The organism is Pseudomonas sp. Irchel 3A5 (genome assembly GCF_900187575.1).
Lineage (GTDB): Bacteria > Pseudomonadota > Gammaproteobacteria > Pseudomonadales > Pseudomonadaceae > Aquipseudomonas > Aquipseudomonas folii.
Genome location: NZ_FYDU01000016.1, coordinates 115,344 through 170,901, shown reverse-complemented (window position 1 = coordinate 170,901; position 55,558 = coordinate 115,344). Strand labels below are relative to the sequence as shown.

Sequence of the window (55,558 nt, the reverse complement as noted above, 5' to 3'; positions counted from 1 at the left end):
TCACGATGCAGAGGTGATCTCTCTTCTGGTATCGCGCGGCCTTCCGGACCAGGGTTCGGCTACGATCGCGAAGCTATGCGTGCACTACCGAGAGCATGATGTAGTTGGCGTTGGTACGGCGGACTTTGAATACGTATGCCAGAGAAGTTTACTGGTTGAGCTGATATTCAGTGATATCTATGACCTTTCACTGACAGATTTCAATCATCAAAACGTGCTCGAATCAATTGACCTGAAGCGATTACAAGATTTATCGATTCTCGTGGATATCGCCTCGATCTGGGGAATTGGCGGAACCATTCGTTGCAACCATGTAGCCGTTGGAGCGGTAACGAATCTACTGTCCTGATCCTCGTCTGCTCTACTTTGTATTCAGCTTCACATTGTCTGGAAGGTCGCCAGGGAAGACTGTTTAGGCTTGAGGTTGCAGCATGCTGCAGCCGTTTTCCTTTGGTGCTGATCGTCTACATTGATCCAGCTTCTCGGTTTTAGCAGGCTAGGTGAGGGTCAGCTCCGGTTGAATGAGTTGTTAGTGCCCATCGACCATCAGGCACAGTTGGGAGGCTTTGCTCGCCGGGGAGCAGGCTCCGATGAACATGAGGTCATCCGAGATCTTCCCATTTGTGTGCCGCAGACCGATAACAAACTCGCGGTCGGTCTGCTGAGAGAGCCTGATGAGAAAAGACACTAGCTCGTTAGCGACGGCCTCACTGAGAGTGGAGGTGGAGAAATTGAGGCCGAGGTTCCAGTCAGGCAAATCATCGGGGCCTAGATCGGGAGTACGTGGGTATTTGTCATTAATGACCGTTGCACCTAGCCCTAGCTTGGCCGAGAACTTCGAGAAGGCCTGTATCAACTGTAATTGGCACCGATCAAGGTCGGATCCGTCGACGTAAACGTAGAAATTAAGCATTGGTGCTACGCCTGAATTTAAGCCACCCTACGATGCAGCGTCGGCTTGAATGGATTGTCAGGCCGCAGCCGCTCCCGCAGGGATCCAAAGATCATCACCCTCAAGATCATAGGTGCGCTGCTCGCAGCCTCCTTCTTTGCAGCGGACATAGGAAAGCATACGGGTCGCGCCATCGTTTTGCGCAACCAGCCAGTAGTAAGCATAACCATCATTTGAAAACTCGCTATCTGGCCAAATTTCGATACTGGGATGAGATGCGCTATGGCGAGAGAACACTTCTGTCGATTTGATCATGGATAGGTCGGACATACTCTTTCCTACGGTCTAACACACGCGTAATAGGCTTGAGCTAGCGAGCATCCTGATTGACGCGATTGTTAATTGTATTGGGGCTCAAATTGGCCAAATATTAAAAAATATCACTAAAAGCCTGTCTCAGGGTGAACTCCTCCCGCACGCTTCTTCTAGGGGCGCAAAATACGGGTGAGGCCACGATTAATTTTATGGCATCGGCGGCGATTAGGATGATCATGTGTCGGTAAGCGTCGGCTTTTGGCCGCAAACAGCCAAAAGCGGCCGGTCCGTCCTATGCAAGCTACGTCCTGCTCCGTCCAGATGTGATACTCGGGCCTATAGCCAGGCTCCTCGTCTAACGTCGCAACGCGCACGATCATTGCAGCTGAGCCGTTACGCTCAGCTGCAAGGTGCGATCCGCAGTGGGAGCAGAAGTGCCGGATCTTGCCAGGAGATGACTCGAAAGCCCTCAATGCGTCCAAGCCTTGAGTCCATTTAAAATGCTCTCTCAGCACCCCAGCAGTGGAGACATAAGCAGCGGCATGGGTCTTCCGGCAGGTAATACAATGACAATGGCTAATTGGCGTATCAATGCTATCGATCTCATAACCTACAGCCCCGCAAGCGCAGCTTCCTTTCATTTCATCCTCCGATTTCGACACAGTGCGAAGATTATGGTCACCATCGTAAATCGAACCAACAAGCAGTGACTAGAATGCTACGCGGAACGCATGCCTCCGGTATCAGGTCCCGCGCATGCTTTCTCCCCTAGGGCGACATGCCAGCGACAGCTGTTCTCAACGAACCCTTTCACTTTGGGGATGGATCTAGGTTTGAACGCCCAGTATGATTCCAGCGATTCAACCCGAGGAGTCCGTCAGATCATTCGTGGAAAGAAATCTTTTCTTTAATGGGAAACATTCTTCAAAGACGCTTTTCGGATGTTTCCAAAAAAGCTGCCCCTTAATCCTCACTTGCTTGAGATAAGTGGAGTGCTGGGTTGGCCAGGATGGCAAGGGTTCAATAGGCTCTTTCACGGGCATACTGATTAGCGGGTGTGGCACCTCTTTGGGTAATTTACTGACGGGAAAAGACTAAGAATGTTCCATATTGAACCGCATCGATACTTAGCAACCATATGGGGAGCTTGGTTTTTGTTCACCATGCTAGCCGTGTTTTCCGCGGGTGTTGTACCGAGTGTGTTAACTATTCCCGCCGCTGTATTTGTGTTGTGGGTAACCTACTGGTGCTTTGACTGCGCGTACCGGACTGAAAGGTTTAGTAAGTATGCCAGTCTTAGGCTGTTTACAAATTTGGGTATTGCCCCTGGATTCGCATTTTTAATGGCGTTAGTCGCGACTTACAAGCAGTTTAAGTTGGGGCTTGGCCTATCGTTACTGATCAGTTGTATGCCGCTAGTTTTCTGCATAATTGTCTATTCATCATTATGTATATGGCGGAGTCCTAGGAAGTCTCTGGTCGTACGCTCGCAGCGCGTCAAAGTCGTTGAGCCAAATCAGGAGAATCGTTGGGCACTCGGTGCTGTTGGGGGCGGTTTGGGAGTACTGATTTATCCAGTTTTCCACGCTTATAGATCGCCAGCGTTGCTGCTCGTCTTTCTATTTATAGTTATTGCCCTATTTATGCTGTTTTACCATCGCACCAGTATCTCATCCCTACGTACTCTGAAGGATCAAGAGGCGCGAGAACACCAGGAATACACATTCATGAATGTTGAAGAGCTTCGTTCAAAGCGCGCGGCGTCCTGGATTGGGCGCATTTTCGCTACCAAGGTAGACCGATGAGTTTGCCAGTGCCAGTTTTCAAAGAGCGCACACTGTTGACGGACCTTCTTTATATGCGGACCCCGCAAAATAAAAGGCTTTTCAAGCTAAATACATTTGCGTCCGGCGGTGAAGAGGAAATGCTGCTGGAGCATTTTTCTGGTTCAGAAGGCCCCTCCCGGTTTTTTCGAGCTAGATTTGGCGCTGCTAAGTCGGAGTTCCGATGTGAAGCTAAAGACACTTATTGGCCGACCAGCGAACGGGCGGCGGCGATCATGAGTTTGATCCAATCGGCGCGTCTCAACGGGCATGATCCGTATATTTACCTGAAGGATGTTCTCACGCGCCTTCCGACGCATCGGGCGAGTGAAATAGACCAGTAACTACAGCATAATTGGCAGCCCGCCTGAGTTACACAAGACCTGATTTCCGTAAACTTACACTACCCCATCCGCCAAAAGCACTCACTCCAGGATCCTGGCTTGTCAGTTCGCTGCGATATTGATAGTGTCGATCCATGACTACCTATTGCCTCACCTCGACCGCCACCACCACGACCGCTAAAAGCGGAGCGTGCGAGGTTTCGTGAGCCGATAGCAGACGAACTTCAAAGGCCCGCCAGTGATGGACAGGGCCTTTTTTACGCCCTTGTGTCGCTGGCTTCAACGCAAGGAGATGCACCCATGTACGCCCTGTTGATACTCGATATCCAAGTCGGGCTTGTTCACGGCCCGGATAAACTATGGCGCTGCGAAGAGTTGTTGGAAACACTGAATACCCTGATGGACAATGCACGCAGCGCAGGCGCTCCGATTTTTCTCGCACGCCACATCGGGCCTGCTGGATCTCCAATCGAACCAGGCAGTCCGCTAACGATGGTTGCACAGGAACTGAAGCTACAGGGTGGGGAAGTGGTGTTCGAAAAGCGGCGGCCCAATGCTTTTGAAATGACCGACTTGGCTGACAATTTGCGCTCTTGTGGCGCAACCGGTGTGGTAGTCACTGGGATGAAAACTCAATACTGCGTCGACAGCACCTGCCGTGCTGCTCGTGATCTTGGCTTCGATGCGGTACTCATCGCCGAAGGCCATACCTGTTCAGACACGCCAGTGATGAAAGCTGAGGACATCGTTGCCCATCACAATGCAACTCTTGACGGGCCGTTCTGCCAGCTCGTTCGGGCTGAGGAGTGGAGCTTCTAGCAGAGCCCGAAAGTGCGGGAGTGCGCGTGAATTGCCGTAAGCACTTGCACCATACGTGCATTCCCGCACGTCCTGAATGAGACGTTAAGTGCCCGCTATGGGTCGATTTTATTGATGGGGAATTGGCCGAGGCGCTGTGCTTCAGACTACGAACACCATAACACTTGGTGATGGGCGGCGAGATGTGTTGCCGGAACGCTTACGTCTCAGATGTTGATGGTGCAATTTACGGAATCGGGAAGCATGTGGCACTGTCTCGTGTGGCACTGTCCAGAGCGAAGTTAAATCTTAAATTTGATAATTTACTGTTCTGATAACCTGCTTCTGGCCGTAAGCAGCCGGTTAAGATGTCCCCCTTTACACTTATAAATGGTGAGCTTGGGAAATCACAGGGTCGACCTTGGGGGTAGACTCCTAGAGTCATGTGGCGTGATCATTGATATCAGTTGATGCTCCCAAAATTTGGACACCATTGGGTGTGGTCTGACATAAATTAAGGATAGAGTTTGTTCAGCAAATCTCAGATTATTGCGATCCCAGTCCTGATTTCATCGGTACTTTTACTTACCGGCTGCCCGCCACCAGCGTCTTTCACCCAATGGAAACGCGCTTCCACTTCTGTAGAGGGCGTCAAAGCGGCAATGGCAGAGTGTGGAGACCCTGTAGGCGGGCCACAAAACCATTTCCCAATAAACGAAGAGGTCATTCACTTTCAGTGTATGCAGCGCCTCGGTTTTACTCGTAGAGACGGCTTTGAATACTGCGAAATAATGAAGAATATGCCAGCCTGCGTCGAAGAAAGGCAGGGCCGTCCGCTCAGTCTGTCCCAGCTCGAAGCATTGCCGTTTGTTGAAGATGAAGCATTTCACCCAATCAAGCCTAATTCAGGCCGGGATGAACGTATGCAGGTCTCATGGCGTAAAGCGGGAGCATCACTCCATTTCTCAGTCCAGATAGCCAATGATAGTGAAGCCCTGCCGGTCATGTATGCGTGCGGCTATGCAAAACCACGGGGGTCAAATCTAGATGTCGCAAGCATCGGAAGCACAGCCAAAGTCCAACGCTGCATGATTGATCACGGCTTCGAGCCCAAAAATAAAAATATGCTGGTTTGCCAGACTTACCCGCAAGTGACGGGCTGTTCGGTGACAACACCACCGAGTCAACCGAGATAGATAGCTTCCTAGGCTCACGACGTTTCAGTTCATTGGGCCAGTTGCGTTTTCTGCATCGATTTAACGGATACCACTTCATCTGTCGCCGCATCGACTGCAGTAGGCCCTTGGCTTAACTGGCGGTCGAGAATTATGATGCTCGGAGGATTATGTCCAACATGGTGTTGAACGTGAGGGAGATGATCTCTTTCGCATTAGGGATTCCAATGCCGATCCCTCCTTTACGGGCGATGTCTTTTGGCCTCAACGTGCCGACGCACATGCCTTCAGCTCATGCCCAGTGTCCAAAACACAGAGATCGAAGCCGTCACTGCGGGTGTAGCCTGCGCGCTTCATACACTCGAAGCGTTCTGCTTTCTGCTCGAGCGTGGCCTTGGGGTCAATGCCGTAGCGATTTGTTGAACCGCACGCCAACATCGAGGAGAGCACCTGCCGCTCGTCCTCGCCAGGCTTCTTCCAGAGCTCCACTTCATCGGTGGGTGGCTGAAACGGCTTGGCAAAACAGGCCGTCACAAGCAGTAGCAGCATGATTGCAAGTGCAACAGGTTTAAGCCACATTCAGGGTTTCCTTATTTTCCACGACTGACAGGCACCAACACATATTTCTTTTCTGTGAGCATCTTTTGCCCGCCAGGGTTACCTGACACGCTGCTCATCCACCTTTAATCAGGTACGATCCTGACGATTCACCAACAACTGAGGTCGTGTCATGCAAGATGGCTTCTGGCCCTTTCATCTCTTTGGTGCCAATTTCGCTACCGAAGCCGAGGCGCAGAAATTTGTGTTTGAACAATGGGAGCCAGAGCCCCCTGAAAGCGCAAGCGAAGCTGAGTACGTTTCGTGGGAACAACGCAATCCGACCTGGAGACTAGCGGAAGATCTTGGGTTCCATATGGATTCAGATTTCGTTGAGCTTGCCGGCGCCCCAGAAGACGTCATAGGGCAAATCCGCAGTCAGTCCGAAGTAGCGCTGCTAGACTCCAAGGCCCGAGAATTCACGCATTTTATCATTGTGGGCTCTAATGCCATCTGGGGCGACCATCGTTCGACCTCTACCCAAGTAGAACCGCTGGTACGCTTGCCGGAGAGAACTGCAACCATTTCATATCTCGGCCTGTTCAACTCAATTTGACTGACCGAAAGCGAACACTAGCTACCGACATCCATCGGCCAAAAATGGACAGCCCCCTGTCGAGTACTGGTTCGGCATAACTCTTACGCTGTCCTTGTTCATTCAGCAGATAAGGAGCCGCCAGAGCGAAGACCGAGGCAGGCTGGACTCATCGCCCGACTTCCACAGAACTCATCTTGTCGCGGGGACCCATTACGCCCTGACACGCGTCAAGTCTGTTCAGAAATGTCTGCCATCATCTAAATAGAAATGTCATTCACGGAGTTGAAAGGTATCCGATGGCATGAGTTGACGATGATTGACCTCACCTGTGGAGCCACTTGCCGAAATGTTTGCGCACTGCCTCGTGATCGAACTTGTCCTCTCCGCGCCAGCATGCAGCCGCTCCCGACCAGTCGCTTCTGCTGTGAATAGGCCGTTCGAATGACGCTGGTTTGAGCACGTCCAAGTGTGCAAGGACGTCGATAATCACCCGCCGCTCGTTCTTTGAAGACTTCACCACGCCTGCCAACCGTTTTTCCAATGTGCCGGCGTGGTCGCCAGGTTGGCTTAGTTCGATGATCTCAAGGATTGCCTGGAGAATTGCTAAATCCTCTTCCTTCGGATCGGGGATGTCGGCACGCAACAGTTCCTGAAGGTCGAACCACGTGTAGATCAACTTGCCGTGGCGGACGCCGCCCCATTTTATGCGCTCGAAGTTGAGGACATTGAGGTTCACATCTGTGTATTGATCGTCACCGACCGTGAGGCCGGGCACCACATCGCGACAAACAGCGCACGTATAACTTGTTGCGGTGACCGTACCGTCTGGAAGGTAGCTGTGACCACTAACAGCCGGCGTGTAGTGATGAAGAGCCATTTGACAGGCAAGATGATATGAAGCCACGCCAGACCGCCAATCCAGTCTTCTTGTGGAAAGACTGGCTACAAATGCACAGGCTGCCTTGGCTGCGGGGATTCGCTTGACCATGTCCAATACCTCGCCCACGCACTGGTCGTGGCCGATGCTCACGGGTTCAAACATCAAGCCTTGAGCTTTTGCATAGGCGAAATCCTGAGATTCCGTCTTCGGGGCAGGAAGCCAGCCATTGCTACCCCAGTATGTTTTAAAAAGTATGTTTTTCGCCTTCTTGTCCATGTGTGCTCCGCTTTTTCCAGTGGTGCGATTGTTTCGCTTCGTAGCCAAGAGGTTTGAGCGACGCCCGCTTGTGGGGAGGGCGTATAAAGCGCCTCGCCGCAGTCAGCCATCCGCCAAAAGCGGACGTTGTCACTGCACCCAGCGTCTAGTAAAAAGGTCATCTCCAGTTCCGGGCACTGAAACGAATTTATGAGTACTGACTATGGTCAACGTGTTTGTAATCGATGCGGCGAATCAATTACTGCTTACTGTCCATCAATTGAAACGCTAGCGATCATCGGGGTTTTCCACGAGAAGGGTAATCAGGCAGTAGTAGATGAGATAGTCCGCCGAGAAAATATTGATCCGAATGTTGTCTGGGAATATTTCCGCCATCGGATGAGGCCTCTGTGCGAGCAAAAAATTACCCGTTGCTCATTCTGCGGAGGGCAGTTGAGGACTTGGCGTGCGCGTCAATGCATGCACTGTTTTAGGGAGTGGCACTGACGCACAGTGATTATCGAGCTGGATTTTCAGATTCTGAACTGCATTCTTAAGACTTCTGACTGACCGCTCTTGGCCGACAGCGGCCTTTCATCGCTGATAGCTTCGACCATCGTGACCAATGACGGACCCCCTTGTGCATTACCGCATGCCGGTTAGTATCGGCTTAGAGATGTTAACAGTGGAATAGCCCAAATGACCCAGCCCCAAACCCATATCGGCAGAGCTGACGAATCTGACCTGGCTGGGATACTAGAGCTGCAGGCTGCCAATCAAATCGCCCAGGGCGGTTCACTTTCTGCAAGCCTGCCTCGCTCGCGAGTGGAGGCGATGATGAGCGAGATGCCTCTGATCGTTGCGCGTCGCGATGGGCGTATCACTGGTTTCCTGATGACCACCACTCGAGCAATGAACGCCGATCTGCCTATCGTGCAAGCCATGTTCTCGGCTTATCACGGTGCGCCCGACGCCTATGTCTACGGCCCGATCTGTGTCGGAGAGCAAGAGCGCGGCAAAGGCTTGGCGCAGAAGATGTTTGCTGATCTGCGAAGCCTTGAACCGGGGCGTGAGGGCGTTCTGTTCATACGCCGGGACAACGAACCCTCTCTGCGTGCCCATCTGAAAATGGGCATGAAAGAAGTCGCGCTTTTTTCATTCAACGGGTTTGAGTACGCTGTTTTTTCTTATGTCGGATAGTCCGGGCGACTACGTGGCGAATTGATTTTGGCAGGTCTGTGCATGAGAAAAATAAGTACCAGCGGCAAGCGAGTCAGGGGCGTTGCTCGCCGCCTTCGTGCATTGGAGCGTTGGGCCTCAAGCTTCAGTGATATTTATTACCCTCGTTCTGAGAAAGGGGAAAAATATAACAACTTTAAAATCCCGGTCGATATGTCGTTGGTACAGGGTTCTTGGGCCAGAATCGAAGTTCAGGCGCTCTGCATTCAACAGTTGCTTGAAGCCGCTGCCCATCTGTCCAGAGCCGCCGACCGTTCGCAGGGTTACTATCGGGTCGCATGCATTTTTGTCTGGCCTTGGGTCCACCAGAGTGAGGTCACGGTTTTTTATGATCGAGATTATTACCTGAGCTTTTTAGGGCAAACCAATGCCCTTAAGCCTGATTTGTTAAGCCAGACGCTTGCATTGCATCTGCCCGAGCATTTTGTGGAGCACGGGCATGACGTGACCCAGCCGGACGACGAAGTCAAGGTTCGATGGTGGTGTATCGGGGAGCCAGCGTGATCGTATCGTCAGTCGCCTATTGCGCAGCAAACACCACCCGAGCGCTGTTTCTTCCGAGAACCTGAGCCAGATCGCCTGCATCCTCCACCCGGCCAATCCGGGTGTACGAGTAGGGCGAGTCAAACGTCAGGTAAAAAAGCACCAGCGTGTTCGAACCGTACAGCATGAGATCACCGTTACGGATCACGCCCGGACGGAATGGTGCGGTGGGCAACTGCTGCGACAGGGTCACGTGTTTCTCATTGTCGTTCAGGTCGGGCATGTCCAGAGTGAGCGGCAACCTCGCAGCGAATGCCCGGCCAGTTTCGTTGTCAGCGAGAGTGACAGTGAAACGGCGCTCGCCAACCGTCATCGATATGCGTTGCTCATTTGTTCGTGTGGACGTCGTGGTTGTTTCCGCGACGGCCGCGTTCGATATGACCTGAGCGCCAAGAGCCATCAGGCCAATCATTACGCGCAGAGCACTTTGATGTAAGCGATGTAATCGGGTCATGAATATCTCCTTGTCGAGAGAGGCGCAGGATATCCAGCGCGTATGAGTCAATTCGCCGTGTCAGTTGATGCTCGCGATAAACCGGACGCGGCCCGCGCCGCCAGCATCGCAAGCACCGCAGCGACCATCAGCAAAGCAGCGCTCAATTCGAAGGTGGCCCTGTAGCCGCTCAGGTCGAACACGAAACCGCCAACCGTCGCGCCCAGTGCGATTGCCAACTGAACAATCGCGACCATCAGTCCGCCGCCTGCTTCTGCATCGTCAGGCAGGGTTTTCGCCAACCATGTCCACCAGCCCACCGGCGCGGCAGTGGCAACCAGTCCCCAGAAGCCCAGCAGTACCGCTGTGGCAACCGATGAACTGCCGAATGAAACCAGTGCCAGTGCAATTACAGCCATCAGCATAGGGATGACAACCAGTGTTCGATGCAGGCCGTTTTTCAGAAAAATTTCGATCAGAAATGTGCCCGCCAGACCGGACAGGCCCAGGATCAGCAGCATCAGTGAAAGCATCGAAACGCTGACATGCGTGACGGTCTCAAGGAACGGGCGCAGGTAAGTGAACAGCATGAACTGCCCCATGAAAAACACGCTGACCGCCACCATGCCCAATGCCACCGGCATCTTCTTCATCAACTGGAATACGTTGGTGCTGCCTTTACTGCCGACTGCTTTCATTGCAGGCAGGCTGAACAGCAGCCAGGCAGAGGCGAGCAGGGCGACCGGCACGACGCAGAAAAACGCTCCGCGCCAACCGATCAAGGCGCCAAGGAAACTTCCCAAAGGTGCCGCAACAACGGTCGCCAGCGCGTTGCCGCCATTGACGACAGCCATGGCTCGCGTCACTTGATCTTCGGGCACTAGCCGCATGGCAGTTGCCGCAGACAGTGACCAGAAACCCCCAATGGCGATGCCAATCAGTGCGCGTCCGGCCATGAATATTGAGTAGTTGGGGGCGAACGCCACCACGGTGCCGGAGATGATCATCAGCAGCGTGAGCGACAGGAGCAACAGCTTACGGTCCACCCGCGCCGCCACTGCCGGGATCAGCAGACTGGTGAACAGGGCGAACAGACCCGACACGGAAATACCTTGCCCGGCTTGCCCCTCGGTAACGTTCAGGTCGGCAGCGATGGGCGTTAGCAGGCTGACAGGCATGAACTCCGACGCGACCAGTGCGAAAGCTGCGAGGGACATGGCGAGCACTGCGCCCCATGAATGCTGATTGTTCTGTCGGGAGGCGTGATAGGTGTTGGTCATTGAATGATGTGTCCTTTAGAGCGTGAAGCGCCGCTGCACCTGAGTCGATGCCGCGTGAGGGGAGTGTTGCCAGTTGGCCTTTGCGCACCAGATGTCATTGATGATCATTTTCCCGGTATGGCGGCAGGCTCTGTAGTGCATTCCACTGACTTACTTGCCTGATCCTCTGAGTCTCTGTTTTTTTGCAGGACGCCTGAATGCCGTCGGGTTAGAGTTCAGTGAAGAGACGCGAGACGAATATGGCGACCAATAAAAACACTGCTGCTCAACACTCGTCGGCACAGGAAAGGCTGGCGCAGATCATTGGCAACCGGATTGACCGTCCGGGTGATTTCGGTACGCCCATTGAGGGGCTTGGCTTCTTCCGCCGTGAGCACCCCTCGCCACCGGTGGTGTGCATGGTCGAGCCGAGCATCATTCTGGTCGCCCGTGGCGAGAAGCAGCTGTGGGTCGGTGGCGAGGGATATCCGTACGACACGTCACGTTTTCTGATCACATCCCTGAATTTGCCTGCCAATTCTGAAGTGCTGGCCGCTAGCCCGGAACAACCCTGCCTTGGGCTGACACTGAAGCTGGATTTGCGCATGCTGGCTGAACTGGCAGCGCAGGGCGGTCTGGCGCCGGTCCGTGATAAATCGGTAGTGGTGGGGGTCGGCATCGGTTCAGTGACCGATGCGTTGCTGGCCTCCTTCGAGCGCTTGCTGGCGTTGCTTGAGGAGCCCGACGCCATTCCGATTCTCGCCCCTCTGATCAAGCGCGAAATTCACTACCGGCTATTGATGAGCGATCAGGCGAGCAGGCTGCGACAGATCACAGCCGTTGACGGCCAAGGCTATCGCATTGCCAAGGCAATCGACTGGCTGAAACTGAATTATGCCTCCGCGCTTCGCGTCGACGAACTGGCAGCCCAGGTGCAAATGAGCGCTGCAACCTTTCATCATCACTTCCGCCAGCTCACCGCCATGAGCCCTTTGCAGTACCAGAAATGGCTACGGTTGAACGAGGCAAGGCGTTTGATGCTCAACGAACACAAGGATGTATCTACCGCGGCATTCAAAGTCGGCTACGAAAGCCCGTCCCAATTCAGCCGTGAATACAGCCGCTTGTTCGGCGTACCGCCCAAGCGGGATATCACGGAGTTGAGGGGGCAAGGTGGTTGACTGGATGGAGCAGGAATCGGATGCCGAACACGCATCAGGATTTGCGCCGCAGCCCTGACCACATCAGCGACGGCAGGATCCGTGACGGCAGAAGTTGTTCGTCTTTGCCAACGGCGCCCGGCAGGGCATGCCAGGGGATGCTCGCGGTGCGGTGATGCTGCAGATGCAGGTTGATGTTGTAAGGCCAGATGAAAAACCGTCCCAGCCAGCCCACGCGCCAGGCGTATGTCCATTCCTGCCAGCCGGGCGTGACGCCGGGGCCGCCGCTGTGCTCGGCAATGCTGCGAATTTTCTGCAGCAGAGTGCCGAGGGTGATCAGGGGTATGAACCACAGCATCGCCAGCAAGCCCACTTCCTGGATTGAGCATTGCCAGACAAGGCAGGCCACAATCATCAGCCAGACCAGCGCCGCGGCAAGCAAAGGCCAGGTGACCTTGGGCGGCGCGCCACCGGCAGCTTTGTAGGCCGCGATGTTGCGCAGCGTATTGACCATCAGCAGGTCACCCAGCAGTTGTCTGGCCAGAAGCTTTGCGCTCAACGGCTGAAAACGCCACGGCTGACGGAAATAGAGGAAGCGGCGCTCCGGGTCCTGCTCGGTCCCGGCGTGCTGATGATGATCAAGGTGCAGCGGGCGATAGAATTCGATGGGCACCAGGCCCGGGACACCGATCGCCAGGTTAATCAGAAAGTCGTTGGTGCTGCGTCGGCGGGTCAGATTGTAGTGGGTGGCGTCGTGATACAGCACGAACAGGGCGTGCTGGCGTGCTGCAACGATGAGCATGGCCAACAGGTAAAAACGCCAGTCTGCGAGATAAACCGCAACGCGGATCGTGACGAGGATGCACAGCCATTCGAGCAACAGCGCCGACAGGGTGCGCATGTCGACCGCATAGCGCTTGAAGATCAGCGTCGCTACGCCGCACGCTACACCGATGGCCACGCCATAGGCCATGTCGGTAAACACGTGCTGCCCGGTGGTCATCACCGTCAGCATCAGCACCACACTCCAGACGGCAAATACCCAGGCTTTTTGCAGTCGCAAGCCAGCCATTGCGACGCTGATTGCCACCGGCAGTGCCACATGCCCGCTGGGCGAGGCGGCCAGTGGAGCATCAAGCCGGTACAGCCAGTCGAGCCAGGCAGCGCCGGTTTCAGGACGCAGGATCATGGTTGGCCAGAACAGATGGCAGACCAGACACAAGCCCGCCGCCAGGGCACCGGCAAAGAACGTCGGCAGCAGCCATGACGACTGACGCCCCATGTACACAAGCACCGGCATGACCAGCGTGTAGCTGAGGTACAGCGGCAGTGTGAACGCAAGCAGAGGAACATGAGCGTCGACAATTCCGGGTTGCACCAGCTGCACAGAACCCATGGGTACATGCGTGACCAGAAAGTACAGCAGGCCGGTGACCAACAGGTACATCATCAGCCAGGTGATAGGCCGATCAACGCTGGAAGCGGCGGAGTGAGGAGGGTGCATGTAGACAAAGCCTGTCAGGATAAAGCCTGGTTCATTTGATACGTGCGCAAGCGGATAATCAGCCAGGCTGACAGGTGCGCAATGATGATTGCAGAGGCGGTGGGGCATTGAATTGAGCTGACAGATTCATTGCCCTCAGCCGCCCGGCCATTCAGAATCCGGTCATTGTGTATCCATACATCGAAGGCCTCCATGAGTTTGTGCGCGACCGCTGTACCGCGCTCCGATCTGCAACCGAATGATATTGATCGGATGTTCGAGATTTATTCCGCCTGTTATCAGGATACCTGTCTGTTACGGTTCAAGCAGGATCTTGACGACAAGACCCACTGCGTCGTGCTGCGGGACGCCTCTGACACGATCATGGGCTTTTCGACGCTCAAGCTGTTTGAAATGCACTGGGACAACCAGCCCGGCAGGTTTATTTTTTCCGGCGACACCATCATTACCCCTGAACACTGGGGCAGCCAGCAGCTCGCGTTCGCCTGGTCCCGACTGATTGGCGACCTGTGGCGTCAGGCTCCCGACGTGCCCCTGTACTGGTTTCTGATCTGCAAAGGGCACCGGACTTATCGCTATCTGCGGGCGATGGTACTGGATTACGCACCCCGTGCGGGGCATTTGACCGAACCTCATGTGCAGGCGTTGATGGATCACCTGGCGTATACGCGTTTTGGCGATGCCTACGACCCGGCAACCGGCCTGCTGTCCTTCAAGACACCGCAGGGGCGGCTGACCGCAGAGCTTGCACAGGTGTCGGAAAATCATGCGAGGTTGCCGGACGTTGCCTACTTTCTGCAGAAAAACCCTGGTTATGCTCAGGGCGACGAGCTGGTTTGCCTGTGTCGCTTCACGCCTGAAAACCTGCGGCCGTTGGCGCGACGCCTGATCATGGCCGAGCAGTACTCAACGTGCTGATTCGTCAGGCGGGTACGGCGGACAACTCGCAGCTTCTGGATTTTCAACAGCGTCACGCCATGCGCGGCAGCATGCCGCTGCGCTTTGATCGCAGTCCGGATTACTTTGCCCTGCACAACTGCCATGCCGCCGATCACCGCACCTGGGTCGCCCAAAGCCCGGAAGGCGAGCTGCGCGGCTCGGCCAGTCTGGTGGTACGCGATGGTTACCTGCAGGGCAGCGCTGAACCGGTTGCCTATCTGGGTGATTTGCGGCTGATGCCCGACCGCAGGCTGTCCCGCTCATGGATGGCAGAAGTCCAGACGCGTCTCGCCGATCTGTCCCTGCAGACAGGCGTGCAGCAAGCTTACTGCTGCATCATTCGCGATAACCCGCTGGCCATTCAATCGCTGTTGGGACGACGGCGTGCAAACCCGTTGAAACTGGCCCACTGGCGTGGCTACAGCAATGTTTCGGTGTATGGCCAGCGCGGCTTGAGTCGCGCACCTCGCACATGCCCCAGGGTGCGAGTGATGCAAGCGGGGCCGCGACATCTGGATGCACTGAGGGCGTTTCTCGACAGCGAGTCGTCACGGCAATCCTTTGGCTGCGTGTTCAGCGAAGCAGAATTCCAGCGCAGGCTCAGCCACTGGCCTGACTTCAGCATTGGCTCGTTTCTGCTGGCGGTCGATGAGCGCGATAACCTGCTCGGCTGTGTTGCGCCATGGGATGCAGGAAAGATAAAACGGATCGTTGTCGAGCAGATGCCCGTGGCCCAGCAGTTGCTGCGTCTGGGTTACAACGCGGTCGCACCGTTGGCTGGCCGACCGGGCATTGCCTCGCCGGGTAACGCGCTGCGAGATATCTACCTGACTCATTTACAGGTTCGACAGCGTGATCCCCAGGTGTTTGCCGCTTTGCTGGATGTCGCCTGGGCGCAGGTGCGCAAAGAATATTCGCTGATGCAGCTATGCCTGTACGACCATGACCCGCTGTGGCCGGCGCTGCGCCGTTACCGCAGCGTGTCCTTGCCGATGGATCTTTACACGGCCCCCTGCGGCAGCAACACCCCTGTTTTTACCGAGGCGAGTGCGGCGGGAGTTCCGGGGTTCGAGATCTACCTGGTGTGATGGGTTCTGACCGGCAGGGTCTGGTGCAGGACTTCCAGTAACGTCCGCCAGAACCTTGCCGGATCAAACCCGGCGCCGCCCAGTATCGGCTGGCCATGATCCACATCCGGCAGGCAGATTTGCGGCAGGCCTGGTATTGCAAGGTCTTCCATATAAAACTGGCCATCATGTGCATGCCCCGGACGCAGGGCGTTAAGGCGTTGATGGTGAGTGTCGAAGCGCGAGCGGCGCACCGCTGACCAACTGACAACATGGACACAATGCAGCGTATCGGGCAGGGCCGAGAGCATGCTGGCGACCTGCGGGTCGCGTTGGCTGCTGATATCCCGTGTACCTTCGGCGAGCAGGGTGCTGTTGACCATCGCCTGACGAAACCGGTCCATGGCATAGCCCGGGCCACCTTCCGGAGTGCTGTAGCCCAGCAAGTCATCGATGATCGGCGAGGGGCCAACCGGCGGTTGCACCAGCGCGATGCCGTCACAGGCGTCGAGCAGGGACGGGTTCTGCGTCAGCGTCGCCAGCGTGTCCAGACTGCCCTTGCTGTGCGCCAGCACCACAAACCGCTGCCCTGGTCTGAGGCGCCTGCCGAGTACCGTCGCAATGTGTTCGCCCTGCGTAATTACGCCGCGCGAGGAGCGCACCGGCATGCGCAGGACCTCGTAGCCCTCGGACTTCAGCGACCGCGCACAGGCCCGGTTGCAATAGAGTATGAATTCCGAATAAAGCCCTGCAACCAGCACCACCAGCGTGTCTTTCGGCAGGCCGAGCCGGGGCGTTCTCCAGCCTTTGAGGAACAGTTCGGTCCAGTCCAGTGCTGCAGGCGGGCGCACGAAGGCTGTAGCCGGGAAATGGCTTTGCCAGTCGTCAAAACCCTCGGGGGTCCAGATATTCGTCATGCGGATCGGCCCTGATCGCTTTGCTCAACGCTGTTCATCGAGCGCCTGGCGAGCACTGTCGAGAAGCTCGCGGGTATCGATGCGGTTGGGGTGGAAACCGGGCAAAAACCAGAACAGCCCGGCAGGCACGATGCGCGAAAGCAGGCCCGGATTGACGAACAGCCACCACTGCAAACGCAGCCATTCACGCCAGTTGCGGTGTTGTTTGTCGCCGTGCACCAAGTGATAGGTGAAGTATGCGAGATCGAAGGTGAAATACACCGACAGGCTGATCATCGCCACACAGCGAAGCAAGTAACGCCATACCGGGTTGCGTTCGACGACACACAGCACGTCATAGGCAACCGCCTTGTGCTCGATCTCTTCCAGAGCGTGCCAGCGCCACAGGCCTGCCATTGTCGGGTCGGCGCCCCTGAGGTATGCCGGGTTACGCAAAAGCTGATCTGAAAGTATCGCGGTGATGTGTTCAAGGCTGGCGGTCAGCGCCAGTCGGAAGCTGGCCGGTAGCCGCTCGCTTTCCTTTCTACGCCGCAGCAGCATGCGTTCCAGTTTTTCGACCGGCGCGCCTTGTGCGCCAAGCCGCTGGTTGTAGGCACGGTGCTCGCGCATGTGTGACGCTTCCTGATAGATGAAGTCGTCGACCGCCTTGTCGAGCTCGCTGCCCTTGTCGAGCTTGTGGCGAAAATGCACCACGCTTTCGATGAAGATTCTCTCCCCCTGAGGGAACATGAACGACAGGCAGTCGAAAAAGCGCGTGGTGTGCGCCCGACCTGCGTGCCAGTAACGTGGGATGCTTTCATCGAAGGTAAAGCGTATCGAGCGGTACGCGATAACCTGCGGGGAGAGCTGTGCCGCCGAGCGTCGTGAGAGGATGCGTTTGAACAGCGACATGGTGCCCGGCTTACGGTGATGATCAGGGCGACAGTGTGCCAGAGTCCGGCAGGCTTGAAACTGCCGAATAAACTTCCGCATGCGCGGGCAGGTATACTCTGCATTTTTACATGTGGTTACTTTATGCGCACTTATAAGGATATTTTGCCAGCACGCCGTTTCGACACGGCGAATCTGGCGGTGCTGGCTCTCCAGACGCTGCTCTGGGGCGGGACCCTCACATGGTTGTCGCACACCGACGCAGGTGCGTGGAAATGGCTAATCCTGATTCCGTTCTGTCTGGTCATGCAAGGCGTGTTCTCGATGATGCATGAGGCGTTTCACGGCCTTGCGCACAGTAACAAGACCACCAATTACCTGATGATGTGCTGGGCTTCCACCCTGTTTGGCGCCTCCGCGACGCTGATCCACATCAACCACCTCGGGCATCACTCGCGAAACCGTACGCGTGCTGAGCTGGCGGACTTCGCCATGCCGGATGAATCGCTGCTGCGCAAACGCCTGGAATACTATTTTGCGGTGCTCGGCGGTATCTGGCTGGCGGCATTCATCGGCAGCCTGCTGCTGCCTTTGCTGCCGCCGCGCGTGGCCGATCGCTGGTCGCAAAGTGGTGAGGTCAACACTTATGCAGCGGCGTTCAAGGACTTCTCCATCGACGACTTTCGGCGTATCCGCAAGGAAGTCGTTGCGGGCATTATCGTGTGGCTGGCGTGCGCGTACCTGTTTGGCTGGACCTGGGAAGTGGTGCTCGTTACCTACATCGCATTCGGTTTTTCCTGGTCGTCACTGCAGTGGGTCTACCACATGCGTACCCCGATAGATGTCGTCGAAGGTGCCTACAACATGCGAGCGCCACGTTTGGTTCGCTGGGCATTCCTCAACTTCAATTACAACCTGACTCACCACCGTCATTCGCAGATGCACTGGCAGCACATGCATGCGGCATCGGACCTCAAGGAAACCCGGCCACTGTGGTTCGGCTGGCTCCAGGTGTTCACGCCGCCGCAGCGATTGCCCGATGACCTGTCCAGTCTCGACAAGACCTACTTTTGATGCAGACCGATGGCGACTTGAAAAGAGCGCTGTGGCAGTCATTCATTGACAGTACGCACGCCGCACTGGACCACTGGCAGACGCAGTTCGAGCAACCCGAGCAGGCTCAGGAGCGTTTGTTGCTAGGCATGTTGTCGGCCAATCGCGATTGTGCGTTTGGCCGTGCCCATGACTTTGCCGGGATCCGCAACGCCAGCAACTTTCGCGATAAGGTGCCGCTCCACACTTACGCACAATTGCAGCCTTGGATCGAACAGGCACAGCACGACCGCGGCGCGGTGCTGACTACCAGCCCACCGTTGTTTTTCGAGCGCAGCAGCGGCAATAGCGCGTTGCAGAAACATATCCCCTACACGCGGGAATTTCTTGCCCAGTTGCAGGGCTCGCTGACGGTCTGGCTGGCTGATATGTACCGGCAGGTTCCGGAAATCAGCCACGGCAGCGGCTACTGGTCCATGTCGCCGCCCTTGCAGCAACCTGCCATGAGCGTCAATGGCATCCCGATTGGCAGTGTCAGCGATCTGCAATACCTGCAAGGCAGTGCAATTGCCGGGCTGGCGGGCACTTTGCTGATCCCCGACATGGCTCATGACGTTGTGCACTGGCGCAGGCAAACGCTGCTGGCCTTGGTCGCCGATGCCGACCTGAGCATTATCAGCGTGTGGAGCCCGACGTTTCTGAGCAGCCTGCTACAACCGTTGTTCGACACCGAAAACCCCGAAAGCCCGCAGACCTGTGACTGGCTCGAAGCAATGCTGCCAGCACCGCGCAAACAAGCCTTGCGCCATGCCCGTGCTCAAGGGGTATTCACCGAGTTATGGCCGCGTCTGGCAGCGGTCAGCTGCTGGATGGACGGGCCTAGTCGCGGGTACGCCGCGCAACTGGCGGCGCGTTTTCCTCAGGCTCGCTGGTTGCCAAAAGGTTTGTTCGCCACCGAAGGCGTGGTCAGCGTGCCGTTTGGCGAAGGGGCAGGTTGCCCGCTGGCGATTGGCAGTCACTATCTGGAATTCGTCGGTGACAATGGCCTGCCGAAAGGCGCTCACTCGCTACGCATGGGCGAAACCGCGCAAGTGTTGCTGACCACCGGGGCGGGTCTCTACCGTTATGCCTTGGGTGATCGGGTGCGTGTGGTCGGCAAACAGGGCTGTACGCCAAGGGTGGAGTTTGTCGGGCGCAGCGCAAGTGCCTGCGATCTGGTGGGCGAGAAACTGGATGAACAGCTTGTCGAGGGTGTTCTGGCGCAGTGCATCGACAGTTCAGACAGCGCATGCCTGATCCCTGACTCCAGAAACACACTGCCGCATTATGTAGCCCTTGTGTCGACATCATCGACTACACCCTGGCAGGTGTTGGCAAGCGACATCGACACAGCGTTGCAACGCTCCTTTCACTATGGTCATGCGCGCACGCTCGGTCAGTTGGGGCCGGTACGTGTGCGTCTGGTGAGTGGCGGCGCGCAAAAACTCGCAGCGTTGCTGCAGCGCGCGGCGGAGGCAACCGGCATTCGTGCGGGCGACGTCAAACCGCGCTCATTGATCAGTCGTCTGGACACGGCCAATGCCCTCCTTGCAATCACGGAAGAACCTGAATGCCCGCACCTTTGAGCAGCGACACTTACACATCTGACGATGGCACGCGCGAGCAATGGTATGTGGCGTGCACGCAAAAGCAATTGCGCAAAGGCAAACCTTACCGGGCGACGATTCTCGGCCTGAACATCGTCCTTTTTCGCCAGCGCAGCGGAAAGGCGGCGGCGCTCCTTGACCAGTGCGTGCACCGTGGCACCCGGCTGTCGGCCGGTAAAATCACCGATGACTGCCTGGTGTGCCCGTATCACGGCTGGCGCTACGACGCGAACGGGCGCGTAGCCCATATTCCCAGCGTGGATGCCGAGCAGGGCGAACCGAAGTCGCCCGGTTATCGCTATCGGCAGCGCCATTTTGCGGTGTGCGAGCAGGATGGGCTGGTCTGGGTGTACACCGGCATAGGCGATGCTCGCGGTACACCGATTTTCCGGCTTCCCGCCTATGGCGAGCGTCCGTGGCAATCCTATTTCATGATCAACACCTTTGACGCCGATGTAGGCAGTCTGGTGCAGAATTTTCTGGATGTGCCGCACACGGTATTCGTTCATGAAGGTATTTTTCGGTCGAGCAGCGGTCGCGCAATGGAGGCGACGCTGGCTTGCAAGGCGCAAAGCATCGAGGTCGTCTATCACGATGAAGTCGACGAGATCGGCCTGATGCAATGGCTGACTAACCCGGACGGCGAGGCGCTGGTGCACACGGATCGCTTCCTGGCGCCGAATGTGACCTTTTGTGACTACTTGTGGGGCGCACGCTCAGGCTTTCTGATCGTCAGCCAGATCACCCCGGTCAATGATCGCCAGTCACGCGTCTACACCTACATCGCCTACCGTTTTCCGATGCCGCGCTGGGTGTTGCGAATACTGCGTCCGTTCATTCATCTGTACACGCACATCGTGATTCAGCAGGACGTCAAAATCATTCGCGCACACCGCGAAGGCCTCGACAACGTGGCGAACTTCAAACCGTGCAATGTACCTGCCGACGCCATCCATGTGGGCGTCGAACAGTTGCTTGCAGCGGTTCGGCGCGGCGAGGCGCTGCCGGAAGCACAGCGTCGCGAGCGGCGGATCCGGTTCGATCTTTGACAGCCTGGTGTTTCAACCGGCTTTGAGCTTCGGCTGAACTGAATTCGCCAGTTGCTTCAGTGACAGGCAGCACAACTCCGCAAGAAGGTGGTGACTGAAGGCATGCTGTTCGATTTGGAATGCTCTGCCAATTGATGTGCTGGTGAAGGGTCGGTCGCAAGGGGTTACTTGATTCCCAGGCTGGGTACTGAGCAGTTAACCTAAGCACCTTTCGTTCTGCAAAGCGCTCAACATGGCCATCAACCTGTTAACCGAATCCATGCTCGGACACTGGCGCGCTCCGTCGGGCGTCTGGTTATGCGAGTTCCAGTTCGGGAGCCGATTGATCTACGTCGAGCACCGCAATGGCGAGTCGCCTGACCGTCGGCTTGCCGCAGCTCAGCGCCTCGTTAATGCTGCATGGGAGGATTTGCCGCAAGCGCTGATGTTTGCCGAAAAGCAATGCAAGGCGCAAATGGCCGAATTAATACGGCTATGCCAGGCTCATATGATGGGGGAGTCGCCGTTGCATGTTTACTCAATCCAGTTCGGACTGGACAACATTAATCCCAGCTACGCAATTTCGAAAAATCCTGATTTCGATTGGGATCAGACCCTGATCTTCGAAGATGATCTGTGTCAGCAACACTGCGTAAGCCTGGAAAGTTACGAACCAGACCATGACTTTTTTATTTATGTCCAGCGTGTGGGGTTTCAACAATTCGAGCTTGAGGGCTAAGCGGGAAAACACATGGCTCGATTTTCAGTTTATAGCGGGACAACTCTGGTGGGGCATTCGGCGCTCGAAAATACAGATCCTTCAATGGGAGTTGCTTTCGGGCAATTCGATCCCGCCGATGGGTACCGTTTGATCCAGAGCGAATGCCGAGCTAATCATTCGGATCAGTCGGCACTCGCGCTAACGGTTGAAACGTCGGATGGCCAGGTTATTCCATGTGCAGGCGTCGGGATTCTGGATTACTCGGTTGAGTATCAGGACGACTATATCGAGGTCAATGTGCTGGGCATTCATGATCCGTTCTATGCAGAGTTGTTTGCTGATTAGCCACGTTGCACATGAGGCGGACCTGGCAAATTAATCAGCTATCCACCCACATCATTATCGGTTCATCAAACCGCTTTGTTTCCAGACGCTCTGGTGTCCCCGTGAATCCTGTCGGCATCCTTTGCCGGAGGAAGCCCAAACACCCGTGAATAATCCCGACTGAATTGCGTAGCACTTTCGTAGCCGACCTCGAAGGCCGCAGCCATGACGCTTTTGGCACTGCCGACCATCAACGTTCGGGCGTGGAGCAGGCGGACGCGTTTCTGGTACTGCAACGGACTCAGGTTAGTCACCGCCTTGAAGTGACGGTGGAAGGCCGAGACGCTCATCGACGCGCGTTGCGCGAGGCTTTCCACTCGGATCGGCTCAGCAAAGTCGCGGCGGATCCACTGGATCGCTGTATTCACCCGGGCCATGGCGGTATCCGGTGCTGCAATTTCTCGCAGCATCCAGCCATGGGGACCTTGAAGTGCACGGAAGATAATCTCTCGTTCGTAGACCGGCGCCAGGGCCGCAATGGCATCTGGATCGCCCATCAGTCTCAGCATTCGCACCCAGGCATCCATCAGCTCGGTTGTGACCGGCGCGACCGAAAATCCGGGGTTCTTATCGATGCGGCTGGCAGGTTCAGGCAAGTCAGCAAACAGCGTGGATAACACAGTGGGATCGAGTGTCAGGCTGACTGCCAGGTAGGGCTCGCCGGACTCGGCGGGATGCACCGAACCTACCGCTGGCAATTCAATGGACATCACGAAATAGGTCGCAGGGTCGTACCGCAGCGTTCGATCACCCACCGTCATGCTTTTGCTGCCTTGCAGAATCAGGTTGATCATCGGGTCATAGACAGCCGCCAGCATGTGTTCGGGGATTTTGCCCTGAACCATGGCCACGCGCGGGATGCCCGTTTCGGTACGCCGGTTTTCAGCTCCGGCCGCGAGCGACCTGAGTTCATTCAGTTGTTTGTCCATCTGCAGCATGCTGAGGGCAGAGCATGGCGATGCGCAAGCAAAAAGCAGAAACGGGCAGGTTTCGAGTAGGAACGGGTACGACCCTGGACGGTGTGATGCGTACTGTGGAGTCACGTTTGAACCACAGAGGAAATTCACATGGGCGTTATTGTCATTACTGGCGGCAGCCGTGGAATCGGTGCAAGTGCAGCCGAGCACGCTGCTCAACGAGGTATGGGAGTCATCCTGACCTACAATTCTAACCCGCAAGCCGCAGCGTCGGTGGTGGAGCGCATAGAGCAGACCGGTGGCAAGGCCGTTGCGCTAAAACTCGATGTGGCTGACGTTGGCAGCTTCGATGCGTTTCGCGAGGAAGTGGTGCTGGCTCTGCGTGAAACCTGGGCGGCTACTTCGTTGAGCGGCCTGGTCAACAACGCGGGATATGGCCTGTTCAATCCCATGGCCACGGTCACCGAAGCGCAGTTCGATGGCCTGTGCAATGTGCACCTCAAGGGCCCGTTTTTCCTCACGCAGGCACTACTCCCCCTACTGGCGGAAAACGCCAGCATCGTCAATCTGACCAGCGCAACTACCCGGGTAGCCACTGCGGGTGTTGCGCCCTATGCAGCCTTCAAGGGCGGGCTTGAAGTCTTGACCCGTTACATGGCTAAAGAATTTGGCGAGCGGCGTATTCGAGCCAACGCCGTATCACCCGGCGCTATCCGCACTGAACTGGGCGGGGGGCTAAACGATGAGTTTGAAGCGATGCTGGCGTCGCAAACGGCGCTTGGCAGGGTGGGTGAGCCCGAGGATGTCGCTCGTGTGATCGCCATGTTGCTGTCCGAAGAGGGCGCCTGGATCAATGCCCAGACTATCGAAGTCGCAGGCGGTTACAACATCTGAGCGAGAGGGTTTTGCCATGCTGGATCATATTTTTCTGTCGGTAAGCAACATCGCGCGTTCCATCAGCTTCTATGAGGGTGTTCTTGTACCACTGGGCATTACCGGACGCCTGGACTACGACGGCAAGGACGGTCCGCCGGGTCATCCTGATCTGAAAGGCTTCGGCGCCAATGGTCGGGTATTTTTCTGGTTGCGTGAAGGGGTAGTCGAAGGTCGCGCTGTCCACATCGGTTTCGTGGCCAACAGCAAGGCTGAAGTTGAAGCTGCCTATGACGCTGCGATCAAGCAGGGCGCAATCGACAACGGCCCTCCCGGTGCGCGATTGCACTACGACCCGGCGTACTACGCCGCCAATGTGCTGGACCCGGATGGGTACAGCCTGGAGTTTGTTTACAAAAACTGGCAGCACACCCAATGAGCACACTTCTGATCTACGGAGCTACGGGCTATACCGGTCGCATGGCTGCAGAACGTGCGAAAGCATCAGGTCTGAAATTTGAAATCGCCGGGCGTGATCAACCGCGAATTGCCGCGCTTGCTGCACAGCTGGATGTACCTTTTCGCGTGTTTGATACTGGTCTGGATGTTGAAAAGTTTCTGTCTGGCATCTCGGTTCTGTTGAATTTTGCAGGGCCATTTGCGCAAACGGCAGAGGCGTTGATGCGCGCCTGCATCAAGGCTGGCGTCGATTATCTGGACATTACCGCCGAGATCAACGTTTACCGGCTGGCCGAGCGGCTGGGGGCTGAAGCGAATGCGGCACAGGTCATGCTGTTGCCTGGTGTCGGATGGGATGTTGTCCCTTCCGACTCACTTGCGGTCCATGTCGCTCAGCGTGTCGCCAAGCCTCTGGCCTTGAGCATTGCGCTTCAGGTGCCAGGATCAATGTCTCGTGGGTCAGCCATGAGCGTCAGCGAAATCATTGGCGCCGGTGTCCTCGCGCGAGTCGATGGTGAACTCGTTGCAACCCCAGATGCCCAGCCACGCCACTTTGATTTCGGCGAGGGACCGGTTCTATGTGTGCCGCTGTCTTTCGGTGATCTGGTGACGGGGTGGCATTCGACCGGTATCCCCAACATTGCGATGTTTGTGCATCTTTCTGGCGAAGCTTTTCCAGAGGGCGATCTCTCGCTCCTGCCGGACGGACCGAGTGCAGAAGAAAGGGATACTTATCGAGCGCATGCGGCCGTCGAGATTATGGGGGCTGATGGCGCGATTTCACGGTCCGTGATCGAAACCGTAAATGGTTATTCCTATACGCCGCTGGCGGCTGTTGAAGCGGCACGCCGTGTATTGAGCGGAGAGCGGCGCGCAGGCTTTTCCACTCCGACGCAGGTCTTCGGCGGCGGATTTGCCCAAAGCATTGCAGGGACGGTAATCACTGACCTTTAGGGGCTTGCTCGCGATAGCGTCAGTTCAGGCGATAAATTCGTCGACCAGGAAATCGAATCGCGAGCAAGCTCGCTCCTACAGGGTACGTGTTTGCTGCGCGACAGCGCAGTGCCGGGGACACCGGGACGGCTCCTGCAGATCTGCGTTTTAATTCAGCATTAGCTGGTCATAGCGCCACCGTCAGTTCATTGAGCGTGTGTTCTGTGGCAATCGGCGACCTGAATCTTGCCGCGTCCCGGGCAGGTGGCAGACCAAATAGCCGGGCATACTCTCGATTGAACTGGGACGCGCTTTCATAGCCCACGGTGTAGGCAATGGACGTAGCGTCCAGCGTATCGAACAGCAGCAACCACCGAGCCCTCAACAAGCGCAGGCGCTTCTGATATTGAATAGGCGTCATGGCTGTGACCGATTTGAAATGCCGATAGAAGGCGGCAACGCTCATGTCTGACATGCGCGCGAGCGGCTCGACGCGAAAAGGCTCGGTGTAGTGCTCGCGAATCCACTGAGTGACACGGCGGATCTGTGTCATGCGCCCATCCGGACGGGCAACGTCCCGGAGAATGCCGCCCAGAGGACCCTGCAAGGCACGGAACAAAATCTCGCGTTCGATCATCGGTGCCAGCACCGCGGCCTCATGCGGTTTATCCATAAGCCGCATCATTCGTACCCATGCGTCAATCATTTCATCCGGCGCGAGCACGCCCTGGAAGCATGAGTTCTGCGGCGCCCTCGGCATCTTGCCCTCGTCCATCAGCAACGTAGCAATCACATCGGCGTCCAGGGTCAGGCTGACGGCCAGATAGGGTTGATCAGCTGCACTGGCGTGAATCTGGCCCGTCGCGGGCACGTCAACAGGCACCAGAAAGTAACTCCCTGCGCTGTACCGAGAAACTTCTTCCCCTATCGATAACGTCTTTGTGCCCTGAAGCACCAGATGCAACATCGGCTGATAGACCTGATCGGCGCAGGCCTCGGCACGGACCATGGCTACACGAGGCAAACCGGTGTCCGTCCATTTATCCTGGGCGCGCATCACGATGCGGCGCAGTTCTGTCATTGGCTTTTCCATGGCCTACCGTGAGCTACATCCCTGTTCATAGCAAGCCAGCCGAGAAGATCAGGCAAGTATGTGCGAATAACCGACAAACGTTAGTTCGCTCGTTGGCCGAATACTGACGGCACACGGTTCGTTGCACTCCCGTTGTTCGCAACCCGACAGCAACGAAGCCTCATGTCAGTCAACTTCAAAAGGTCACGTTATGAAACTCGAAGGAAAAATCGCGGTTGTCACGGGGGCGTCGAAAGGTATAGGTGCCGGGATCGCCAAGGCACTCGCTGCCCAGGGCGCAACCGTCATCGTCAATTACGCTTCCAGCCAGGTCGATGCTGATGCAGTAGTGACTCATATCACAGCCCAGGGCGGCTCGGCCTTTGCCATACAAGCAGACATGAGCCACGGGCCTGATGTTGTGCGCCTGTTTGCAGCGGTCGGTGAAAAGTATGGGACGCTGGATGTGCTGGTCAACAACGCTGGCGTTGCGGTGTTCCAGATGATTGATGATCTGACTGAAGAAGCCTTTCATAAGCAGATCAATCTCAATGTACTCGGCTACCTGCTCGCGGTACGAGAGGCCGTCAAGCTGATGGGCTCCGAAGCAAGCATCATCAATATCAGCTCAATCCTCAGCACCGACCCCTACCTGGCGTCGAGTGTGTACTCGGCGACCAAGGGGGCGGTCGACACGTTGAGTTTTGCACTGGCAAGGGAATTGGGGCCGCGTGGCATTCGCGTCAACTCGATCCTGCCGGGGCACACGAACACGCCTGCAACCGATGGGCATTTTGCGGGTGAATTGGGTGAGAAAATTCTGGCAGGCACGCCGTTGGGGCGTTTCGGTGAGCCAGAAGACATTGCGCCTTTGGCCGTGTTCCTGGCCTCCGCAGATTCGCATTGGGTAACAGGCGAATCCATCAGGGCTTCCGGTGGTGTGCGCGGTGTAGGTTATTAAGACGCCAGTTCAAAAGCGAGGTGCACGGCAACGTGCACCTCATGGTATCGCCAAGGCAAATGCCGGTTTGATTCAGATCGCAGGGCAGACCCTTGCTTCCTTGCGTTTGGTCACATGAGAAACCGTGAGCCATCCAGACGCGATTGCCAGTACCAATGCGCACGTTGACAGAATACCTCCCACCCAATTGGGCGCGGCATAACCAAACCCCAAGGCAATCACCCAGCCGCCGAGCCAGGCGCCAATTGCGTTCCCCAGGTTGAACAAGCCTATGTTCACGGAGGCGGCGAGATTGGGGGCCCCAGCCGCACGCGCCTTGTCCATCACCAGCCGCTGAATGGGCGACACGCTGGCGAAGCCGAAGCCCGCCATCAGCAATACACACAAGGCCGACGCCAAACGACTTTCCACCACGAAGAAAAACACGAACAGCACCAGCGCCTGTCCCGCCAGGGTGAAGTACAACAAGGGCATCAAGGCGCGATCCGCTAGCTTGCCACCGAGCAGGTTGCCGATGAACAGTCCCAGGCCAAATAGAAAAAGGATGCCCGTTACTCCATTGTCCGAGTACCCCGTTAATTCCGTCATCATTGGCGATATGTAGGTGATGGTCGTGAAGAACGCAGCGGGCCCGAGCACCGTAATGCCCATGGCAAGTAAAACGTGCACATTGACGAACGCTGAGAGCTCGCGGCGCAAACTCGGAACTTCATGCTGTTTGCCTTTAGGCACCAGCAACGCTACAGCCAGCATCGCCACTACACCTATCACGGTGATTGCCATGAACGTCGCCCGCCAGGAAACCATCTGTCCCAGCCAGGTGCCCGCTGGCGTGCCTATCAGGTTGGCAAGTGTCAGGCCGCTGAACATGAAAGCGATGGCACTGGTTCGGCGGTTGGGTGCCACCAGTTCCGATGCCAGAATTGATCCGATTCCGATAAACGCACCGTGTGTCAGCGAGGTGAGGACCCGACCGGTCAAGGCCCAGGCAAATGTAGGCGAAAGTGCCGTCAACAGGTTACCGGCGATGAAGAACCCCATCAGCGATACCAGCATGGCTTTCTGCGGCACGCGGGCGCCAAGGATGATGAGCAAGGGTGCCCCTACGAACACTCCTAACGCATAGCTCGTCGCCATGTAGCCTGCGGCGGAAAAGGAAATGTCGAACTCGGCTGCAATCCCTGGCAATAGACCGGCGATGACAAACTCAGTGGTGCCAATGCCGAAGGTGGCAATGGCGAGTGCCCAAATGGCAGCAGGCATGAACAGTCCCTCTCGATTGAAGTGCGTGGTCGATGGGGAATAGTAGAGGTCTAGAGCATTCTTGGAAATTAGGTACTATATGGGGACATAGATACCTATTGGTAACCATAAGATGCCTGAAATTGTCGCTACACCACTGGTGTTTGACGCCAGTTGCGCCCCACGCAGGGTCATGGGGTTGTTCACCGTAAAGTGGGTCAGCCTGGTGCTGCACGCACTGGATCGATGGCCGGGTGGACGTTGTCGTACCGGACAATTACAACGGGCTTTGCCCGGCATCTCCAAGAAAATGCTCGTGCAAACGCTACGTGACGTAGAGGCGCGAGGATTGGTTGCGCGCCACGTGCACAGTGTCGTGCCGCCCAAGGTGGAATATGAGTTGACGCCGCTGGGCAAGACTTTCGCCGAGGCCGTCGAAATGCTCTACCGTTGGGGAGAAGAGCACCCCCAGGAACTCGACGAACTGGAAGCTAATATGGCCAGTGCCCAAGCGATTCTTGAGTTGTCTGGTTCCGAGGATGTGGTGAAAGAGGACTGACGCCGATTCGACTACCGGGTCGTGAAAGGGCTAGAGAGCTTCGCGGACCGGCTTTTCGTTGGTTAGGCATTCAGGGCTGCGTCAGCGTGCTAAGTCCGCGCAATCTGTTGTTCTTTGCCTCTGTTAGACTGCCACCCTTTACACGCAGAGTGGCATCCAATGAGCGCAAAGGTCCGTTTGACCCAATACAGCCACGGCGCCGGTTGCGGTTGCAAGATATCGCCTCAAGTGCTTGAGGTGATCCTCGCTGGCAGCGGCGCACAAAATCTCGATCCAAAGCTTTGGGTGGGTAATGCTTCGCGGGACGACGCGGCGGTCTACGCCATTGATGAGGAGCGCGGAGTCGTCTCAACTACCGATTTCTTCATGCCTATCGTCGACGACCCCTACGATTTTGGCCGTATTGCCGCCACCAACGCTATCAGCGATATCTATGCAATGGGTGGAGATCCAATCATGGCCATCGCCATTCTCGGCTGGCCGGTCAACGTGCTTGCTCCGGAAATCGCTCGCGAAGTGATTCGCGGTGGCCGTGCAGTTTGTGATGCTGCGGGCATCCCGCTGGCCGGTGGACACTCCATTGATGCGCCAGAGCCAATCTTCGGCCTGGCGGTCACGGGTCTGGTCGAAAAGCGTTTTATGAAACGTAACGACACCGCTACCCTGGGCTGTACGCTTTATCTGACCAAACCATTGGGGATCGGTGTGCTAACCACCGCCGAGAAACAAGGACTCCTGCGGGACGCCGACATTGGCGTGGCGCGCGACCAGATGTGCACGCTCAACACGATAGGCAGCCGCTTCGGCAAGCTTGCCGGGGTGACCGCGATGACTGATGTCACCGGTTTCGGCCTGCTGGGTCATTTGGTGGAAATGGCTGACGGCAGCCGATTGACCGCACGTATCGAGGCCAGCGCCGTGCCGCGCCTGGCCAGTGTCGATTATTACCTTGAGCAAGGATGCGTACCCGGGGGTACGTTGCGCAACTTTGACAGCTATGGGGGCCGCATTGGCAAATTGACCGACTGGCAAAAACATTTGCTATGCGACCCGCAAACCAGTGGCGGCCTTCTGGTCGCAGTAGCGCCAGAGGGCCAGGCGCAATTTCTGCAGACCGCCGCCGATCAGGGCCTAAGCCTGCACCCGATTGGCACACTCATCGAGCGCCAGACCAAAGCCGTTGAGGTGTTCTGATGCGGGACAACAGCGCCGACTTGCGCCATATTTTTTTAAACGATATCCCGCTGATGGACGTCCGCGCACCCGTGGAGTTCGCCAAGGGGGCCTTTGGTCAGTCCGTTAACCTGCCGCTGATGAACGATGCCGAGCGTGAGGCCGTCGGCACTGCCTATAAACAACAGGGACAGCAAGTCGCCATCGACTTGGGGCATCAGTTGGTGTCCGGGGCTACCAAGGAATCACGTATTGAGGCCTGGGCGGAGTTCGTCCGGTCTCAGCCGGAAGGCTATCTGTATTGCTTTCGCGGTGGCCTGCGGTCGCAGATCACCCAGCAGTGGCTGGAAGACATCGCCGGTGTTCCTTACCCGCGGGTGCTAGGCGGTTACAAGGCAATGCGCACCTTCCTTATCGACACCATCGAGTGCGCCGTTCAGGAGTGTGAACTGGTCGTGGTCGGGGGCTTGACCGGTTCCGGCAAGACTGAAGTGCTGGCGGGGTTGAGTAACGCCCTCGACCTCGAAGGTCACGCAAACCATCGCGGCTCCAGCTTCGGTAAACGTGTCAGTGCTCAGCCCGGGCAGATCGACTTTGAAAATGCTCTGGCTGTGGACATCCTGAAGAAACGCCATCGCGGTGCCGAACATTTCGTACTCGAGGACGAAGGTCGCGCGATTGGCAGCCGTGCGGTGCCTCTTTCGCTGTTTCGGCAGATGCAATCCGCGCCTCTGGTGTGGCTGCAAGACAGCGTCGAGAGCCGGGTTGAACGGATCCTCAAGGATTACGTTATCGACCTGTGCGCAGATTTTGTCGCTGTCCATGGCGCGGAGGAAGGATTCAATGCGTTCGCCGAACGCCTGCGCCAGAGTCTGGCCAGCAATCTCAGGCGCCTGGGGGGAGAGCGCTACAATCGCCTGGCGGTGATTATGGACAGCGCCCTGCAGATCCAGCAGGCAACGGGACTGGTGGACGCTCATCGGCAATGGATCGAGCAATTGCTCAACGAATACTATGACCCCATGTACGCCTACCAGCGTGACAGCAAGTCCGAGCGTATAGAGTTTGCCGGTGACCAGGCCGCCGTCAGGGACTATTTACTGCAGCGCCGCCACGCGTGAACCCAGCGGCGCCTGCGCCTTTCTAGAAGACCAGCGCCGCGATGATGCCGCTGATAATGCCCACCAGCATGGTCAGCAACGCGACGGCCACCAGTACCCGACGATCAAAGGATTTGCGCAGCATCAATAGCGACGGCAGGCTGACGCTCGGCAGCGTCATCAATAGGGCTACTGCTGGAGCTGTACCCAAGCCGACCCCCATGAGGGCCTGCACGATAGGAATTTCTGCCGCAGTGGGGATCACAAACAAAGTGCCCACGACAGCCAGTGGTACCAGCCATAGCCAGCTATTGGTCATTGCTCCATCAACGTGAGGGAATAACCATACCCGTGCCGCTCCGAGGATCAGCACCGCCAGCACGTAGATCGGGATGGTGGTCCAGAACAACTGCCACATCGTGCGTAACCACTGCACCGGGAGACTGCGGGTATCTGCGGCAGTGGCCACCTCAACAGCATCCACAGCCGCTTTCGGCAGCGCTTCTGGTCGCGACATGCGCTGGGCGAGTAACGACGCACCGAGCACAAGTCCAACGCCGGCCACCAGGCGCAGGGCGGTGAACTGCCAGCCGAGTACGAAGCCCATGAAGATCAAGGTGGCGGGGTTGAGTACCGGGTTTGCAATCCAGAACGCCAACGCCGCACCCTCCGACACGTTCTGTCGCCGTAGCCCGGCCGCCACCGGAGCCGCACAGCAGCTGCACATCATGCCCGGCAGAGCGAACAAGCTCCCCCGCAGCGTAGAACCGAAGCCGGCTTTTCCGAACGCGCGCAGCAACCAGTCGCGGGGAATAAGCACCTGTACCAACGAGCCAAGGATGATCGCCAGAACGGCAGCCTTCCAGATTGCAAGAAAATACACTTGCGCATAAGTCAGCGCAGCCAACAAGGGCGACGTCAGATTATCGTTGAGGATCGAGCCGCCAATGCTATGGGTATCGGCGGCGATGAACGACTTGAGATAATAAGGTGACCACTTGACGTAATACAGGCCGATGACGGCCACCAGCAGAAACACCGCCGGTTTGCACCAAAATGCCCAAGAGCGGGTTGTGGAGGGAGGAGACTGGCTAATCATTATGAAATCCGTGCGTAAGCGAACGTCTATGATACGTCAACGCTGGCTGTCAGTTGGCAACAATGCCTGCCGCCAGGAAAGCAGGGATTGGCCCGGAGTGTGTAATCGCCGCTAACTAATACTTTCACTTACAGCCAATGGAGGGTTGAAACATGTACACGCTTTTCGGGACAGAGGGTTCCGGTTCGGCGGCTATCGAGATAGCGCTGAAATATTGCGGCGCCGATTACCGGTTGGTGGAGGCCAGTTCCTGGGAGGAGGGCAGTGGCCGGGATGAGCTGCGACGGATTAATCCGCTACTACAAGTGCCTACTCTGGTTTTACCCGACGGCTCCGTGCTGACCGAAAGCGCCGCGATATTGACCTGTCTCGGATTGGAGTTTCCTGCCTCAGGGCTGCTGTCCCTGAATCCGTCTGAACGAGCTATACAACTACGCGGTTTGGCGTACATCGCCTCCAACTGTTACGCAGCCATCGGCATCATCGATTACCCGGAGCGCTGGTTGCCCGCCGCGAATAAAGACCAGTTGCAACAATTGATCAGCGGCGCAAGGTCTCGCCTGTATGAGCACTGGGACACTTTCAGTGACGTGTTCGAACATACCGCGGCGTGGCGACCCGAAAACCCCGGTGCTGTCGAGATTCTGGCTTGCGTTGTGACGCGATGGGCGGGCGCACGTGAACATCTGCGACTATCACGGCCGGGCTTTCATGCGGCGCTGTTGTATATTGATAGTCATGTAGCAACTGCGTTGGCGCGGCGGTGTTTCTGATTCCACAGGTTCTGCGCAATTCCAGGTATGGCGAGGCGACGTGGGACCGGCTTCAGCCGGGAAGAGGCCGTTGCAGCCGACACATGTGTATTGTCAGGAATATTCCCTTCCCGGCTAAAGCCGGTCCCACGCCGCAATCCACTTTGCAGGCGAACATAGAATCTCCCACAGGCGGATTTCAGGTGGGCAGCGAGCCAAGGCTGACGTCGCATGAGGTTGATATGTGCTGCATTGCTCGCCAGAATCGCGCCCCTGTACGGCCAATCGCGCCGGACTTGAGCGTGAAAGGGGCTGCAGTTGAACGAACAGACATTGTCCAAGCGCCTGGAGCGCGTCGCGGCGCATGTGCCTGCGGGGGCGCGACTGGCCGATATCGGTTCGGATCACGGTTATCTGCCGGTCGCCTTGATGCGCCGCGGATCTATTGCGGCGGCAGTGGCGGGGGAGGTGGCATTGACGCCGTTTCTCTCGGCCGAACGCACGGTTCGCGAGAACGATCTGGATCAGTTGATCACCGTACGCATGGCCAATGGTCTGGCGGCGATCCAGCCGGAGGACGGGATTACGGCCATCAGCATCTGCGGTATGGGCGGCGAGACGATCCGCGACATTCTCGACAGCGGCAAAGCCCATTTGACTGGCGAAGAGCGTCTGATCCTGCAGCCCAACGGTGGCGAGCAGCCGCTGCGCCAGTGGTTGATGGAAAACGGTTATTGCATCCTCAGTGAGGAAGTCCTGCGGGAGAACCGGTTCGACTACGAAGTCATCGTTGCCGAGCGCGCCGGGCCTGTGGCCTACACCGCCGAGGAACTGTACTTCGGCCCGCTACAGATGAAGGCTCGCAGCCCGGCATTTCTAATCAAGTGGCGCCGCATGCTGCGTCATAAGCAGCAAACCTTGAACCACTTCGCCCGGGCTCGACAAGCGCTGCCCGAGGAGAAGCTGGAAGAGGCAGAGCGGCAGGTTCGGTGGATTACTGAGTTGCTGGCATGAGCATGCTCAGGGATTGGTGACCGAGGATATCTTTCGGTAACCACATGATCTGTAGGAGCCATCCCGGTGCCCCTGATACCACGCTGTCGCGCAGCACACATGGGGCCTGTAGGAGCGCACGAGCACCGCGAGGCCGCGATAGCGGTGTATCAGGCAGGAAGCCATCGCTGCCTCGCGGTGCTCGTGAGCTCCTACAGAGACCTGACAGAGTAACGGCCGGTCAGAAGCTATACTTTGCCGTCAGCATCATGTTGCGCGGAGTGCCATAGCTGTCGCCGCCGTAGTCCGAGGAGTCGGCGATGCTTGAGTAGTATTTGCGGTCGAAGACGTTGTTGGCGTTGAGCTGCAGGTCCAGGTTTTTATTAACCTGATAGCCCGCCATCAAATCGGTGATGGCGTAGCTGCCTTGTTCCAGGCGATAGCTGCCACCGTCAGTGAGGCTGATGTCGTTGTACATGCGGCTCTGCCAGGAAACGTTGCCGCCGACGCGCAGTTTTTCCAGTGGGCCCTGGAAGTGGTAGCTGGTGGTCAGCTTGAACAGATGTTCCGGCAGGTCGGTGTCAAAACGCTGGTTAACGTTTTGCGGCGCAGATGCATCTTTGATGGTGTGCGTGCGAGCGTAGGTATAGCCACCGCCAACCTGCCAGTTCTCGGTCAGCGCACCTTGCAGTTCGAAGTCGATGCCCTGGCTGCGAATCTCGCCGGAAGCCTCTGAGCAAGACGCTTGTGGGCAGTCCGGCACCACCACGCTTACTGCACGGTTTTCCTGATCTACACGAAATACGGCCATGCTTGCGTTCAGTGCGCCGTCGAAGTATTCGCCCTTGATGCCAATCTCGTAGTTCTTGCCCACAATGGGTTTGAGCGGCGTTCCAGAGGTACCTTTTTCAACCTGCGGCGTGAAGATATCGCTATAGCTGACGTATACCGAGTGGTGGTCGTCCAGGTCGTAGATCAGACCTGCATAGCGCGTTACGTTGCGAGTGACTTTGTAGTCGCCGTCGCCATCACGGTTGTCGTAGTCGTACCAGTCCAGACGACCGCCAAGGATCAGCTTCAGCGGATCGGCCAGACTCAGGCGAGTGGTCATGTACACACCATCCTGAGTCGTGACTTCGCGAGTGTTTCCGGTGTGAATAAAGTCCGGCTTACCGGCATCGATCGGCCAGAACAAGTCATACGGCGAGTAGTTGTGGGTGGTCATGTCGTAGAGGCGTTTGCTCGCACCCACTACCAGCTCATGTGTGCGCCCGAACGCATCGAAAGGGCCACTGACAAACGCATCAAGCCCGGCCTGGTTCTCATCGTGAGCAGACTGATAGACAGTTCGCTGCAGCGTCCTGTCCGCAGCCCAGCGCGACTGATAGGAACCGGAGAACAACCCGTTCTGCTCGGCGTAATTGGCGTTGATCTGAAGTTTCCAGTCATTGGCCAGTTGCTGGCGCAGTTCTGCGAAAACGGTGTTGATTTCCTGATCCTTGTTCTCCCAGTCCGTACCAGGGTTGTACGAGCGCGGCAGGTTCAAGTGATGGCCGTTCTCGCCAATCATCGAAGAACCCCAAAAGTAGTTGGTCTTGTCCTTCTGATGGGAAAAACCGAGGGTCAGGGTGGTGTCATCGCTCAGGTCCGCTTCGGTGACGGCGTAGAACAAGCCATGGTCTTCTTCTACGCCATCAATAAAACTGTTGGCGTCGCGGTAGGACGTGACAACCCGGCCGCGCAAGGTGCCGCTGTCATTGAGCGGGCTGGAGGCATCCAGCTCACCGCGATAATCGTCCCAGCTCCCGGCGGCTCCCGTCAGGGTGACTTTCTGTTCCGCCAGTGGGCGCTTGCGCACCAGATTGATTGCCGCTGACGGATTACCTGCGCCAGTGACCAGGCCGGTGGCACCGCGTACCACTTCAACCCGGTCAAACATCGCCAGATTAGGCTGTGCGCCGATCGTCACGCCGCTGTAGCCGCTGGGGATGCCGTCATACATCAGGTTATCGATGTCGAAACCCCGAGACATGTAGGACTGCCGACCAGGACCGTTGGCATAGTTGAGAAACAACCCTGGTGCGGCTTTGACCACATCATTGATGCTGGTCATGGCCTGATCGTCCATGCGCTGACGGGTGATGACGGTGACCGCCTGAGGTGTTTCTCGCATGGTCAGCGGTAGCTTGGTCGCTGTCGCCATTTCCCCGGTGGTGTAAGAACTGGTTCCTTCTGTGGTGCTACCCAGTTGCAGTTGTGTCGCGTTGATTTCACTGGCGCCCAGTTCCACGGTAGTCGGGACGGATTTCGCTTTTGCATCGCTGCTGTCATCGGCCATTGACGGAGTGATTGTGGCCATACAGATGGCCATGGCTAATAGATTGCGTGACGGACTGAAGCTGCGCAGCGGGGTAGAGCGGGACATGAATCGCTTCCTGGCCAAATAGAAAAAGTAGCGCTTATGAGAATCGTTGCTATTTATTTTGTCAGGGTTTGCGTTGCCTTAAAAGTCCGATGTGAAAAATATGTGAAAACCGTTATTGCCAATGGCACGTGGTAAGCCGTCATTCAGCAATTAAATTCAGGGCACTCCGCGACGACGCGGTAGTCTTTTCTAGACATCCCACTCCACCAGCGGAGCTTTCATGATCACCGTCCATCACCTCAACAACTCGCGGTCCCAGCGGATCCTGTGGCTGCTCGAAGAACTCGACCTGCCATACGAAATCAAGCGATATGAGCGCGATCCGAAAACCAACCTCGCGCCACCTGAGCTCAAGGCCATTAACGCGCTGGGTAAATCCCCGGTGATAGAAGATGGTCCCCACGTGATCATCGAGTCCGGCGCTATTGTCGATTACCTGATCCGCCGCCATGGCGAGGGTCGTCTGCAGCCGGACCCGGCAACCGCTACTTACGATGAATACGTGCAATGGCTGCACTTTGCTGAAGGTTCGGCGATGCTGCCGTTGATGCTCAATTTGTACGTAGGACGCCTGGGTGAGGCCGGTTCGCCGCTGCATCCGCGTATTGAATCGGAAGTGGCCAATTATCTGGGCTATCTGAACGATGCCCTGGGTCTGACCCCGTTTCTGGTGGGTGAAGAATTGACCGGTGCGGATATCCAGATGAGCTTCATCGGCGAGTTTGCCAAGGCGCAGGGCAAGTTGCAGCCGTACCCGAATGTGGCGGCGTGGGTACAACGTTTCCAGGAAAGGCCTGCGTATCGCAAGGCGCTGGAGCAGGGCGGTGAATATGTGTTTGCAAAGTAACGGTCACGTTGCTGGCTGACCCAGAACCGGTCGGTCAAGTGTGGGTTGATCACGGAGCTGGATGCATGATCAACCCCCGCTCTCGCAGCAATCTGTCAGCCTTCGGAAGGCGCGACGACTTCCTGATCATGTTCAGCGTCAAGCTTCAACCGGTCAGCCTTGCTGATGTATTTAGGCTTTTTGGGTGCCAGTTTGGCACTGGCCTTTTTGGCTTTTGCCTTGAATAGCTGCTGTAGTTTTTTCTGGCGATTCATGTTTCTGCTCAGATTGTGATTCTTGAGTGATTCGGCGGGAATTCTAACAGCGAATCCTTTGGTCTTTAGCTGAATCGCGCTGACCATGATCTCCTATCGAGCCGAAAGCTGCCATCTAACTTGTCACTGCTGTATTTTCATACTTCTTATGGGGCGGCGTAACTGGAAGTTGAAGCTTTGTGCCTCAAACCCTGAAAACTCATGTTGTGCCAGGTTCGTCGTAAGGAACGTTATGCGTATTCGAGCTTTTAAGGCTTTGCTGACTCTGCCTATGCTCTTCGTGATGCTTTACGCGCAGGCGGCGAAGCCCGGCGCGAGCGATGAGGCGATACGTCTGTTCTCAACTGAGCAATTCCGGGCGTCGATAGAGGAGTCAGACAGGGTGCTCAAGTCGGACCCGACTGACACCGAGGCCTTGAATGTAAAGGCTTTGGCTGTGTCGATGCTGGGCGACGATCAAGCCGCTATACGGCTGGTGACTCAGGCACTCGAGATCGTTAAAAAGGACGGTCAGGCGTCGATCACCCAGCAGGCGAATTACTGGAACAACCTCGGGTATTTCAACGAGCGACAACGCAATTATCAGGTTGCCATTAGCTGTCATGAGAAAGCCTTGAAGATGCGGCTTTCCGCATTTGGTGCGGACAACCTGCAAACTGCCGATAGCTATAACAATCTGGGAACGACACTGAGCAAGCTCGGCCGTTATGACGAGGCCTTCGATAATCTGCGTAAAAACCTCTCATTGAGAAAACGGCTATCCGGTGAGCGTGACCATTCGGTTGCCGTGGCACTGAATAACCTAGGCAATGCTTACAACCTTCAGGGCGACTACAAAGCCTCTTTGCCACTTTTTCAACAGGCGCTGGATATTGATGCGCCGCTGTATGGCGTGCAGCATCCGGTAATTGCCGTGCGCTGGAACAATATTGGCGATGCTTATCGAGGGCTAGGCCAATACGATCAGGCCGAAATTTTCCTCACGAAAGCATTGAACAGCGATCTTGCGAGCTTTGGCGAGAACCATCCCAAAGTGTCACTGCGCTATTTCAATCTGGCCAAAATTTACGAGGCTCAAGGCGACAAGCTCAAAGCCCGTGACGCCTACGCCAAGGCGCTGCAGATAGTCCGTAACGTTGATCCGGGTGATGCGGGGCAGATTCAATATTTTGAGGCGAAGCTGCGAGAACTGGGGGCCAAGTCAGGGGCATGATTTTGATCCATGAGTCCGATCAAACACTATTCAACTATTTGATTTGGGATGACACCGCGCTGTCGCTCAGCAAACACAGGACTTGTAGGAGCTGCCGAAGGCTGCGATCGCGATGTGTCAGGATACATGCTTCGCAGCCTTCGGCAGCTCCTACAGAAAATGCATTTCAATCCTGTAGTTTGCGTGTTGTTTGAGAGGCGCGCATAAATTCAGATAGTCACTTGAAGCTGAATATTCCTATCTCAACTGCCTTTCAATGGGTACGGTTCTGGCGCTGATTTCATCACCTGTATGCCGTGTCGTGACCGTTTCAATCAGCATGATTCCGCACTCATCTTCAGCCACTGGGTTATGCCTGACCTGCTTGGGGATGATGCAGAACTCACCCGGCCCGAGTATGACGTCGCGGTCCTCCAGCTGAATTTTCAGGGTCCCATAGACCACCATGAACATCTCGTCTTCGTCTGCATGGGCATGCCACATCAATTCGCCTTTCAGCTTCGCAACCTTGATGTACTGGTCGTTAACCTGGCCAACGACCTGCGGAGACCAGTATTCGTTGATCTGGGCCAGGGCTGATTCGATGTTGATGGTATTACCGCTTGGGATCATGGTTCTGACTCCGGTGAGGGAGCGTCAATTTACGTCGGTGAGATGACTGGCCATATCGAATGTTTATAATGGGGGCATTAATTTTTGTAATGGCCCCCATGTCCAGACTTCGCACTATCGATCTCACTCTGATCCGTACGTTTGTTGTAGTTGCCGAGACAGGCAGCATCAGCGCGGCAGCCCGCCGTTTGCACCTGACCCAAGGCGGGATCAGCCAGCAGATCAAACGCCTTGAGAGCTTTTTCAATTGTATGTTGCTGGTGCGTGATCCTGGTGGAACACAACTAACAGAGCGAGGGGCAGAGTTTCTGCCCAAAGCCCGGCGTCTACTTGATCACAGCGACAGCCTGTACGAGGACATGACAGGGATAGTCGGCACCCGAAGCGTGCGGGTTGGTGTGCCTTACGACATGGCCGGGGCGCATTTTGCACCCATCCTCAAGAGCTACGCCCATAGCCATCCGGACGTAGAGGTCACAATCGTGACGGGCTCGTCCATCGATCTGATGAATGATTTCGCGAAGGGCCTTGTTGACCTTACTTTGCGTCAGTGTCCTGCAAGCGAAGGTGTCGGGGAGCGGCTTTATATAGACCCATTGGTATGGTTGAGCACCTCGGATGAGTTGCTGTGCCAACGGCCTTTACCGTTATGCTTCGTGACGCCAACCTGTACGTTTCGAAAAACCGTGTTTGCATTGCTGATGGAATCGCACATCAGTTGGCGCGTTGTATTCGAAAATGCTTCGGTCGACACCACGTTATCAACTGTTCGCAGCGGTCTGGCCCTGACACCGTGGCTACGCTCGCTGGTGCCCGATGGCCTTGAGGAGATTGGAGTAGAGTCCGGATTGCCCATGCTGCCAGAGTTCGCAATCGAGCTTTACGTCTCGCCGAATGCGAGTCGCGGTGCGTTGGAAATGGGGGAGGCGATTCGCCAACATTACCGTTAGAGGGCGCTTTACAGGCTGCCTCAGAGGGTAAAGCGGGGGCTGCTAAGCCTTATGAGCAAGCCCCAAAAGACCTTCAAGCCTGGAGATAGACAACATGGGTATGGGTGTATTCATACAAGCCATGCTTGCCATCCGCACCGCCCACGCCTGACTTTCTGACACCGGCATGGAAGCCCTGCATGGCCTCGAAGTTCTCTCGATTGATATAGGTTTCACCGAAGTCGATTTCGCGGATGGCGTACATGGCTTTGCTCAGGTCCCGGGTATACAGCGATGACGTCAGGCCGTATTCGCAGTCATTGGCCAGGGCGATGGCTTCATCAAGGTCGTCGACAATCTGGATGGGCAGCACCGGGCCGAATATCTCTTTGCGCATGATCTCCATGTCGGCGCTGCAGCCGGTCAGTACCGTTGGCTGGAAGTGGAAGCCCTGGCCGAGATCGGCGATGTTGCCGCCAGTGATCAGGTTGGCGCCTTGTGCCTGGGCTTTTTTGACTTTTGCTGCGACGCTTTCCAGGCCTTGTCGGTTGATCAGCGGGCCCATTTCTACCGAGCTGTCGGCCATTGGATCGCCGTAACGCGTCGCGGCCATGGCGGCGCTGATCCGGTCGATGAATTCATCAGCAACACCGCGCTCAACGTACACCCGCTCAGCGCAGTTGCACACTTGGCCGGTGTTGATGATCCGCGAGTCGCGAATGGCTTTGACGGCCAGTTCCAGATCGGCATCGGCCAGGACGATGGCGGGGGCTTTGCCGCCCAGTTCAAGGTTGAGTTTGGTGATGTTGGGTGCCGCGGCGCTCATGATCCGTGCGCCGGTTTCAACACTGCCGGTGAAGCTGATCATGTCCACTTGCTGATGTGAGGTCAGCGCCGCACCGACTCGGCCATCGCCGCAGACCACGTTGAACACGCCCGCAGGGAGGTCGGTTTCCGCGACCAGACGGGCAAACTCAAAGCAGTTGTTGGGTGTTTCTTCGCTTGGCTTGATCACGATGGTATTGCCCGTAACCAATGCGGGAGCCATCTTGCGGGCGATCAGGAAAAACGGGAAGTTCCACGGCAAGATGCCCGCTACGACGCCCAGCGGTTTGCGAAACATGAAAATGTTCTCGCCAGGACGATCACTGGTGATGATTTCACCTTCAATGCGCCGCGCCCACTCGGCCATATAGTCGAGGTAGTCCGCGGTAAAGTTGACCTCCACTTCGGCCAACCCATAGATCTTGCCTTGCTCCAGGGTAATAGTGCGGGCGAGGTGGGCGACGTTTTCACGCAGTTTGCTGGCGATCTTGCGCAGATAACCTGCGCGCTCGTTGGCCGGACGTTTTGCCCATGCGGACTGGGCCGAGCGTGCCGCGGCCAGCGCATGATCCACTTGGTCGGCATCCGAGGCCGGGACTCTGGCAAGCACGGCGCCAGTGGCCGGGTTGAGCACGTCAAAGTGCTCGGCACTCTGGACGAATTCGCCGTTTATATAGTTTTCGTAAACCGGTACTGAAGACATGGTCGGGCTCCTTTGCAATCAATAGGTGCGTGAGGCCGGGCGTTGTTCGGAGGTGTCGCGATAGCGCGCCAGATTGCTGAGTGCGGCCTGGCGCATCAGGCTGATGTCGATAGCCACTGCGATGAACTGACAGCCCCAGCTCTGATAGCGGCGGGCATCCTCTTCGGCCGGAGCCAGAATCCCACTGACCTTGCCGGCGGCGAGGGTGGCATCAATGGCATGGCGGATTTTTTCCTGTACTTCGGGGTGTGATGGATTGCCGATATGGCCTAGCCCGGTGGACAGGTCAGCGGGGCCGATGAACACCGCATCAACGCCTTCCACCGCAGCGATTTCAGCGACGTTATCGACGCCTGCTCGCGACTCGACCTGCACGATCAGACAAAGCTCTTCATGGGCCGTATTGATGTAGTCCGGCACGCCATCCCAGCGAGTAGCACGGGTCAAACCGCCTCCGACGCCACGAATGCCATGGGGCGGATAACGGGTGGCTTGCACCAGAGCACGGGCCTGCTCAGCGGTTTCGACCATGGGGATCATCAGGGTCTGGGTGCCGATATCCAGCAACTGTTTGATCAGCACCGGGTCGTGACTGACGGCACGCACGATGGGCGCTGTGGAGTAGGGCGCGACTGCCTGTAATTGGGCAAGTATCGAAGGCACGCTATTGGGCGCGTGCTCACCGTCGATCAGCATCCAGTCATAGCCGAAGCTGGCGGTGATTTCAGCGCCGTATCCCGTGGCAAATCCTGCCCAGATACCGTATTGCGGCTCACCTTTGGCCAAGGCAGCCTTGAAGCCGTTGCGTGGCATTTTCATCGTGGACTCCTGTCGAGCCAAACCCGACATCCAGGGTTAACTGATTCAGTGCTGGTAAGGGCGGTGCAGTTGGCATTCAGGGTTCAGCGTGACGCCAAAGCCTGGTTGGTCGAGCTTCGAAATCCGCATGCGACCGTTTTCCGGTACCGGTTCGCCCAGCAGTTGCGGGTGAAACATAGGCACAACTTCATCCGCTTTGGGCGCCATCATCAGGAATTCGGCGAACGGACTGTTGGTGCGGGTGGCAACAAAGTGATAGCTGTAAACGGACGAGCCGTGGGGTACGACCATCGCGCTGTGAGCGTCGGCCAGTGCCGAAATCTTGATCAGCTCAGTGATACCACCACACCAGCCAACGTCTGGCTGAATGATGTCGCAGCAACCCATTTCCAGCAGCATCCGGAAGCCCCAGCGTGTTGCTTCATGTTCGCCGGTGGTGACCAGCATGCCGGGTGGAACAGCTTTTTTGAGCGCGGCGTAGCCCCAGTAATCGTCAGGTGACAGGGCTTCTTCGATCCATTTCAGACCAAACTCGTGGGCACCCTGAGCCAGACGTGTAGCGTAGTTGAGGTCCAGGCTCATCCAGCAATCGAGCATCAGCCAGAAGTCTTTGCCGACGCGTTCACGCATGACGGCCAGCGCCTCGAGATTTTTGCGCAGGCCTTCTTCGCCCTCGGCCGGGCCGTGATGCAGGGGCAGCTTGCCGCCGATAAAACCCATCTTTTGCGCAAGGTCCGGGCGGGCGCCGGTGGCATAGAACTGTAGTTCGTCACGCACTGCACCGCCGAGCAACTGGTGCACGGGTTCTTTGCGCACCTTACCCAGCAAGTCCCAGAGCGCCAGGTCAATGCCGGAAATCGTGTTGATCACCAAGCCTTTGCGCCCGTAATACTGGGAGGAGAAGTACATCTGATCCCAGATACGCTCGATGTCAGTGACCTTCGCGCCTTCGACAAAACGCGCCAGGTGTTTCTCGACGATATAGGCCGCCGGTTCGCCGCCAGTGGTCACGGCAAAACCGATATTGCCTTCCGAGTCCTCGACCTCAACAACGAGAGTACCGAGAACATTGATACCAAAACTGCGACGGCTCTGGCGGTACTCCGGGTATTTGCTCATCGGTGTAGCAATGTGGTCGTCGATCCAGTGACCGTCGCCCTGATCGTGATAGTCAGCGCCACCGCCGCGCAGGACAAAGGCGCGAACATGTTTGATGGTTGGAATGGCCATGATGTAATTCCTCCTGGTCAGACTTGAAAGGTCGGTTGCTTACGAGGGACAGCCTGACTTGGCGGGCGAATGCCCATGATCAGGGCTGCTGCAATGAGTGTGGTAAAGGCCAGCACGTACAAGCCTGCTGCCGGAGAGTGGAAGGAGGCTTCCGCCCAGTTCTTCAGGATGGGCGCAATGAACCCGCCCAGTGCGCCGAAAGAGTTGATCAGCGCGATGGCACCGGCTGCGGCGGCACCTGCCAGGAAGCTACCGGGGAACGTCCAGAACACCGGCTGTACCGCGATGAAACCCGAGGCGGCGAAGCACAGGGCGAGGATGCCGAGCAGCGGACTGGAGAAGGTCACCGAGGCAGCGATTCCCAGTCCCGAAACCACGAGAGTCAACGCGGCAACCGTACGGCGCTGGCCGGTACGATCGGCAATGCCGGGGATTTTCCACGCGGCCAGCAAGGCACATATCCATGGAACGGCGCTGACCAGACCAACCATCAAGCCGACCTTGGTGCCCAGCAAGCCTGCAACCTGGCTCGGCAGGTAGAACACCACGCCGTAAACGCTGGCCTGAATCAGCAGATAGATCAGGCACAAATACAGGACCGCAGGCTGAAAAAGGATTTTCAGCAGGCTGCCATGGGATTGTTTTTGGCTGTCCTCGGCATCCAGCACGGCTTGTAGCTGGCTGCGTTCTTGAGGGGTAAGCCATTTGGCGTCAGCAGGGCGATTGTCCAGATAGAAATAAGCCCAGACACCGACCACGCTGGCCATCAATCCTTCGACCGCGAAGAGCCATTGCCAGCCGTGGGTGCCCATGACACCGTCCAGTTCAAGCAACAAGCCAGACAACGGGCTGCCGAAGATAAAGGCCAGTGGTGCACCGAAATAGAAGAACCCCATGGCTTTGCCCCGTGATGCACTGGGGAACCAGTAGGTGAGGTACAGAATCACGCCCGGAAAGAAACCAGCCTCAGCCACGCCGAGTAGAAAGCGCAGGATGTAGAAGGTGGTTTCGTTGTGAGCGAACATCATGGCGGCGGAGACAAGACCCCAGGTCACCATGATCCGGCACATCCAGAGGCGAGCGCCGACCTTGTGCATGATCAGGTTGCTGGGCACTTCCAGCAACGCGTAACCGGCGAAGAAAACGCCTGCACCAAACGCAAAGGCGGCATCGCTGATGCCGGTGTCCGCCTGGAATGCCTGCTTGGCAAAACCGACGTTGGCACGATCAAGAAACGCCATGATGTACATCAGCAACAGAAACGGCAGCAGCCGCCAGGAGACCTTGCGCAGTAAAGTCGCGGGTAAAGTGTTCACGTCAGTTTCCTTTTTGGAATTATTTGACTGCGTAAATTTTCAAAGCAGGTGAAGGGGCGCGTTGTGCCTCAACAGCATGCAGGTGAAGGGCTGGCTTGCGGAGCGAGACGGCTGTGAGCGAGGGGCAAAAAGAGGGCAGCAGAGCGTTTCATTGTATTCACCTCGGTGGGTGTTGTTTTCTTGTGCTGAGGACTCTACTGCTTGACTGGGATGCGTGACTAATCGAATTAAGCTTATAGTCGATACCTTAAAGTTATCGATTGCTGAGGGCTGCATGAGTGTTGATCGGTCTCCCCACCACCTGTTTGGCCGACTGCGTTACAAGCATCTGCAGATGTTGGTCGTGCTCGGCTCCAGCCTCAATCTGCACCGCGCGTCATTGAGCATGAGCATGTCTCAACCGGCGGCAACCCGCATGCTTCAGGAAATTGAAGACATGTTCGGCTGCGAGCTGTTCGAGCGGTTGCCACGGGGCATGCGCCCGACCGCGTTGGGCCGTGAGCTATTGCGTTTTGCCGAGGCAGCATTGAGTGGGCTGGATCGTTGCGCCGCCGATATTGCCGTGCGCAAGCAGGGTGGTTATGGGTATTTGTCCATTGGCACCATCATGGGGGCGGCGCCGGATCTGGTGATGAACGCCGTCGCCGAAATCAAAGGGCTTAATCCGCAACTGCGCATTCGGATCATGGGCGATACCAGCGATCAGGTGGTCCAGTTGCTCGAACAGGGTCGTGTCGACATCGCGGTCACCCGTCGCAACCTCATCACCGATCGTGAGCAATACGAGTTCGAGCCCTTAGGCAACGAGCGGCTGATTGCCGTGGTGCACAGCGGGCATCCATTGGCCCGGCGGCGCAAGCTGGAATGGGCAGAACTGGTCAGGGACTGGCCGTGGATCCTGCAACCCGAAACCAGCCCGGCCCGCATTGCTATAGAGCAGGCGCTACAGAAGCTTGAGCTGCCGATACCCGCCGATATCATCGAGTGCAGTTCGGTGTATTCCATGCAGCAATTGGTGCAACTGACCGACGCCCTAATGGTGCTGTCCGAGTCGGCGATGCGGGACTATCTGAAGATGGGCCTGGTCAAGGCGCTGCCGGTCACGCTGGATGCGCAGATGGCTCCGTTCGGCTTGTTACGCCGTAAAGGCGAACCGGTCAGTCGCGAGCTGCAGCACTTCATTGATTTGCTGCGTAAACGGGCTCGCGAGACGTCGTGATGCGGCGTTAAATTTGAAACGCATTACCTGAATGACTGCATCAAGCCTTCTCGCCAACAAGTTGCCTCCTACCTTACTCGGTGCCAATCGGTAGGAGCGAACTTGTTCGCGAGACGATAGACCTGAATGACCGCATCAAGCCTTCTCGCCAACAAGTTGCCTCCTACCTGACTCGGCGCCAATCGGTAGGAGCGAACTTGTTCGCGAGACGATAGACCTGAATGACCGCATCAAGCCTTCTCGCCAACAAGTTGCCTCCTAGCTGACTCGGTGCCAATCGGTAGGAGCGAACTTGTTCGCGAGACGATAGACCTGAATGACCGCATCAAGCCTTCTCGCCAACAAGTTGCCTCCTGCCTGACTCGGAGCCAATCGGTAGGAGCGAACTTGTTCGCGAGACGATAGACCTGAATGACCGCATCAAGCTTTCTCGCCAACAAGTTGCCTCCTAGCTGACTCGGTGCCAATCGGTAGGAGCGAACTTGTTCGCGAGACGATAGACCTGAATGACCGCATCAAGCCTTCTCGCCAACAAGTTGCCTCCTACCTGACTCGGCGCCAATCGGTAGGAGCGAACTTGTTCGCGAGACGATAGAACTGAATCACCGCAGCCAACACTCAACTGAAGTTCTGCTCAGAAACTCAACCGGCACAGACTCCACCAACCACACGCCGTTGTCAGCCTGAAAAAACTGCATACCCGCTTTTCTCATGGCTTGAGTGTCTACGGTGAGCAGAACGGGCTTTCCATACCGCTTGCCTACCTCGACGGCGGTTTCTTGATGTTCCGAGAGATGAACATGATGTCTGCTGCCAGGGATCAGCCCTTGTGCCTCGATGGACGCCGTGAAACGCTCGGCGGTGCCGTGATAAAGCACAGCGGGCGGCACTTTCTCATCATGCTGTACCTGAACAAGTGCGGTGCTGTGACCTTGTGCAGCCCTGATACGCTGGCCGTCTTCGGAGACCGTGAAACGCTTCTTTTCATTGGTATCCACTACCTCGATCAGCATCGGGCGATCGAACGTTTGGCCGTGCTGTCCGGCGCTTTCGATCAGGTTGCCGATGTCGGCCCAACCGTCGCGATCCAGCGTTAGCCCAATGGATTCAGGACCGTGGCGCAGCACATAGCTGAGAAACTTGCTGAGGTCGTCTCGTTGTTTTTTGTTCAAGGAAAATGTCCTTATTTCATCGTGTTCAGGCGCGTTATTGTTCTTGGCGAAACGGGAACGCGCAAGCGTGTCTGTCTTTATTCCGCATTGGAATACGCCCATGAAAATCATGAATTTATTTATCTCCATGAACCTCGTCGCGTGTCGTCTTCTGCATAAGGAGATGACCCTGTGAATAGCCTGCGCTTGTATGTTGACTCGCAATTGACCAGTCCCCTAAGGAGCGATCCACACTGGTTGTGTTCTATGGCTTGAAGGCAGGCCCGTTACCGCCCGATGGCGAGTCCGTAAAACGCAGGCTGGTTAGTGCTGCACAAGCGCTGCTTGCGGATAGCCCCGAGTACTTGTTTGGCCAATGGTCGGTTGCCGATGTGGATCTGGCCGTGATGCTGAACCGTCTGATACTCAATGGCGACTCGGTACCGTCTGGGCTGGTGGAATACGCCCAGCGCCAGTGGCAACGGCCGAGTGTGCAGGAGTGGGTCAAGTTGCAGCGTCCGCCTTTGTAATCAGTTCACGTCTGACCTGTAGAGCAATTGCAGCGAAGCCTTTTCCAGTGCCGCGTTTTGAGATCGCGTAGTCTTGATCAGCCGAAACATTCTCCCATTGATCCACCGATTCAACGTGCTGATGAGTGCTATCGGTGTCCATCTCAAACGCGATGAACTCGTCGGTTTGGGTCAGTAAAAGACCGAACAGACTTGGCATGCCGGGAAAGTCGACATCAAGTTCAAGCACGATGGTTTTTGACCAGTCGACCCCTTGGCTCTCTCCATACCGTGCCAGTGCAATAGGAACTCCCAGTTCCAGCCAGCTCTTTGCGACACCTTTGAGCCGGTGTGCAACCAAGGCATTTTGCTCTTGCACGTTCAGTTGTCGCTTTTTCAGGAGACGTTCAATGTCCATTGCGATCTCTTGGAGTTCTGCGTGAAGGATGACGATTGAGAGTTTCTAGCCCTGCTAATTCAACAAAGAAAGGGATTTGAGCAAGTCGTGCAGCCCTTCGGGGACCAGCGGGGATTCGGGGCTGAAGTCAGTGCTGTCGCACCACTTGGCTTTGAAAGGGGCACCATCGCTTTCCTGGCCGTCCAGCCACAGTTTTTCGTAAACCAGTACATCGTCGAACTTTGCGTCGTACACCTGAACGATTTCATGTCCTGGTTTACCGGCGTAGGTGAAGATGCTCTCCAGTGTTCCAAGCAAACGTACCGCGTGGATGGTCAGTCCCATTTCCTCCTGCACCTCTCTGAGAATGGCATCAGAGCTTCTTTCGCCAAATTCAATACCTCCACCGATAGGGCGGTGAAGGGTTTGTTGCTTCGCGTCGTCGTAGAAGTGATTGACCAGAATCTTGCCACGATGATGAAAGATGCAGATCGCGATTGGACGTATGTGCTTCTGTGACACTGCGTGAAACTCCTTTAAGAAACCCTCATGATAAGTCCGGTTCGGTTGACTACAGGGCAATACCCTTACATGCGCTTATCTATCTGTTGAGGTCGGCAAAAACACTTCAAATTTTGCACCCCCCATTGCCGATGTCCCCACCGTAATATTCCCGCCCTGGCATTCGATAGCGCGTCGACTGATTGCCAGCCCCAACCCAAACCCGCCCGTATCGCGATCACGGCTTCTGTCCATTCGGTAAAACGGCTCGAAGATGCGTTCCTGTTCGTGGGTGGGGATACCGATGCCGTCGTCCTCGACGCTGAACACCAGGCCGTTTTCAGGATGCTTGCGCGCACTCACTTTGACCTGCTTTTCACAGTATCGAATTGCATTGTTGATCAGGTTCTGGAGTGCGCGTGCGGTGAGGCGCGGGTCGAGTACGAACCGTTCTGGGGTGGTTTCAAATTGTAGAATCAAGCTGAAGTGCCGGCTTTCCTGCTCTTCGATAAAGCCGCCCAGTACGCTGTCCAGATACGCCTGCACGGGCACCTCTTGCAGGTCTGGACGTTGATAGGGTGATTGCAGGCGGGTATAGGAGAGCAGTTCGTCAATCAGCGAGTCCAGCTCCCGCACATGATTGAGCATCTGCTCAAGCCGCAGTTTTGTCGGCGGCTCCAGCGGGTCGGCCATGACCAGCGCCATGCCGAACTCCAGCCTTGATAAAGGCGTGCGCAGTTCATGGGAGACGGCATTCAGTAGCTCTTGCTGCTGATTGAGCAGGCCTTCGATGTCCTGAGCCATTTTGTCGAACACCTGGGCCAGGTCGCCGATGTTCGAGCGCGGTGATATTTGCGTGCGTTCGGCGAGGTTACCCTTGCCCAGCATCATCGCCGTGCGCTTGAGTCGTTGCAGGTCACGCCAGTGTGGCCAGACCCAGACCAACAGGCACGCCAGCAGTGCCGCACCGACCAGTATATTCATCAGCCAGTAGATAACGTTGATATCGACAGGTGGATCCGGAGATACCAGCTTGATGACTTTATCACCGGGCAACAGCGTCAAGGCCGTTCCCCATTCGCCGTAATAGCCTCTGCGCACGGCGTTCTTGCCTTGCACAAGGTCGGCTCGCTCGCTGTCGCTCAGGCTCGCATCAGTCAGCGGGATGACCCTGAGCTGCAGGGGGGCAAAGTCTTCATGCAGCTCGCGTTCGAGCGCGGGCCATTGGTTTTGCGGTGTGTGCATGAAACGCACCTGAATCAGCCGCAGCGTGCCTTTGATCTGCTGCTGGTTGTAGGTGACGGTGCGCTCATCGAACAGTTTCAACACCAGCTCTGGCACGGTATACAGCGCTACGCCGTACGTCACCAGCATGATCAGGTAAAGCCGGGCGAGCATCTTGAACATGGCGATTGATCAACTGTGAAGGTCAGAAGGAGGACAGGGCGGTGAGCGGGTTACTCATCCCATTCGGAACGGCTCAACAAGTAACCTTTGCCCCAGACGGTTTTGATCTTGCGCGGTTCGCCCGGAGCGTCTTCGAACTTGCGCCGCAGTTTGGAAATGGCCACATCCACCGATCGATCGACCCCATTGAACTCGATGCCGCGCAGTTGCTGGATCAACTGATCCCGGCTCAGGACTTCACCCACGTGACGAGCAAGTACCAGGAGCAAGTTGTATTCACCTGACGATAATTCCACGTCTTGCTTGCGCCATTGCACCTGACGCTCAGTCTGGTCGATGAGCAATTGGCCGAGCACGATTTGCTGGCTGTTTTCACGAGGTGTAGCGGCCGGTGTGCTGCGTCGCAACAGCGTGCGAATCCTGGCCAGCAGCACCCGTGGTTCGCAGGGTTTGGCGACGTAATCATCGGCACCGGTTTCCAGACCCAGTATCTGGTCGTCGCTCTTGTCGCGGGCGGTCAGCATGATGATGGGCAAACCCGGTTTTTCGTCTCGCAGTTGCCGGCATACGTGCAGGCCATCCAGCCCCGGCAGCATCAGGTCGAGTATGACCAGGTCCGGCCGCAGCCGATGCATGCCTTCGAGCGCGCGGTCGCCCCGATTAATCACCGTCACGTCGTATTCGAAGCGCTGCAGGTAGCTGGCAATCAGCTCAGACAGCGCCGCGTCATCCTCGACAAGCATTATCCTGGTCATTCTTCGGGCCGTTTCGTAAAGTGAGCAGCATAACCATGGCATGCCGTATTGGTACGAAGCCTTAACACTTCTTCACATCTTTCCAACACTTGTTTACATGCGCCCTGGCGCGCGTCTTTAGCATGGCGTTATCTTCAGGGGAACGCCATCATGCCGTCTTTTTTTCGTCTCGATCCATGCCGTTTGCTGTTGTGTGCCGGTCTTGTTGCGCTGACCGGCTGTGGTGAGCCACCGGCCCAGCAGCAAATGCCACCGCCGCAAGTCAGCGTCGAGACCGTCAAGACTCAGCCCCTGACCATCACCACAGAACTGAATGGGCGTCTGGTTTCGCCGCGCACCGCCGAGGTTCGTGCGCGAGTCGCGGGGATCGTGTTGCAACGGGTTTATCGCGAGGGCACTGACGTCAAACAGGGCGATGTTCTGTTCCGCATTGATCCTGCGCCGTTTCAGGCGGATGTCGACAGCGCTGAGGCCGCTCTGCGCAAGGCAGAAGCCAACCAGTATCAAACCCGCTTGCAGGCAGAACGCTACGCCGAACTGGTGACGATCAACGCCGTGAGCCGCCAGGAGGCTGAAAACGCCCGCGCCAGTTTTCTGCAAGCCGATGCGGACGTGGCTTCAAGCCGCGCGGCCCTCAAACGCTCGCGCTTGAGCCTGGGCTATGCAACCGTCACCGCGCCCATTTCCGGGCGTATCAGCAAGGCACTGGTGACTGAAGGCGCGCTGGTGGGGCAGGGCGACGCGACCCCGCTGGCCACCATTCAGCAATTACAGCCCATCTATGCCGACATCAATCAGTCCACTCGACAGATCAGCGAGCTACGCAGCTCGTTGCGTCAGGGGCAGTTGCAGCAACTGGAGCAAGGTCAGATCACCGCGACGCTGATCCAGGAGGATGGCAGCCCGTATCCCATCAAAGGCAAGTTGCTGTTCTCCGACCTGACCGTTGATCAAAGTACCGGCCAGATCGTTCTGCGCAGCGAATTTCCCAACCTGCAAAGCGAGCTGTTGCCGGGCAGTTTCATCCGGGTGACGCTGGATCAGGCGCGTACCGCAGAGGGTATTACTGTCGCTCAGCGAGCTGTGCAACGCGACGCAGCCGGCAAAGCGCTGGTGCTGATCGTCGACGCGGAAGGCAAAGCTCAGGAGCGTCCTATTGAACTGGGTGGCGTGCAGAACAATCGCTGGATCGTGAAAACCGGTCTCAGTGCGGGAGACCGGGTGGTGGTGTCGGGTCTGCAGCATGTTCAGTCCGGAGCGGCAGTGACCGCTGAAGAACAAGGTGCGCCAGCCTCCGATCAGGAGCAGAAGTAATGCCGCAGTTTTTTATTGATCGGCCGGTCTTTGCCTGGGTCATCGCATTGTTCATTGTGCTCGCGGGGCTGTTGGCGATACCCAAACTGCCTGTCGCCCAGTACCCCAGCGTCGCACCACCGCAAATCGAGCTGACGGCCACGTATCCCGGCGCGTCCGCTCAGACCATTGATGAAAGCGTAGTCAGCCTGATCGAGCAGGAACTGAACGGTGTTAATCACCTGCTGTATTTCAGTTCCAGCAGTAGTCAGAGTACGGCCACCATGACGGTTACGTTTCAGCCGGGCACTGATCCCGAGCTGGCCAAGGTCGACGTGCAGAATCGGCTGAAAGTCGTCGAGCCACGTTTGCCTCGAGCAGTCACCCAACAAGGCTTGCAGATCGAGGAAACCTCAGCGGGCTTTCTGATGATCGCGACATTGACTTCCATGGACGGACGTCTGGATGAAATTGCCCTGAGTGACTACCTGACCCGTAATGTGGTCAACGAACTCAAGCGTCTTGATGGTGTGGGTAAGGCGCAGTTGTTCGGCTCTGAGCGGGCCATGCGGATCTGGATCGATCCGCAGAAGCTCGTGGCGTTCAGCCTCACACCGGCTGACGTCAGCCTCGCGATTTCCGAACAGAACGTGCAGGTTTCAGCCGGGAGCATCGGCGACTTGCCGTCTTCATCCGATCAGGAGCTGACCGCGACGGTCATGGTCAAAGGGCAATTGAGCTCGCCGCAGGAATTCGCCTCAATTGTGCTCAAGGCCAACCCTAACGGCTCCAACGTGACCGTCGGCGACGTGGCCCGGGTTGAAGTCGGTGGCCAGAACTACAACTTCGCCACCCGGCTCAACGGCAAGGCATCAGTCGCGGTGGGGGTGCAGTTGGCCCCGGCGGGAAACGCCATGAACACCGCGACTCAAGTGCGGGAAAAACTGGATGAGCTGTCCCGGTACTTCCCGGCCGGGGTGAAATACGACATCCCTTACGACACCTCACCCTTCGTCAAAGTCTCGATCACCAAAGTCATCTACACCCTGGTCGAGGCCATGGTGCTGGTATTCCTCGTGATGTTTCTGTTCCTGCAGAACATTCGTTACACGCTGATTCCCGCTCTTGTGGTGCCCGTTGCCTTGATGGGCACATTTGCCGTGATGTATGTGCTTGGTTTTTCCATCAACGTATTGACCCTGTTCGGCATGGTGTTGGCCATCGGCATTCTGGTGGACGATGCGATTGTGGTGGTGGAGAACGTCGAGCGGCTGATGGTGCAGGAAGGGTTGTCGCCCAAAGAGGCTACCCGCAAGGCCATGACTGAAATCAGCAGCGCGATCATCGGCATCACGCTGGTGCTGACCGCAGTGTTTATCCCCATGGCCTTCATGCCTGGCTCGGTCGGCGTGATCTATCAGCAGTTCTCCATCTCCATGGCGGTCGCCATTGTGTTCTCGGCGTTCCTTGCCTTGAGCCTGACTCCGGCACTGTGCGCGACCTTGCTCAAGCCGATTTCTGCCGACTCACATCACGAGAAGAAAGGCTTTTTTGGCTGGTTCAACCGGCGTTTCGAGCGTTTTAGCGACGGCTATGAGAGCTGGGTGAGCAAAGCGGTGCGTCAGTTGGGCCGTTACATGCTGGTTTTCGTGGTGTTGGTGGGCGTCATGGGCGTGCTGTTCACCCGTCTGCCGTCCTCGTTCCTGCCGGTTGAGGATCAGGGCTACACCATCACGGATATTCAGCTGCCGCCGGGCGCCAGCCAGAACCGCACCATTGAAATCGCCAAGCAGATCGAGGCGCATAACGCACAGGAACCCGGTATCGCCAATACGGTGATGATTCTGGGCTTCAGCTTTTCCGGGAGCGGGCAGAACGCAGCGCTGGCGTTTACCACCTTGAAGGATTGGTCGGAACGGGCTGCACAGGATTCTGCGCAATCCATTGCCGACCGCGCCAGCGCTGTGTTTTTTGGCCTGAAAGACGCCATGGTGTTTAGTTTGCTGCCGCCGCCGGTGGAAGGTTTGGGCACCTCGGGTGGCTTTGAAGTGCGCTTGCAGGATCGTGGCTCACAAGGCTACGACTCATTGCGACAGGCGCGTGACGATCTGCTGGGTAGAGTCAGTAAAAGTCCGATTCTGCAAAACGTGCGCGAGGCGTCTCTGGCGGAAACCCCGCAGGTCAACATTGAAGTGGACCGTCAGCAAGCCAATGCCATGGGCATTTCATTTGCCGACATCGCCAACGTGCTGTCGACTTCGTTGGGTTCTGCTTACGTCAATGACTTCCCGAATCTGGGTCGCATGCAGCAAGTAATCGTACAAAGTGAAGGTGATCGCCGACAGCAGGTGGATGACCTGCTGAAGCTGGAGGTCAAAAACAGTCAGGGCCGCATGGTCCCGGTTTCAGCCTTTGCCAACGTCAATTGGACCAGAGGGCCTGCGCAGCTCAATCGCTACAACGGATATCCCTCAGTGAGCCTGTCCGGCGAGCCGTCGCCGGGTCATAGCACGGGGGAGGCCATGGAAGAAATGGAGCGTCTGGCTTCGGGTTTGCCATCCGGTTTTGCTCTGCAATGGACCGGCTTGTCGTTGCAGGAACGTATCTCGGGCGGTCAGGCACCGCTGTTACTCGGCCTGT

General features: G+C 56.7%; 54 protein-coding genes and 3 pseudogenes (2 of these 57 only partly in view). 31 read left to right on the top strand and 26 right to left on the bottom strand.

Going from position 1 to position 55,558, the window contains the following annotated elements:
* Positions 1-349 carry the 3' portion of an Imm50 family immunity protein gene (locus CKW31_RS24280; protein ID WP_176469973.1) on the top strand. Its footprint begins 68 nt before the window's first position, so the window shows 349 of its 417 coding nt (coding positions 69-417); the start codon falls outside the window, past its left edge; its stop codon occupies positions 347-349.
* Positions 350-529: 180 nt separating this feature from the next.
* Here the strand turns inward: CKW31_RS24280 and CKW31_RS24275 are convergent, their stop codons facing one another.
* The 3 genes and pseudogenes from CKW31_RS24275 to CKW31_RS24265 all read right to left on the bottom strand — a co-directional run.
* On the bottom strand, positions 530-913 hold the full coding sequence (locus tag CKW31_RS24275; protein ID WP_095100836.1) for a hypothetical protein: 384 nt from the start codon (positions 911-913) through the stop codon (positions 530-532).
* Positions 914-970: 57 nt separating this feature from the next.
* The gene (locus tag CKW31_RS24270) at positions 971-1,222 is read right to left on the bottom strand and encodes a hypothetical protein (RefSeq protein ID WP_095100834.1); all 252 of its coding nucleotides are present in this window, start codon (positions 1,220-1,222) and stop codon (positions 971-973) included.
* A 287-nt stretch (positions 1,223-1,509) separates the two neighbouring features.
* Positions 1,510-1,848, bottom strand: a pseudogene (locus tag CKW31_RS24265) (GFA family protein); the annotation flags it as partial.
* A 1,394-nt stretch (positions 1,849-3,242) separates the two neighbouring features.
* Between CKW31_RS24265 and CKW31_RS24250 the strand changes: the two are divergent.
* The 3 genes and pseudogenes from CKW31_RS24250 to CKW31_RS24240 all read left to right on the top strand — a co-directional run.
* A pseudogene (locus CKW31_RS24250) lies at positions 3,243-3,374 on the top strand (transposase domain-containing protein); the annotation flags it as partial.
* 300 nt (positions 3,375-3,674) lie between these two features.
* A complete protein-coding gene (locus tag CKW31_RS24245; protein WP_095100828.1) occupies positions 3,675-4,193 on the top strand; it encodes a cysteine hydrolase family protein in 519 nt (172 codons plus the stop codon).
* Positions 4,194-4,699: 506 nt separating this feature from the next.
* The gene (locus tag CKW31_RS24240) at positions 4,700-5,368 is read left to right on the top strand and encodes a hypothetical protein (protein WP_095100826.1); all 669 of its coding nucleotides are present in this window, start codon (positions 4,700-4,702) and stop codon (positions 5,366-5,368) included.
* Between the two features lie 243 nt (positions 5,369-5,611).
* Here CKW31_RS24240 and CKW31_RS24235 read toward each other — a convergent pair whose 3' ends face one another.
* Complete coding sequence (locus CKW31_RS24235) at positions 5,612-5,926, bottom strand: hypothetical protein (protein WP_095100824.1); 315 nt, start codon at positions 5,924-5,926, stop codon at positions 5,612-5,614.
* 151 nt (positions 5,927-6,077) lie between these two features.
* Between CKW31_RS24235 and CKW31_RS24230 the strand changes: the two genes are divergently transcribed.
* The gene (locus CKW31_RS24230) at positions 6,078-6,500 is read left to right on the top strand and encodes a hypothetical protein (protein ID WP_095100822.1); all 423 of its coding nucleotides are present in this window, start codon (positions 6,078-6,080) and stop codon (positions 6,498-6,500) included.
* A 304-nt stretch (positions 6,501-6,804) separates the two neighbouring features.
* On the opposite strand, the gene CKW31_RS24225 is transcribed toward CKW31_RS24230, so the two are convergent.
* Entirely contained in the window at positions 6,805-7,638 is an 834-nt protein-coding gene (locus tag CKW31_RS24225) for a hypothetical protein (RefSeq protein WP_095100820.1), read from the bottom strand.
* Between the two features lie 678 nt (positions 7,639-8,316).
* On the opposite strand from CKW31_RS24225, the gene CKW31_RS24220 reads away from it, so the two are divergent.
* Positions 8,317-8,817 (top strand): GNAT family N-acetyltransferase, encoded by a 501-nt coding sequence (locus CKW31_RS24220; RefSeq protein WP_141230180.1) that lies wholly within the window; start codon positions 8,317-8,319, stop codon positions 8,815-8,817.
* A 42-nt stretch (positions 8,818-8,859) separates the two neighbouring features.
* A complete protein-coding gene (locus CKW31_RS24215; RefSeq protein ID WP_027899308.1) occupies positions 8,860-9,360 on the top strand; it encodes a DUF3916 domain-containing protein in 501 nt (166 codons plus the stop codon).
* 16 nt (positions 9,361-9,376) lie between these two features.
* On the opposite strand, the gene CKW31_RS24210 is transcribed toward CKW31_RS24215, so the two are convergent.
* Together CKW31_RS24210 and CKW31_RS24205 are read right to left on the bottom strand one after the other, a co-directional pair.
* The gene (locus tag CKW31_RS24210; protein WP_176469972.1) at positions 9,377-9,853 is read right to left on the bottom strand and encodes a cyclophilin-like fold protein; all 477 of its coding nucleotides are present in this window, start codon (positions 9,851-9,853) and stop codon (positions 9,377-9,379) included.
* Between the two features lie 47 nt (positions 9,854-9,900).
* Entirely contained in the window at positions 9,901-11,112 is a 1,212-nt protein-coding gene (locus CKW31_RS24205; RefSeq protein WP_176469971.1) for an MFS transporter, read from the bottom strand.
* Between the two features lie 239 nt (positions 11,113-11,351).
* Here CKW31_RS24205 and CKW31_RS24200 point away from each other — a divergent pair, with 239 nt between their 5' ends.
* Positions 11,352-12,272: an AraC family transcriptional regulator gene (locus CKW31_RS24200; RefSeq protein ID WP_095100818.1), complete on the top strand. Its 921-nt coding sequence runs from the start codon at positions 11,352-11,354 to the stop codon at positions 12,270-12,272.
* A gap of 34 nt (positions 12,273-12,306) precedes the next feature.
* On the opposite strand, the gene CKW31_RS24195 is transcribed toward CKW31_RS24200, so the two are convergent.
* Positions 12,307-13,755, bottom strand: coding sequence for a fatty acid desaturase (locus CKW31_RS24195; protein WP_176469970.1), 1,449 nt, complete (start codon positions 13,753-13,755; stop codon positions 12,307-12,309).
* A 252-nt stretch (positions 13,756-14,007) separates the two neighbouring features.
* Between CKW31_RS24195 and CKW31_RS24185 the strand changes: the two genes are divergently transcribed.
* Positions 14,008-14,673 (top strand): hypothetical protein, encoded by a 666-nt coding sequence (locus tag CKW31_RS24185; RefSeq protein ID WP_176469969.1) that lies wholly within the window; start codon positions 14,008-14,010, stop codon positions 14,671-14,673.
* Positions 14,667-15,782 carry a hypothetical protein gene (locus CKW31_RS24180; protein WP_095100814.1) on the top strand — a complete coding sequence of 372 codons (1,116 nt, stop codon included), beginning with the start codon at positions 14,667-14,669 and terminating at the stop codon, positions 15,780-15,782. The genes CKW31_RS24185 and CKW31_RS24180 overlap by 7 nt, the downstream gene beginning before the upstream one ends.
* Here the strand turns inward: CKW31_RS24180 and CKW31_RS24175 are convergent.
* Positions 15,770-16,678 carry a hypothetical protein gene (locus CKW31_RS24175; protein ID WP_095100812.1) on the bottom strand — a complete coding sequence of 303 codons (909 nt, stop codon included), beginning with the start codon at positions 16,676-16,678 and terminating at the stop codon, positions 15,770-15,772. The genes CKW31_RS24180 and CKW31_RS24175 overlap by 13 nt on opposite strands.
* 24 nt (positions 16,679-16,702) lie before the next feature.
* Positions 16,703-17,569 carry a metal-dependent hydrolase gene (locus CKW31_RS24170; protein ID WP_176469968.1) on the bottom strand — a complete coding sequence of 289 codons (867 nt, stop codon included), beginning with the start codon at positions 17,567-17,569 and terminating at the stop codon, positions 16,703-16,705.
* Between the two features lie 123 nt (positions 17,570-17,692).
* Here CKW31_RS24170 and CKW31_RS24165 point away from each other — a divergent pair, with 123 nt between their 5' ends.
* From CKW31_RS24165 to CKW31_RS24145, 5 genes are all read left to right on the top strand, one after another.
* Complete coding sequence (locus CKW31_RS24165; RefSeq protein WP_095100810.1) at positions 17,693-18,622, top strand: fatty acid desaturase; 930 nt, start codon at positions 17,693-17,695, stop codon at positions 18,620-18,622.
* A complete protein-coding gene (locus tag CKW31_RS24160; RefSeq protein WP_095100808.1) occupies positions 18,622-20,226 on the top strand; it encodes a GH3 auxin-responsive promoter family protein in 1,605 nt (534 codons plus the stop codon). Before CKW31_RS24165 ends, CKW31_RS24160 begins: the two co-directional genes overlap by 1 nt.
* A complete protein-coding gene (locus CKW31_RS24155) occupies positions 20,211-21,296 on the top strand; it encodes an aromatic ring-hydroxylating dioxygenase subunit alpha (RefSeq protein WP_095100806.1) in 1,086 nt (361 codons plus the stop codon). Before CKW31_RS24160 ends, CKW31_RS24155 begins: the two co-directional genes overlap by 16 nt.
* Positions 21,297-21,528: 232 nt before the next feature.
* Positions 21,529-22,014, top strand: a complete 486-nt coding sequence (locus CKW31_RS24150; RefSeq protein WP_095100804.1) for a hypothetical protein — start codon at positions 21,529-21,531, stop codon at positions 22,012-22,014.
* A 12-nt stretch (positions 22,015-22,026) separates the two neighbouring features.
* Positions 22,027-22,341, top strand: coding sequence for a hypothetical protein (locus CKW31_RS24145; protein ID WP_256582719.1), 315 nt, complete (start codon positions 22,027-22,029; stop codon positions 22,339-22,341).
* Between the two features lie 65 nt (positions 22,342-22,406).
* Here the strand turns inward: CKW31_RS24145 and CKW31_RS24140 are convergent, their stop codons facing one another.
* A complete protein-coding gene (locus CKW31_RS24140) occupies positions 22,407-23,309 on the bottom strand; it encodes an AraC family transcriptional regulator (protein ID WP_095100942.1) in 903 nt (300 codons plus the stop codon).
* A 138-nt stretch (positions 23,310-23,447) separates the two neighbouring features.
* Between CKW31_RS24140 and CKW31_RS24135 the strand changes: the two genes are divergently transcribed.
* From CKW31_RS24135 to CKW31_RS24125, 3 genes are read left to right on the top strand one after another with little or no spacing between them, the layout of a single operon-like run.
* On the top strand, positions 23,448-24,191 hold the full coding sequence (locus CKW31_RS24135; protein WP_095100800.1) for an SDR family NAD(P)-dependent oxidoreductase: 744 nt from the start codon (positions 23,448-23,450) through the stop codon (positions 24,189-24,191).
* 16 nt (positions 24,192-24,207) lie between these two features.
* Positions 24,208-24,609 carry a VOC family protein gene (locus CKW31_RS24130; protein WP_095100798.1) on the top strand — a complete coding sequence of 134 codons (402 nt, stop codon included), beginning with the start codon at positions 24,208-24,210 and terminating at the stop codon, positions 24,607-24,609.
* Positions 24,606-25,583: a trans-acting enoyl reductase family protein gene (locus tag CKW31_RS24125; protein ID WP_095100796.1), complete on the top strand. Its 978-nt coding sequence runs from the start codon at positions 24,606-24,608 to the stop codon at positions 25,581-25,583. The genes CKW31_RS24130 and CKW31_RS24125 overlap by 4 nt, the downstream gene beginning before the upstream one ends.
* 166 nt (positions 25,584-25,749) lie before the next feature.
* On the opposite strand, the gene CKW31_RS24120 is transcribed toward CKW31_RS24125, so the two are convergent.
* Complete coding sequence (locus CKW31_RS24120; protein ID WP_176469967.1) at positions 25,750-26,643, bottom strand: AraC family transcriptional regulator; 894 nt, start codon at positions 26,641-26,643, stop codon at positions 25,750-25,752.
* A 202-nt stretch (positions 26,644-26,845) separates the two neighbouring features.
* Here CKW31_RS24120 and CKW31_RS24115 point away from each other — a divergent pair, with 202 nt between their 5' ends.
* Complete coding sequence (locus tag CKW31_RS24115) at positions 26,846-27,595, top strand: SDR family NAD(P)-dependent oxidoreductase (protein ID WP_095100792.1); 750 nt, start codon at positions 26,846-26,848, stop codon at positions 27,593-27,595.
* A 72-nt stretch (positions 27,596-27,667) separates the two neighbouring features.
* Here the strand turns inward: CKW31_RS24115 and CKW31_RS24110 are convergent, their stop codons facing one another.
* Complete coding sequence (locus CKW31_RS24110) at positions 27,668-28,858, bottom strand: MFS transporter (protein WP_095100790.1); 1,191 nt, start codon at positions 28,856-28,858, stop codon at positions 27,668-27,670.
* A 112-nt stretch (positions 28,859-28,970) separates the two neighbouring features.
* Between CKW31_RS24110 and CKW31_RS24105 the strand changes: the two genes are divergently transcribed.
* The 3 genes from CKW31_RS24105 to mnmH all read left to right on the top strand — a co-directional run bounded on the left by CKW31_RS24105 (position 28,971) and on the right by mnmH (position 31,690).
* The gene (locus CKW31_RS24105; RefSeq protein WP_095100788.1) at positions 28,971-29,396 is read left to right on the top strand and encodes a helix-turn-helix domain-containing protein; all 426 of its coding nucleotides are present in this window, start codon (positions 28,971-28,973) and stop codon (positions 29,394-29,396) included.
* Between the two features lie 159 nt (positions 29,397-29,555).
* The gene (gene selD / locus CKW31_RS24100; RefSeq protein WP_095100786.1) at positions 29,556-30,590 is read left to right on the top strand and encodes a selenide, water dikinase SelD; all 1,035 of its coding nucleotides are present in this window, start codon (positions 29,556-29,558) and stop codon (positions 30,588-30,590) included.
* Positions 30,590-31,690, top strand: a complete 1,101-nt coding sequence (gene mnmH, locus CKW31_RS24095; protein ID WP_095100784.1) for a tRNA 2-selenouridine(34) synthase MnmH — start codon at positions 30,590-30,592, stop codon at positions 31,688-31,690. The genes selD and mnmH overlap by 1 nt, the downstream gene beginning before the upstream one ends.
* Before the next feature lie 22 nt (positions 31,691-31,712).
* Here mnmH and CKW31_RS24090 read toward each other — a convergent pair whose 3' ends face one another.
* Positions 31,713-32,768 carry a permease gene (locus tag CKW31_RS24090; protein ID WP_095100782.1) on the bottom strand — a complete coding sequence of 352 codons (1,056 nt, stop codon included), beginning with the start codon at positions 32,766-32,768 and terminating at the stop codon, positions 31,713-31,715.
* 152 nt (positions 32,769-32,920) lie between these two features.
* Here CKW31_RS24090 and CKW31_RS24085 point away from each other — a divergent pair, with 152 nt between their 5' ends.
* Complete coding sequence (locus CKW31_RS24085; RefSeq protein ID WP_095100780.1) at positions 32,921-33,541, top strand: glutathione S-transferase family protein; 621 nt, start codon at positions 32,921-32,923, stop codon at positions 33,539-33,541.
* A 297-nt stretch (positions 33,542-33,838) separates the two neighbouring features.
* Positions 33,839-34,534, top strand: coding sequence for a tRNA (adenine(22)-N(1))-methyltransferase TrmK (locus CKW31_RS24080; RefSeq protein ID WP_176469966.1), 696 nt, complete (start codon positions 33,839-33,841; stop codon positions 34,532-34,534).
* A gap of 220 nt (positions 34,535-34,754) precedes the next feature.
* On the opposite strand, the gene CKW31_RS24075 is transcribed toward CKW31_RS24080, so the two are convergent.
* Complete coding sequence (locus CKW31_RS24075; RefSeq protein ID WP_095100776.1) at positions 34,755-36,938, bottom strand: TonB-dependent siderophore receptor; 2,184 nt, start codon at positions 36,936-36,938, stop codon at positions 34,755-34,757.
* A gap of 220 nt (positions 36,939-37,158) precedes the next feature.
* Here CKW31_RS24075 and CKW31_RS24070 point away from each other — a divergent pair, with 220 nt between their 5' ends.
* The gene (locus CKW31_RS24070; protein ID WP_095100774.1) at positions 37,159-37,785 is read left to right on the top strand and encodes a glutathione S-transferase family protein; all 627 of its coding nucleotides are present in this window, start codon (positions 37,159-37,161) and stop codon (positions 37,783-37,785) included.
* A 95-nt stretch (positions 37,786-37,880) separates the two neighbouring features.
* On the opposite strand, the gene CKW31_RS24065 is transcribed toward CKW31_RS24070, so the two are convergent.
* Positions 37,881-38,039 (bottom strand): DUF2986 domain-containing protein, encoded by a 159-nt coding sequence (locus CKW31_RS24065; protein WP_095100940.1) that lies wholly within the window; start codon positions 38,037-38,039, stop codon positions 37,881-37,883.
* Between the two features lie 85 nt (positions 38,040-38,124).
* On the opposite strand from CKW31_RS24065, the gene CKW31_RS24060 reads away from it, so the two are divergent.
* Positions 38,125-39,252, top strand: coding sequence for a tetratricopeptide repeat protein (locus CKW31_RS24060; RefSeq protein WP_256582716.1), 1,128 nt, complete (start codon positions 38,125-38,127; stop codon positions 39,250-39,252).
* A 237-nt stretch (positions 39,253-39,489) separates the two neighbouring features.
* Here CKW31_RS24060 and CKW31_RS24055 read toward each other — a convergent pair whose 3' ends face one another.
* Positions 39,490-39,864, bottom strand: a complete 375-nt coding sequence (locus tag CKW31_RS24055; RefSeq protein WP_095100770.1) for a cupin domain-containing protein — start codon at positions 39,862-39,864, stop codon at positions 39,490-39,492.
* A 98-nt stretch (positions 39,865-39,962) separates the two neighbouring features.
* On the opposite strand from CKW31_RS24055, the gene CKW31_RS24050 reads away from it, so the two are divergent.
* Positions 39,963-40,814 carry a LysR family transcriptional regulator gene (locus CKW31_RS24050; RefSeq protein WP_176469965.1) on the top strand — a complete coding sequence of 284 codons (852 nt, stop codon included), beginning with the start codon at positions 39,963-39,965 and terminating at the stop codon, positions 40,812-40,814.
* Between the two features lie 73 nt (positions 40,815-40,887).
* Here the strand turns inward: CKW31_RS24050 and aldA are convergent, their stop codons facing one another.
* The 4 genes from aldA to CKW31_RS24030 are packed head-to-tail and all read right to left on the bottom strand — an operon-like array spanning position 40,888 to position 45,686.
* Positions 40,888-42,321: an aldehyde dehydrogenase gene (gene aldA, locus CKW31_RS24045; protein ID WP_095100765.1), complete on the bottom strand. Its 1,434-nt coding sequence runs from the start codon at positions 42,319-42,321 to the stop codon at positions 40,888-40,890.
* A gap of 18 nt (positions 42,322-42,339) precedes the next feature.
* Positions 42,340-43,140: an HpcH/HpaI aldolase/citrate lyase family protein gene (locus CKW31_RS24040; protein WP_095100763.1), complete on the bottom strand. Its 801-nt coding sequence runs from the start codon at positions 43,138-43,140 to the stop codon at positions 42,340-42,342.
* A gap of 45 nt (positions 43,141-43,185) precedes the next feature.
* A complete protein-coding gene (gene rhmD, locus CKW31_RS24035) occupies positions 43,186-44,370 on the bottom strand; it encodes an L-rhamnonate dehydratase (RefSeq protein ID WP_095100761.1) in 1,185 nt (394 codons plus the stop codon).
* Between the two features lie 17 nt (positions 44,371-44,387).
* Positions 44,388-45,686 carry an MFS transporter gene (locus tag CKW31_RS24030; RefSeq protein WP_095100759.1) on the bottom strand — a complete coding sequence of 433 codons (1,299 nt, stop codon included), beginning with the start codon at positions 45,684-45,686 and terminating at the stop codon, positions 44,388-44,390.
* Between the two features lie 274 nt (positions 45,687-45,960).
* On the opposite strand from CKW31_RS24030, the gene CKW31_RS24025 reads away from it, so the two are divergent.
* A complete protein-coding gene (locus tag CKW31_RS24025; RefSeq protein WP_095100757.1) occupies positions 45,961-46,905 on the top strand; it encodes a LysR family transcriptional regulator in 945 nt (314 codons plus the stop codon).
* A 602-nt stretch (positions 46,906-47,507) separates the two neighbouring features.
* On the opposite strand, the gene CKW31_RS24020 is transcribed toward CKW31_RS24025, so the two are convergent.
* Positions 47,508-48,077, bottom strand: coding sequence for an RNA 2'-phosphotransferase (locus tag CKW31_RS24020; RefSeq protein ID WP_095100938.1), 570 nt, complete (start codon positions 48,075-48,077; stop codon positions 47,508-47,510).
* Positions 48,078-48,295: 218 nt separating this feature from the next.
* Between CKW31_RS24020 and CKW31_RS24015 the strand changes: the two are divergent.
* Positions 48,296-48,586: pseudogene (locus CKW31_RS24015) on the top strand (glutathione S-transferase); the annotation flags it as partial.
* Here CKW31_RS24015 and CKW31_RS24010 read toward each other — a convergent pair.
* The 4 genes from CKW31_RS24010 to CKW31_RS23995 all read right to left on the bottom strand — a co-directional run bounded on the left by CKW31_RS24010 (position 48,561) and on the right by CKW31_RS23995 (position 51,625).
* Positions 48,561-48,983, bottom strand: a complete 423-nt coding sequence (locus tag CKW31_RS24010) for a hypothetical protein (protein ID WP_095100756.1) — start codon at positions 48,981-48,983, stop codon at positions 48,561-48,563. The pseudogene CKW31_RS24015 and the gene CKW31_RS24010 sit on opposite strands and share 26 nt — an antisense overlap.
* A 54-nt stretch (positions 48,984-49,037) precedes the next feature.
* Positions 49,038-49,484 carry an NUDIX hydrolase gene (locus tag CKW31_RS24005; RefSeq protein ID WP_095100755.1) on the bottom strand — a complete coding sequence of 149 codons (447 nt, stop codon included), beginning with the start codon at positions 49,482-49,484 and terminating at the stop codon, positions 49,038-49,040.
* A gap of 75 nt (positions 49,485-49,559) precedes the next feature.
* Positions 49,560-50,870, bottom strand: coding sequence for an ATP-binding protein (locus CKW31_RS24000; protein WP_095100753.1), 1,311 nt, complete (start codon positions 50,868-50,870; stop codon positions 49,560-49,562).
* 50 nt (positions 50,871-50,920) lie between these two features.
* Positions 50,921-51,625 carry a response regulator gene (locus CKW31_RS23995; RefSeq protein WP_095100752.1) on the bottom strand — a complete coding sequence of 235 codons (705 nt, stop codon included), beginning with the start codon at positions 51,623-51,625 and terminating at the stop codon, positions 50,921-50,923.
* A gap of 150 nt (positions 51,626-51,775) precedes the next feature.
* On the opposite strand from CKW31_RS23995, the gene CKW31_RS23990 reads away from it, so the two are divergent.
* Together CKW31_RS23990 and CKW31_RS23985 are read left to right on the top strand one after the other, a co-directional pair.
* Positions 51,776-52,939 carry an efflux RND transporter periplasmic adaptor subunit gene (locus CKW31_RS23990; RefSeq protein WP_095100750.1) on the top strand — a complete coding sequence of 388 codons (1,164 nt, stop codon included), beginning with the start codon at positions 51,776-51,778 and terminating at the stop codon, positions 52,937-52,939.
* Positions 52,939-55,558 carry the 5' portion of an efflux RND transporter permease subunit gene (locus CKW31_RS23985; protein ID WP_095100749.1) on the top strand. The gene runs 485 nt beyond the window's last position, so 2,620 of the gene's 3,105 nt are visible here — the first part of the coding sequence; its start codon is at positions 52,939-52,941; its stop codon lies beyond the right edge, outside the window. Before CKW31_RS23990 ends, CKW31_RS23985 begins: the two co-directional genes overlap by 1 nt.

What these genes read in the sequence shown, in the direction of transcription:
- CKW31_RS24085 (WP_095100780.1), top strand. Translation starts at nt 32,921, where the DNA reads ATGTACACGCTTTTCGGGACAGAGGGTTCCGGTTCGGCGGCTATCGAG.
- CKW31_RS24135 (WP_095100800.1), top strand. Translation starts at nt 23,448, where the DNA reads ATGGGCGTTATTGTCATTACTGGCGGCAGCCGTGGAATCGGTGCAAGT.
- CKW31_RS24210 (WP_176469972.1), bottom strand. Translation starts at nt 9,853, where the DNA reads ATGACCCGATTACATCGCTTACATCAAAGTGCTCTGCGCGTAATGATT.
- CKW31_RS24055 (WP_095100770.1), bottom strand. Translation starts at nt 39,864, where the DNA reads ATGATCCCAAGCGGTAATACCATCAACATCGAATCAGCCCTGGCCCAG.
- CKW31_RS24175 (WP_095100812.1), bottom strand. Translation starts at nt 16,678, where the DNA reads ATGACGAATATCTGGACCCCCGAGGGTTTTGACGACTGGCAAAGCCAT.
- mnmH (WP_095100784.1), top strand. Translation starts at nt 30,590, where the DNA reads ATGCGGGACAACAGCGCCGACTTGCGCCATATTTTTTTAAACGATATC.
- CKW31_RS24270 (WP_095100834.1), bottom strand. Translation starts at nt 1,222, where the DNA reads ATGTCCGACCTATCCATGATCAAATCGACAGAAGTGTTCTCTCGCCAT.
- CKW31_RS24170 (WP_176469968.1), bottom strand. Translation starts at nt 17,569, where the DNA reads ATGTCGCTGTTCAAACGCATCCTCTCACGACGCTCGGCGGCACAGCTC.
- CKW31_RS23990 (WP_095100750.1), top strand. Translation starts at nt 51,776, where the DNA reads ATGCCGTCTTTTTTTCGTCTCGATCCATGCCGTTTGCTGTTGTGTGCC.
- CKW31_RS24225 (WP_095100820.1), bottom strand. Translation starts at nt 7,638, where the DNA reads ATGGACAAGAAGGCGAAAAACATACTTTTTAAAACATACTGGGGTAGC.
- CKW31_RS24145 (WP_256582719.1), top strand. Translation starts at nt 22,027, where the DNA reads ATGGCTCGATTTTCAGTTTATAGCGGGACAACTCTGGTGGGGCATTCG.
- CKW31_RS24140 (WP_095100942.1), bottom strand. Translation starts at nt 23,309, where the DNA reads ATGGACAAACAACTGAATGAACTCAGGTCGCTCGCGGCCGGAGCTGAA.
- CKW31_RS24155 (WP_095100806.1), top strand. Translation starts at nt 20,211, where the DNA reads ATGCCCGCACCTTTGAGCAGCGACACTTACACATCTGACGATGGCACG.
- CKW31_RS24165 (WP_095100810.1), top strand. Translation starts at nt 17,693, where the DNA reads ATGCGCACTTATAAGGATATTTTGCCAGCACGCCGTTTCGACACGGCG.
- CKW31_RS24160 (WP_095100808.1), top strand. Translation starts at nt 18,622, where the DNA reads ATGCAGACCGATGGCGACTTGAAAAGAGCGCTGTGGCAGTCATTCATT.
- CKW31_RS24215 (WP_027899308.1), top strand. Translation starts at nt 8,860, where the DNA reads ATGAGAAAAATAAGTACCAGCGGCAAGCGAGTCAGGGGCGTTGCTCGC.
- CKW31_RS24040 (WP_095100763.1), bottom strand. Translation starts at nt 43,140, where the DNA reads ATGAAAATGCCACGCAACGGCTTCAAGGCTGCCTTGGCCAAAGGTGAG.
- CKW31_RS24205 (WP_176469971.1), bottom strand. Translation starts at nt 11,112, where the DNA reads ATGACCAACACCTATCACGCCTCCCGACAGAACAATCAGCATTCATGG.
- CKW31_RS24050 (WP_176469965.1), top strand. Translation starts at nt 39,963, where the DNA reads ATGTCCAGACTTCGCACTATCGATCTCACTCTGATCCGTACGTTTGTT.
- rhmD (WP_095100761.1), bottom strand. Translation starts at nt 44,370, where the DNA reads ATGGCCATTCCAACCATCAAACATGTTCGCGCCTTTGTCCTGCGCGGC.
- CKW31_RS24220 (WP_141230180.1), top strand. Translation starts at nt 8,317, where the DNA reads ATGACCCAGCCCCAAACCCATATCGGCAGAGCTGACGAATCTGACCTG.
- CKW31_RS24125 (WP_095100796.1), top strand. Translation starts at nt 24,606, where the DNA reads ATGAGCACACTTCTGATCTACGGAGCTACGGGCTATACCGGTCGCATG.
- CKW31_RS24115 (WP_095100792.1), top strand. Translation starts at nt 26,846, where the DNA reads ATGAAACTCGAAGGAAAAATCGCGGTTGTCACGGGGGCGTCGAAAGGT.
- aldA (WP_095100765.1), bottom strand. Translation starts at nt 42,321, where the DNA reads ATGTCTTCAGTACCGGTTTACGAAAACTATATAAACGGCGAATTCGTC.
- CKW31_RS24090 (WP_095100782.1), bottom strand. Translation starts at nt 32,768, where the DNA reads ATGATTAGCCAGTCTCCTCCCTCCACAACCCGCTCTTGGGCATTTTGG.
- CKW31_RS24110 (WP_095100790.1), bottom strand. Translation starts at nt 28,858, where the DNA reads ATGCCTGCTGCCATTTGGGCACTCGCCATTGCCACCTTCGGCATTGGC.
- CKW31_RS24275 (WP_095100836.1), bottom strand. Translation starts at nt 913, where the DNA reads ATGCTTAATTTCTACGTTTACGTCGACGGATCCGACCTTGATCGGTGC.
- CKW31_RS24235 (WP_095100824.1), bottom strand. Translation starts at nt 5,926, where the DNA reads ATGTGGCTTAAACCTGTTGCACTTGCAATCATGCTGCTACTGCTTGTG.
- CKW31_RS24010 (WP_095100756.1), bottom strand. Translation starts at nt 48,983, where the DNA reads ATGGACATTGAACGTCTCCTGAAAAAGCGACAACTGAACGTGCAAGAG.
- CKW31_RS24120 (WP_176469967.1), bottom strand. Translation starts at nt 26,643, where the DNA reads ATGACAGAACTGCGCCGCATCGTGATGCGCGCCCAGGATAAATGGACG.
- CKW31_RS24130 (WP_095100798.1), top strand. Translation starts at nt 24,208, where the DNA reads ATGCTGGATCATATTTTTCTGTCGGTAAGCAACATCGCGCGTTCCATC.
- CKW31_RS24075 (WP_095100776.1), bottom strand. Translation starts at nt 36,938, where the DNA reads ATGTCCCGCTCTACCCCGCTGCGCAGCTTCAGTCCGTCACGCAATCTA.
- CKW31_RS24150 (WP_095100804.1), top strand. Translation starts at nt 21,529, where the DNA reads ATGGCCATCAACCTGTTAACCGAATCCATGCTCGGACACTGGCGCGCT.
- CKW31_RS24070 (WP_095100774.1), top strand. Translation starts at nt 37,159, where the DNA reads ATGATCACCGTCCATCACCTCAACAACTCGCGGTCCCAGCGGATCCTG.
- selD (WP_095100786.1), top strand. Translation starts at nt 29,556, where the DNA reads ATGAGCGCAAAGGTCCGTTTGACCCAATACAGCCACGGCGCCGGTTGC.
- CKW31_RS24195 (WP_176469970.1), bottom strand. Translation starts at nt 13,755, where the DNA reads ATGCACCCTCCTCACTCCGCCGCTTCCAGCGTTGATCGGCCTATCACC.
- CKW31_RS24200 (WP_095100818.1), top strand. Translation starts at nt 11,352, where the DNA reads ATGGCGACCAATAAAAACACTGCTGCTCAACACTCGTCGGCACAGGAA.
- CKW31_RS24245 (WP_095100828.1), top strand. Translation starts at nt 3,675, where the DNA reads ATGTACGCCCTGTTGATACTCGATATCCAAGTCGGGCTTGTTCACGGC.
- CKW31_RS24065 (WP_095100940.1), bottom strand. Translation starts at nt 38,039, where the DNA reads ATGAATCGCCAGAAAAAACTACAGCAGCTATTCAAGGCAAAAGCCAAA.
- CKW31_RS24060 (WP_256582716.1), top strand. Translation starts at nt 38,125, where the DNA reads ATGATCTCCTATCGAGCCGAAAGCTGCCATCTAACTTGTCACTGCTGT.
- CKW31_RS24230 (WP_095100822.1), top strand. Translation starts at nt 6,078, where the DNA reads ATGCAAGATGGCTTCTGGCCCTTTCATCTCTTTGGTGCCAATTTCGCT.
- CKW31_RS24105 (WP_095100788.1), top strand. Translation starts at nt 28,971, where the DNA reads ATGCCTGAAATTGTCGCTACACCACTGGTGTTTGACGCCAGTTGCGCC.
- CKW31_RS24000 (WP_095100753.1), bottom strand. Translation starts at nt 50,870, where the DNA reads ATGTTCAAGATGCTCGCCCGGCTTTACCTGATCATGCTGGTGACGTAC.
- CKW31_RS24025 (WP_095100757.1), top strand. Translation starts at nt 45,961, where the DNA reads ATGAGTGTTGATCGGTCTCCCCACCACCTGTTTGGCCGACTGCGTTAC.
- CKW31_RS24185 (WP_176469969.1), top strand. Translation starts at nt 14,008, where the DNA reads ATGTTCGAGATTTATTCCGCCTGTTATCAGGATACCTGTCTGTTACGG.
- CKW31_RS23995 (WP_095100752.1), bottom strand. Translation starts at nt 51,625, where the DNA reads ATGACCAGGATAATGCTTGTCGAGGATGACGCGGCGCTGTCTGAGCTG.